Genomic DNA, 56,379 nt, shown 5'->3' with positions numbered 1-56,379 from the left:
TGTGCCCGGGTCAAGACCGTGGTCTCCGCCCAGACGGCCACGTCGGACAAGGCCGGCATGACCAGGGTCGCCAACCAGCTGCGGCCCATCAAGGCGGCAGCATCCGAAGACCTGCGGGATCCGCTGCAGTCCATCATCGAATACTTTGACGAGGCGGCCAAGCCCGCCCCGGACGCCGCCAAGCTCGAGGACATGAAGGCCGACTACACCGCGGCAGGCCAGAAGTACGGCCAGGTCTGCGGCACGGGGAAGTAAACAACAGCCCAGTAGCCGAATCGCGAATCAGCGCAAATAAAAAGTGGAGGGACCAGGCCATTGAACTGCTCCCCGAAAGTTGGACTGAAAATTCAGTTCTGACTTACGGGGAGCAGTTTCATGTTCAAGAGCAGTTCATTGTCCGAGGAGCAACGCGAGGCCGCTGTAGCGTTGTTTGAGACCGGTTGGGGCGTCAGAGCCGTAGGAACTCGGCTCGGCGTGAGCCCGAAGGCGATCGGTCGGTTATATGACCGATGGCGAGTTCGCGGAGGTACGACGCTGGTGGCTAAACCAACCAAACGGGTGTTCTCATTCGAGTTCAAACTCGCTGTAGTCCAGCGGTTCCTGTCTGGGGAGAGCAAAGTCGGATTGGCGAGAGAGCTGCAGTTGTCTTCTCCCAAGTTGATCGATAAGTGGACGGGCCTGTACCGCGCCGAGGGTGAAGATGGTTTGCGCCCGAGGCCTAAAGGCCGTCCCCATGCAAGCCGGGATTTTGAGAAGAAACCTGAATCGGAGCTGCAGCGGCTGCGCCGGGAGAACGAGCGCCTGCGGGCAGAGGTGGCATTCCTGGGAAAAGTGCAGGCCTTGAGGGACGAGGAACGGCGCTAAGGGTCCGCGCCGTCATCGCTCTCAAGGCCGAACACCGCCTCGACCTGCTCTTGGACATCGCGGGTCTGGCCCGCTCGACGTTCTTCTATCACCAGGCCCGCTTCCAAGCCCCGGACCCGCAAGGGACCCTCAAGTCCGCCGTCGCGGCGATCTTCACGGCCAGCCACGCCCGTTACGGGCACCGACGCATTCATGCGGAACTGCTCAAGCAAGGCTGGAAGCTCGCGAAGAAGACTGTGCTGAAGCTGATGCGGGCACTTGGGCTGACTTGTAAGGTCCGGCGCAGGAAGCGCTACAACTCCTATCAAGGAGAACAGGTCGTCGTTGCTCCGAACCTGCTGAACCGGAAGTTCGACGCCATCGCCCCGAACCAGAAGTGGGTGACAGACGTGACCGAGTTCAGCGTCGGCGACCGGAAACTCTACCTCTCACCGGTCATGGACCTCTTTGACCGGCAGATCATCTCCCACACCATCAGCTCGTCCCCGAACCTCGTCCTCACCAACACTTCGCTGGAGCAAGCCCTGACCTGTCTCCAGCCAGGCCAGCAGCCACTCGTGCATTCGGACCAGGGCTTTCAATACCAGCACATCTCCTCGAGGGCGCCGGCGCAGTCCAGTCAATGTCACGCAAAGCCAACTGCTACGACAACGCCGTGATGGAGAACTTCTTCGGCCACCTCAAAGAAGAACTCTTCCACGGTGTCCGCTTCATCAGCACCGACGCCTTGACGGCACAACTCAACGAGTACATCCGCTGGTACAACACCGACCGGATCTCAACAAAGCTCGAGGGCCTGAGCCCGGTGCAATACCGTGCCCAGGCCCTCGCGGCTTAGGATCTTATTTGGCCAGTCCAACTTTCGGGGACCAGTTCACATCGGCCTGGTCCCTCCACTGTTGCCCCCTGCTGAATTCCTCCGGCTACTTCCGGCCGATGAACCAGTCCTGGAGCTTCCGCAGACGGGTCTGCAGCTGTTCCTCATTGGCCTGCGCGACGGCCGGGCCGCCGCAGACGGTGCGCAGTTTGGTGTGGACGACGCCGTGCGGGGTCCCGGTGCGGGCCGACCAGGCCGCGACGTTCTTCGCCAGCTCCGTGCGCAGGTCCATCAGCATCCGGTGGTCCGGCACGGCCGGGGCGGCAACGGGGACGGCCTCCGCCTGCGGGGAGCGCTTGTTCTTCCGGTTCAACTGTTCGTGCTGGCGCTGGCGCAACAAAGTGCCGACCTGGTCGGCGTCCAGCAGGCCGGGGATTCCGAGGAAGTCGAGCTCATCCTCCGAGCCCACCTCGCCGCCGGTGCCGAACTCGCCGCCGTCGAAGAGCACGCGGTCAAAGGACGCCTGGGAGTCGAGGGCCTCGAACTTGCCCTTCATCAGGGAGTCGGAGGCTTTCTCCTCGCGGTTCGCCTCGTCCATGAGCGAGTCTTCAGGATTGAAGAGGCCGTCGCTGTCTTCCTTCTCCGGACGGTCCAGGGCGTGGTCGCGTTCGGCCTCCATCGAGTTGGCCAGCGCCATAAGCTGCGGCACCGAGGGCAGGAAGACCGACGCCGTCTCGCCGCGCTTGCGGGCACGCACGAAACGCCCCACGGCCTGGGCGAAGAACAGCGGGGTGGAAGTCGAGGTGGCATAGACGCCGACCGACAGCCGCGGCACGTCCACGCCCTCGGAGACCATCCGGACGGCCACCATCCAGCGCTTCTCGCTGGCGGTGAATTCCTCGATCTTGCTCGAGGCTTTGGCGTCATCGGAGAGGATGACAGTGGGCGATTCGCCGGTGATCTTCTTCAGCTGCCCGGCATAGGCGCGGGCGTCCTCATGGTCGGTGGCAATGACCAGGCCGCCGGCATCCGGGACGCTGCGCCGGACTTCGCTGAGGCGTTTGTCCGCGCCGGCGAGGACGGCGGGGATCCATTCGCCGGCCGGGTTCAGCGCCGTGCGCCAGGCCTGCGAGGTGATGTCCTTCGTGACGGCCGACTCTCCGAGCGAGGCCGCCATCTCGTCCCCGGCGCTGGTGCGCCAGCGCATTTGGCCGGAGTACGCCATGAACATGACCGGGCGGACCACATGGTCGCGCAGCGCCTTGCCGTAGCCGTAGGTGTAATCGGCCTTGGAGCGCCGGATCCCGTCGCGGTCCTCGGCATACTCCACGAACGGGATGGGCGAGGTGTCGGAGCGGAACGGGGTACCGGTCAGGGACAGCCGGCGGGTCGCGGGGTCGAACGCCTCGCGGAGGCCGTCGCCCCAGGACAGCGCCTCGCCGCCGTGGTGGATTTCGTCCAGGATCACCAGCGTGCGGGCGGCCTCGGTCTTGGCCCGGTGCAGCATGGGCTTGCTCGCCACCTGGGCGTAGGTCACGGCGACGCCGATGAACCCGCGGCCGTGCTGGCCGTCGGCGTTCTTGAAGTTCGGGTCGATCGCGATGCCCACCTTGGCGGCGGCGTCGGCCCACTGGCGCTTCAGGTGGTCGGTGGGCGCCACGATGGTCACGCGGTTGACCACACCGGAATCGATGAGCATGGACGCCACGCGGAGGGCGAACGTGGTTTTACCTGCGCCGGGGGTTGCGACCGCAAGGAAATCCTTGGGGTGGATGCTGAAGTAGCTGTCCAGCGCCTCCTGCTGCCAGGCGCGCAGCTTGGGGGCGGTGCCCCAGGCAGCCCGCTCGGGATAGGCGGGGGGAAGCGTGGGTCCGCCGAAAAGTGTCTCTGTCATTGAGGCGCCCTCCAACCGAGCATGGCTGCAGCCGGCTGAGATACCCAAATAAGCACAAAAACACCAATCTATTTCGGATGGACCCGTCGGAACCCCGCACAGGACGGGCCCGGACAGCATGGACCGGCAAGCAGGAGAACAGGGAACAAGAACTGTGGCGCAGCGGCGCGCCGCATAGAGAACCGCGGTCAGGGACGGCTCATGGAGCCCCGGTTGTTCCGTTAGCTCCCGTTACATGACGTTACTTGTCGCCGGAGCCCTTGCCGCCGTCGTTCCCGGGGCGCAGGCCCTCGTAGACTTCCTTGCATTCAGGGCAGACGGGGAACTTCTGCGGATCCCGGCCCGGGGTCCAGACCTTGCCGCAGAGCGCGATGACCGGGTCACCGGTCAGCGCGGATTCCATGATCTTTTCCTTGCGCACGTAGTGCGAGAAGCGCTCCCGGTCACCGGGCTCAACTTCCTGGCGCAGTTCCTCGCGCTCGATCGTGGCCGTAGACGTACCGGCTCCGGAGAGCTCGCGCATCGGATCGTTTTCGAGAGGATCGGTCATGCTAGTCATGACACCCATCTTAGCCGTTGGAAGTCCCCTGCCGGACCTGCGCGATGCCGGGGCCGGAGCTTAAAGCCCCTGCCAGGCAGGTTTGTGGTCGTAGCTGTGGCGGTAGTAGTCAGCCAGCCGCAGCGACGATGCCGCCGCCTCGTCCAGGAGGATGGTGGCGTGCGGGTGCAGCTGGAGCACGGAGGCCGCGCAGATGGCGGCGACGGGGCCCTCGGCAAGATCCCGGACGGCTTGGGCCTTTTGCGCACCGGTCGCGGCCAGGATGACGTGGCGGGCATCCAGGATGGTGCCCAGGCCCTGGGTCAGGACATGGTGCGGCACGGCAGCCAGGCTGTCGAAAAACCGTGCGTTGTCCCGGCGTGTCTGCTCGATCAGGGTCTTGATCCGGGTCCGGGACGCCAGCGACGAGCCCGGTTCGTTGAACCCGATGTGGCCGTCCGTGCCGACGCCGAGGAGCTGCAGGTCCACTCCCCCCGCGTCGCGGATGGCGTCTTCATAGTCCTGGCAGGCTGCCGGGATGTCCGCCGCGGCGCCGTCGGGCACGTGGACGTTGGCCGGGCTGATGTTCACGCGTACGGTGAATTCGCGCGCGACCACCTCGCGGTAGGACCCCGGGTGCCCGGCGGGCAGTCCCACGTACTCATCCAGGGCAAAGGCGCGTACCTGGCTGAAATCCAGGCCGTCGCGCTGGTGCCGCAGGGCCAGCTCGGCGTATATCGGCAACGGCGAGGAACCGGTCGCCAGGCCCAGCACGGCGTCGGGCTTGCGGCGAAGAAGGGCCTCCACCGCATCCGCTGCAAGCGACGCGACCTGCTTGCCGCCGGGAAGGATGACAACTTCCATGATCCTGCCTTTACTGGCCTACCTGGTGTTTGAGTCTGCGCACTCCCAGCATGCACCCGTCAGCGGTTGACGGCCAGTTGCGCCAGCAGCTCCGGGCCCCGCCGGTCCAGCCACGCACCGCCGGCCCGGACGCCGGTGGCGAAAAGCGCGAGGCCCAGCACCGGTCCGAGGACCAAGGTGATCCAGCCCGGCACGGCGCTGCCGGTGATGAACTGCGCGGCCACGAGAGCCACCTCAGGCGCCACGAGGACCATGAGCACGGCCATGCCGCCGAACTGAACGGCGAGGGTCTGGGCCACGTTGCCTGGCGGTTTCTTGAATGGGCTGTCGCCCGGCAGCGGGACGCTCACGGTGTAGCGCGCCGAGATCACCGAGGCCAGGCCCAGGCCGGTGAAGAGGACGCCGAGGGAGAGGCCGAGGATCGCCGGCAGCTTGTCCCAGTCGCCGGTAAAGAAGAAGGGTCCGACGCTGAAGATGAGCACCACGGGCAGTGCGAAGCTCAGGCACGCCAGTGCCCGGCCCAGCCGGTCATCGGCCCCGCGCACACCGGTGGCCACGTGCAGGGCGAACGCGGTGCTGTCGTAGGAGACGTCCGTGGAGATCGACCAGGCTAACAGGAAGGCCGTCAGCGGCCCCACAAACTGGAACGGACCATGGAACCCGCTCTGGCTGCCCTGGAAGAGCATCAGCACGGGCAGGAGCGGAACCACCACCAGAGCGCCGGCGTAGCGGGGATCACGCAGCCAGTAGTACAGGGACCTCGCGGCGACGGCGGCGGACGGCGTCGCCGGGAGGAGCCTGAACAGCCCCGCGCCGCCGGTGCGCCGCTTGGATGTCCCGGCGTAGGGCGGGGTCACCAGGGCACGCTGCAGCAGGACCTTCCATGCCACGGCCAGGCCCGCCAGTGTGGCCACGGCGATGAGGAATTTCACACCAGCAGCCGCGTAGTTTCCGGCGGCGAGCTCGCCGCCAAGCGCGAAGGCCGCCCCGGCCGGAGTCCAGGACAGCGTCCGGGCCAGAACGGTCAGGAAATCGCCCGAACCCGCGATCCCCCTCGCGATGCCCGCCACGATGGGGCCCGTGAGCACGAGCGGGATGAGGAAGGCGACGGAGCTGATGTCCTTGAAGCGCCGGGAGCTGGCCAGTCCGGCCGTGGCCGTGGTCACCACCTTGGAGAGCACGACACAGCTCAGAACGCCCAGCACGGCACCCACCAAAGCGCCAGCCGCGGCCGGCAGGCTGCGGGACCAGGTGCCTACCGTGGCGAGTGCAACCAGCGAGGTTGCGCTGCCCGGAATGCCGATCAGGCCGCCCAGCGCCAGCCCTGTCAGCAGCTGCGGCATAGGCACGGCGAAAGTGGCGAAGCGGGCAGGGTCCAGGGTCATGTCCGTGGCGGAGACCGCGACGGGGATGATGGCCCAGCCCAGGAGCGCCGTTGCGCCGCCCAGGACCACCACGGTCTGGGCGAGTTCGATCTCCTGGCCGCGCAGGACGATCAGCCCGGCCACCAAAACACCCACGATTCCCAATGCATACAGGGCGCCGATCCCGAGGCCCACCAGCTGCCAGGGGCTGCGCCGGACACTGTTGCGCAGCAGGGTCAGCTTGAGCCTCAGAAGGTGCGCAACCATTCCAGCCCTTCCGTGTGGTTCCGGCCGCCCACAAGCTGCACGAAGCGGTCCTCGAGGCTGACCCCGGCGCGGACTTCCTCCACAGTGCCGGCGGCGAGGACCCGGCCGCCGGCGACGACGGCGACGTGGTCGCACATGCGCTGGACCAGGTCCATGACGTGGCTGGAGACGATAACCGTTCCACCCGAGGCAACATAGCGGTCCAGGATGTCGCGGATGTTCGCTGCGGAGATGGGATCCACCGATTCGAACGGCTCGTCGAGGACCAGGAGACGTGGGGCGTGGATCAGCGCCGAGGCCAGCGCGATCTTCTTCGTCATGCCGGCGGAGTAGTCCACCACCAGCGTGCCGGCGTCGTTGCCCAGGTCCAGCGCCGCGAGCAGTTCCGCCACCCGTGACGCCACCATCGCCCGGTCCATCCCACGCAGCAGGCCGGCGTAGGTCACCAGCTGCTCACCGCTCAGGCGGTCGAACAGCCGGACGCCGTCGGGCAGTATTCCCATCAGCTTCTTGGCCTCCAGCGGATGCTGCCAGACGTCGACGCCGTGGACCAGCGCGGTCCCGAAATCGGGGCGCAACAGGCCCGTCGCCATGGACAGCGTGGTGGTCTTGCCGGCGCCGTTGGGGCCCACCACCCCGTAAAAGGATCCGGCCGGAACGTCCAGGCTGATGCCGTCGACGGCGATCTTGTCGCCGAAGCGCTTGGCGAGGCCAAGCAGGGACAGGGCAGGAACCGGCGAGGACGGGCCGGGCGGGACCGGGGGCTGGAATGTCATGACGCCAGACTAACGCTCCGCCGGCGCGAAAAGGATCGTCCGCAAGGCGTAGGTTTTCACCCGGGGGAACCGGCCCCGCGACCTGGCGTTTTAGAACATGTGCCGGGGTATGGCGCGTTCGTACTGCGGCGGCCACGCAATGTCATGGCCGAGCTCGAACGCGGCCCGCAGCCACCAGTGCGGGTCCCGCAGGGCGGCCCGGGCTATGAAGACGCCGTCGGCCTGCCCGGTGGCCACCGCGTGCTCGGCCTGCCCGGCCGAGGTAAGGAGTCCCACAGTGCCGGTCCTGACTCCGGCTTCGCGCCGGATCCGGGCGGAGAACCCGGTCTGGTAGCCGGGGCCCACTGGAATCTGCTGGTGGGCAACGGCCCCGCCGCTGGAAACGTCCACCAGGTCCACGCCGCGCTCCGCGGCGGCACTGGCCATCCGGACCGAAGCCTCGGCCTCGATTCCGCCCGGCGCCCAGTCCGAGGCCGAGATCCGCAGCAACAGGGGCATGGAGTCCGGGATGACGGCGCGGACTGCGTCCACCACAGCAAGCGTCAGCCTGTTCCGGCCTGCCTCGTCCCCGCCCCAGCGATCCGTGCGGTCGTTGACCAGCGGGCTCTGGAACTGGTGCAGGAGGTAGCCGTGGGCGCCATGGATTTCGATCGTGTCGAACCCGACGTCGACGGCCCGCACGGCGGCCGCCGCGAAGTCGGCGATCACGCCGTCGATCTGCTCTTCAGTCATGGCCGACGGCGGCGCGTAGCCGTCGAACGCGCCGGTGCCCGGGCCGAGGGTGTCCCAGCCGCCGTCGGACGCCGGCACGCTGCCCTTCTTGCCCGAGAACGGCCAGTAGGAGGACGCCTTCCGGCCGGCGTGCGCCAGCTGGGTGCCGATCTTGGTCTCCGCGGTGCCGTGCCGGTGAACGAAGGAGGTGATGCGTTCCCAGGCCGCGGCCTGGTGGTCGTTGTAGAGGCCGGCGTCCCGGGGGCTGATTCTGCCCGCGGAGTTCACTGAGTTGGCCTCGGTGAGGATGAGGGCAGCGCCCCCGGTGGCAAAGGAGCCCAGGTGCATGAGGTGCCAGTCGGTGGGCACGCCCTCGCCCGTCCCGGGCTCGCAGCTGTACTGGCACATCGGCGATACCCAGCCGCGGTGCTGCAGCCGCAGGGACCTCAAGTCCAGCGGCGCGAAGAGTGCCGATCCCATTAGAACAGCACCCGGGCCAGTCCCTGGCGGGCCTTGGCGACCCGCGGGTCACCGGCGCCGACGACGTCGAAAAGTTCCAGCAGCCGGACCCGGGCGGTCTCACGTTCGGGGCCGAAATTCCGGCCAATGAACGTCACGACCCTGCCGAGGCCGTCCTCGATGTGGCCGCCGGCGACGTCCAGGTCCGCAACGCCAAGCTGGGCCTCCAGGTTGTCCGGCTGGTCGGCTGCGAGCCGGCGAAGGTCATCTGCCTCCGGCCCCGAGAAGGCCTGCAGGCGCGCCATGAGTTCCACCTGGGCCAGACCGGCCTTCGCCTCTGCGTCGGCGGGCATCTCGTTCAGGGCCTGCCGGTAGGCGGCAGCGGCGGCCTCGTAGTCGCCGGCCTCGATCGCGTCGAACGCTGCCTGATGCAGCGGCGGCAGCGGCGGAGCCTCAGGTTCCCCGCTGCCGGGTCCGCCGGCGCCAATCTGTCCGGTCACGCCGTTGGCGGCCGCGACCTTGAGGAGTTCGTCGAACAGGCTGCGTACCTGCTGTTCGTCCGCGCTGCCCTGGAAGAGCGGAACGGGCTGGCCCTTGACGACGGCGACGGCGGTCGGCACGGCCTGGACCTGGAAGGCCTGGGCAAGTTCCGGGAAGACGTCGATGTCGGCGGCCCCGAGGACCAGCCGACCGCCATAGCTCTCGACGATGCCTTCGAGGACCTCCACCAACTGGCCGGAGCCGGGCGAGTAGGAGGCCCAGAGGGCGATCACCACGGGCACCTGGGCCGAGAGCTCCACGAGCTCCTGGAAGTTGCCTTCGGTCACGTCCACGCGCAGCGGCCGGCCGGAGTGGCCGGCGGCACCGGCTGCCGGTGCGGGGGCTGCGGCAGAACCGGTCGGACCGGTGGCCGCCGGACCCGGCGCTGCCGGTGCCGGTGCGGTAGGCGCCGGCCGCTGTTTCAAGGCGGAGAGATCGACGGCGCCGCGCAGGTTCAGCGGGCTGGCGGCAACTGGCGGGACCGGGCGGGAAGCTGGCGTAGTCATAGCTCCACTCTAGCCATTGAAGTCCCGCCCGGCGCCACCGTCCCCGCCGGTGAAGGCTACTTGAAGGCAGCCCCGACCAGGCCGCGGGTGGCGGCCACGAGCTTCATCGGATCCTTGGAACCGGCCGGCGGAACATAGACCGCCACGGACTCGGCGAAGTTCAGCACCATGCCGGTGCTGGTCTCCTTGCCGCCGGCCAGGGCCGCAGCGTCGTCGCCGATCGTGAGCTTGTCCCCGGCGGCCTTCGGGGTGCCGTCGAAGGAGAAGTTCAGGCGGCCCAACACCAGTGCCCCGCCGTCGGCGGTACGGAACACGACTGTGTTCTCGGGGGCCACCTTGTGCGTGAAGGCGAAGGCGCCGTTGACGCCTGACTTGACGACGTCGGCCTGGTAGGCGAGTGTGTCCGCGATGTACGGGGAGGACTGGCCCTCGACGAGCTTGTCCTTGAAGGCGGAGGTGGCCGTGGTCAGGCGGTCACCCAGTCCGGCGAGGGCTTCGTCGCCGCTGTACAGCAGTCCGCCCTTGTCCGCGGACGCCATGGTCTCCGTGCCGGCCCGCCCGATCGCCGGGAAGGTGGCGCCAGGCTGCAGCGGTGTGCTGCTGACCAGCTTGTAGTTTTCCCGCGGGGAGGCCTGGGTCAGGGTCAGCAGCTGCGGGACGACGTTGCCGTCGCCCTGGGTGACGGCCATGACGGAGCGGGGCCAGCTGCGCTTGTTGGTGACAACAGTGGTCAGCAGCTTCGTGGAACGGACAGGCATGCGGGCCTCGTAAGAGCCGACCTGCGAGCGGATCTTGTAGTTCTGCGTGCGCACCTCGAGCTCGGACTTGGCCACGCGCGGCGCCAGCTTGGCGGCGTCCTTGGCGGCGTCTCCGGCATCGACGGCACCCGCAACCTGTTCCAGGACGCGGCGGAACTGGGCGTCCAGCAGCACCGGCGCATCGCCGGCCTGGTCCTGGTCCGCAGTGGAAGTGCCCGGGGTCGCGTTGCTGGAGGCCGGCGCAGGGGTCGCCGGGGCACTGGACACCGGAGCACTGGGCGACGGCGCGGGTGTCTGGCTGGCCTGGGCGGCCACTGATGTTCCGGCGACGGCGGTGGCCGTCAGCAGGGCCACCACGATGCCGGAACGGCGCGCCGTGCCGATGCCCTTCTTCTGCACTGTCTTCTGCTCGAGCGCTGTCTTCTCAGGCGCTGTTTTCTCCGGTGTGGCCGGCTGGGGTGCTGTTTCGGGTGCTGCAGTGCCGGGTACGGCAGGCTGCTGCGTGCTTGCCGTCGAACCCTGTCCCGCGCGTCGTGCCGCGGCCTTGGCCTGCGCGCGGCGGGCGAATGCGCTGCCGCCCCCGTCGTCGCCGCTGCCGCCGTCGCCGTTGCCGCCGTCGTCTGTCCCATTGCCGGACCGGTTGCCTGACTTCGGCTTCAGGACCAGCAGCGCCCCGCCCGCGATGATCAGCAGGGCGCCGAGCACCATGAACGGAATGGCCCAGGGCGTGGACGTGTCGTTCGGGAACGTGATCGTGATGGAGCTGGGGGCGGGCTTGGTGCCGTCCGTCGCCAGGAGGAGGGACCAGTCGCCGTCGGCCGGCGCGTTCCACGAGTAGTTCATTTCACCGCTGGCGTTCTCGGTGCTGACCCAAAGGTCGGATCCGGCGGGCGAGGGCGCGGTGGCATCGCCATCGGTATGCGTCAGCTGCAACGCCTTGCCGTCCTCCGAGACGCCGGTGACAGTGTTGTGTGCCGTCTTGCCCACCCACGCGTCGACGTCGTCCGGCCGCCCGGCGGCCAGCAGGAAGGCACCTTCGCCCTTGACTTGGATGTTCACGGTCCCAGGGTGCAGCGTCCTCAGCTTCTCGTCGAAGACGGTCAGCGGCGCGGCAGTACCGGTCGGCGCCGTGGCCGTAATCGTCTCCGGGGGAGCCCAGAACGTCTTCTGGCCAATTCCGGCCAGCAGGGTCAGGAGGCCGAGCAGCACCAGGGCGACTGCAGTCTTGAAACGCAAAATACTACCAATCATCAGCGGACAGTTAGCTTCAATAGTAACCATTTTGTTACCCGCGAGTCAGATCGGCGGCCCGGCGCACCCCCGCCCGCGGCTCTCTGGCCGGGTCCCCGCCCTTGAGCTGACAAGCCTGCTGATAGTGTTTGCGGTGATCATCACACCCGCGCCACACCAGGGGCGCCGCACGGAAATAAGGGCATTCAACGCAGTGACTGAACATACGGATTCGTCCGCCGCCGGACAAGAAGAAGCCCAGGAATCCGGCAGCCAGGAACGCGGCCCCGAAGAAACCGCCGCCGCCCCCCGGCCCGCAACCTCCCGTCCCCGGATCGCCGTCGCGAATGTCCTTGTGTCCGCGGCCCGCCGCCTGCGTCAGCCCCTGCCCGGAGCGCAGCCGCGAATCCGCTTCGAGATGCCGCCGGAGCATGAGGCCGAGCCCGGCTCCGAGACGCCCTTCGGCAGCCCCGGTCCACGGATGTCCGCCCAGCACCCCCTTTACATGGGCTTCATGGGCACGGTCGGCGTCGGCATCGCCCTCCTGGTCTACTGGATCGGTTCGAACACGACGCAGCTGCTCTTGTGGATCCTCACGGCACTCTTCATCACCTTGGGGCTGGACCCCGTGGTGCGCTGGCTCGAACACCGGAATGTCCCCCGCGCCGCCGGCATCCTCTTGTCCGTCTCCACCCTGGCGGTTGCCGTCGCCGCATTTTTCGCCACCCTGATCCCCACGATCGTGCAGCAGGTGACGCAAATCGTGCAGCAGGCGCCCAAATGGGTCCAGGAGTTCATCGACTCGGAGTTCTTCCGGAGCGTAGACAGCCAATTCGGCATCCGGGACCGCATCAGCCAGGAGCTGGAGAAGTTCGTCAACAACCCGGAGGCCATGGGCGGCATCTTCGGCGGTGTTGTCGGCTTCGGCACCACCCTGGCAAACGGGCTCTTTGGCGCGCTGATCGTGCTGGTCCTGAGCCTGTACTTCCTGGCAGCCCTTCCCGCCATGAAGAAGTGGGGCTACCGGCTGGCGCCCCGCTCGCGCCGGGCCCGGGTTGAAGCCCTGTCCGAGGAAATCACCGGTTCGGTGGGCAACTACGTCATCGGCCAAGCCGCCGTCGCAGTGCTGAACGCCACCTTCGCCTTCATCGTAATGTCTATCATCGGAGTGCCGTTCGCCACGCTGCTGGCGTTCGTGGTGGCGCTGCTGGCGTTCATCCCCCTGGTGGGCGGCATGATTGCCGGGTTCCTGGTGACGATCGTTGCACTGACTGCCGGCTGGCAGACGGCGGTTGTCTTTGCCATCTGCTATTTCGCCTATCTCCAGTTCGAGGCCTACTTCATCTCACCGCGGATCATGCAGAAGGCCGTGGCGGTGCCCGGGGCCGTCGCCGTCATCTCGGTGATCGCCGGCGGCAGCCTGCTCGGCGTGCTCGGCGCCCTGATCGCCATCCCCACGGCGGCAGCGATCCTGCTGCTGGTCAAGGAAATCTTCATCGCGCGCCAGGACAGCCGCTAGCAGTCAGTGCGCCGTGGCGACCGGCCCGGCCCATTCCTGCGGCAGCACAGTTCCGGCATTCCCTGATCCGGCATTCCCTGGTCCGGCATTGCCGGGGATGACCTCATCCACAATTTCGTTGAGCACGCGTCCGGCGTACTTCTCCCCCACCCACAGGTGCTTGGCGCCGTCGACCCCCAACACCTGGGCCTGCGGCACAAGCGCGAACCTCGCGGCCGCAGCCACCGGCTGCAGGTAGTCGTCATGTTCGGGGACCAGCACCTTCAACGGCTTGCCCGCCTGCGCCCATTCCTTCAGGTGCACGTCCGTGGCCCGGTGCAGCGGAGGCGAGAGCAGGATAGCCCCTTCGATCTCGGACGCGACGGGCTCGGCCGCGCCGTACATGAGGGCCAGCTCGGTGCCGAAGGACCAGCCCACCAGCCACCGGTTCGGCAGGCCCCGGTCCACGGCGAACTGCACCGCGGCCTCGACGTCCATACGCTCGCCGATGCCTTCCTCGAAGGCTCCCCCGCTGGTCCCCCGCGGCGATGACGTACCGCGCGTGTTGAAGCGCAGCACGGCGATTCCGGCAAGGGCCGGCAGCCGGTAGGAGGCCTTGCGGTAAACATGCGAGTCCATGAAGCCACCGTGCGTCGGCAGCGGGTGCAGGGTGATGAGTGTTGCCTTGATCTCGCCGGATTCCGGGACGGCGAGCTCGCCCACCAGCCGGTGTCCGTCCGAGGTGCGGAGTTCGACGTTCTCGCGGTGGGCCGGAAGGACGGTGGACGCACGGATGGCGGTTGGCGCAGACGGCTGGGTGAAGACGTACGACGCGGGATCAAAGGTCATGCTGACCAGCTTAGCGATAGCGGTAGCTCCGCGAGGTCCAGCAGTTGGTATGCCAGTGGCGCCGCTCGGCGAGGCCCGCCGCGGCACCAAAGAGGTGGTCCTCGGACCAGACCACCAGGTGGGCGATCCCCGGCAGCACGGCGGTGGAGCAGCCCGGGCAGATGTAGGTCTTCTCGGCACGGCTCGCGGTGATCGGTCGGACCATCCACTCGCCGTCCGGCGCGCTTTCCCGGCGGGCGAAACCTGAGCGGGCGCGCTCCAGATCGAGCTCCGGAGCCGGGCCGTGCTTGGCTCCGGTGGCTTTGCTCTTTCCGGGCGCTGCGCTCTTGCCAGAGCCTGTCTTGGCAGAACTTGCGCGGCGGGGGCGGTTGGAACGGGGCATGCCTCCATTCTGCCCCAGCCCCGCTGCCACGCATTGCGGCACCGCCGGCGCCGCAGGCCAAGCCCCGCCGGACAGCCCCCCGGCCCGGCGCGGACCCCAGCCCGCGGCCACCCTGGCACCCGGGCGCAGGCGGTAGAGTGGACCGGGTGCGTTTAGTCATAGCCCGCTGCTCCGTTGATTACGTCGGCCGCCTCAAAGCCCACCTCCCGCTGGCCACCAGGCTCCTTCTGGTCAAGGCCGATGGCTCGGTCCTGGTCCATTCAGACGGCGGATCCTACAAACCGCTGAACTGGATGAGCCCTCCGGCGTCCTTGCGCGTCTCCACCCCGGATGAGATCGACGTCGAGGTCGGCGTCGTCGAGCAGTGGACCGTCCAGTCGGCCAAGACCGATGACCGGCTCATTATCAATATTCATGAGCAGCTGCACGACACGTCCCACGAACTGGGCCAGGACCCCGGCCTGATCAAGGACGGCGTCGAGGCGGACCTCCAGCGGCTCTTGGCCGCACAGATCGAACTGCTCGGCAACGGCTTCTCGCTGATCCGCCGCGAGTATTTCACCGCGATCGGCCCCGTGGATATCCTGGCCCGGGACGCTGACGGCGCCACTGTGGCCATTGAGCTCAAGCGGCGCGGCGACATCGACGGCGTCGAGCAACTCACCCGGTACTTGGAACTGCTGAATCGGGACCCGCTGCTGGCTCCGGTCCGGGGAATCTTCGCGGCCCAGCAGATCAAGCCACAGGCCAAGGTTCTCGCTAAGGACCGCGGAATTGACTGCGTAACCCTGGACTATGACGCCATGCGCGGCGTTGACGACAGCGAATCCAGGCTCTTCTAAAGCCTGCTGCGGCAGCCTTTCGGCGTTGGCGATTCGCGTTGGGCGGTTCTTTGCACAAAATTTATGCATTTCTTCCGTTCGCCCGTTGACCTGACGCAAGTGTCATGAAATTCTTATACAAGTCTTTGTGTAGGTGTTATTCATGCTCGCAAGACATGTTGCGAGCGTGGAGCTCCTGCAGCCGCGGTCCGGGAATCCGGAACCGATGCCAAAGGTTCTTCTCGCAGAGTGACCAAGTTTGGTGCGAAGTGTGCCGAACTTATTCAAGATCCACAACGAGGAGAAACAAATGGCACAGGGAACCGTCAAGTGGTTCAACGCAGAAAAGGGCTTCGGCTTCATCACCCCGGATGACTCCGATGGCGATGTCTTCGTTCACTACTCCGAGATCCAGACCGGTGGCTTCAAGACCCTCGACGAGAACCAGCGTGTTCAGTTCGAGATCGGCCAGGGCGCCAAGGGTCCCCAGGCTACCGGCGTAACGCTGGTCTAGTCTCCCGTTTGGAAGTGCTTTAGGGCATTTCCGGCACCAGGAATGATCCCCGGCAATTGTGCCGGGGATCATTTTTTGTGCATTGTTGGGCGCAGTGATTCGGTCCTCCCCTTTTGGGCACGCCTCATTGGTCAAGAGCATTGTTCCTCCGAATTGCCCAGCCCGAATGCGTTTGCGGCAGAGCCCGGAGCCGCGCCAGGGATGCGCGTCAATAACCCCGCCACACAATACCCCGGCGGACCTGCCGGCTAACGCACCAGGGTGCGCAACAGGCGTGCGCTCTGCCGGACGGACAACCCGGGAAGATACGCGCGGCTCAGGGCCCGGCCCATCGCGGGCAATTGCAACGGATCCTGATAGTAAAGGTAAAGCGTGCGGTAGTCGGGCTTAAAGCGCGATTTGAACGTTGCCAGCGAGCGGAACCCGTAGACAGGTTCCAGGGCCCTGCCCACCACGTCCAGGATCCCAGCCAGACCCTCCGGCCCGGCATCGCGGTCCCCGGCAGCCTTTGCCGCAGGATCTCCAGCTGCGTCTGCGGAGGTTTCGCCGGCATCGCGGTCTCCAGCTGCGTCTGCGGAATTTTCGCCGGCAGCGTCCCCGGAAGTCTCGCGGGCAGCGGCCCTGGCGTGAGCGTCCCCGGTGTCACTGAGACCGGCTGCGTCGACTCCGGCGCGGTCCTTTGCCAGCGGCGAGCCGGAAAGGGAGATCACTGCGACCGTGCGCTTGAGCTCCAGCACCGCGGAGGCAATGAGGAACTCCATGACGCCGGGGAAGGCGTCTCCGCGCCGGCGCATGAAGTCCAGCGTCCAGCTCACCAGCTGTCCGTCCTCGTACACCGGCAGCCAGCTCGTGACACCCTGCACGCGTCCGTCGGCGTCCACCGCCAGGCAGCACAGCACCTCGTCGTCGTCGAGCTCGTCGATGGTGCCGAGCGTGAACCCCATCTCCGGCACGTGCTTTTGCGCCGCCCATTCCTCGGAGACCTCGCTCAGCTGTGCGCGCAGCGGGGCCGGGAATTCGCTGTAGCGCCCCCACACCGCGCGGACGCCGGTTTTCGCGGCACGGTTCAGGGCCGTGCGGACGTTCTGCCATTCCTTGCCCTTGAACTCGAGTTCGCGCACCGCGAGCCTGGTTTCCTGAGCCACTGCCACCCGGCGGAACCCGCGGCCCTGGAGCATCGGCCAGAGGCCGGCGGTGCAGGAGTAGAAACACGGGATCAGGGCATGCTCGGCGCAGTAGCGCATGAAACCCGCTGCGGTTTCCTCGTGGAGGGCGGCAGGTCCGAAGGGCCCCGCCAGCGTCAGGGCCACGTTGCCGTGCTGCTGATAGGCCAGCCCGCCGCGCCGGTCCGGCGTGAACCAGAATTTGTTCGGTTCCCAGAGCGCCATCCAGGACAGCGAGTCTCCGCCTTGGCGGATGAGGTCACGGGCCGTGTCCCGGTCACCGGAGCCGACGTCGGTGCTGTTCAGGCCGGTACCGTGCTGCCGGCGCCGCAGGACCAGCCAGACCGCCGCCAGGGCCACTCCCCAAAAGATGATGCCGGCATAGGCGAACAGAAAGGACTCGATGGCGTACCGGTTCTGGAAGAGCCGGCTGTAGGCGCCGGGAATGGGCAGCGGCAGGTACTGCCGGGCGAGTTCCGCCGCGAGGCCCAGCACTCCCCCGTCGCGGTCCATCCCCCCGGCCGCCAGCCAAGCCACCGCATAGGCGCCGGCGAGCCCCAGCCACGTGCCGCCGACCACAACGCCCAGGATCAGCCGGGCCCGCGGTGCCGTCTCCACCCGGAATTGCCGGCGGTTGAGCCAGAGCAGCACAACGAGCAGCAGCGGAACGGCCACCAGCGGAAGGACGTGGACAAAGCCGGAGCCCATCACGGCCGTGTGCGGCCGGTTGGGGTAGTGCGGAATGCGGGCGAACAGGGCGAGGTAGACGGCGGCCAGGGCTGTCACGGCGAGCTGGACGATGATGGCGATCCGCAGGGCCAGGCGGCGGCCCTGGCGCATGCCGTCCGCGCAGATCAGCAGCAGGACCACCGGGACGACGGCCAGCGCCAGGCCCAGTGGACCGGCGAATCCGGCCCGGCCGGCCTCCAGGCAGCTGACGTCAACCGTTCCGCCGCAGTTTTCCTCCAGCTGGCTCAGCGTGGGCAGCGGGTTCAGTACGATGTCGCGCAACAAGGCCAGGGGCCCGGTGGGGCTGCTGACAGCGGCTGTGAGGATCGGTCCGACCGCGAAAATCGCGACAGTGAGCGCCAGCAGGTTCCGCGTTTCGCGTCCCGTTGAACGGTGGCGGTGCAGCGTCCCCCGGTCGTCCTGGATCCACCAGCCGGCGGCCAGGCCGGCGAGGGCACCGGCGAGTCCCACTACGGTCTCCGGATGCCCGACGTAGAGCACCAGCAGCAGGGACGCGGCGACGACGGCGGTCCGCAGCCGTCGCTGCCAGAGCGTGGGAAGTAGTCCGCTGGCGGCCAGGGCCACGGCCAGGACGGCTGCATAGGGGCCGATCAGCCGGGCGTTGACCATGAGGCCGAGCCAGCCGTCTCCGATATACCGGGCCAGCTGGGTGATCAGCAGGAACACGGTCACAGCGGCGAACTGGCCCGCAAAGAAGAACACGGCCGTCCGCAGCGTCCCCAGATGCCGTTCAGCGAGGCCCAGGAGCACGAGGATCATCAGCGATGCGGCGAGGTAGGCCAGCAGGTTGGTGGCGAAGAACTGTGAGGTGAACAGGGACCACCAGTGTCCCGCCCGCAGCCCCGGCGCACTGACGGAGGCAATGGGCAGCAGGGCCTTGGGCGGTCCGGACAGGAAGCTGCCCGTGACGGCCCCGACGATCAGGAAGGTCGCGAGGACCGCCAGAGTGAAGGGTACGGCACGGAAGTGCGCCAGTGTACGCCGCATGCCCTGCCGCCAGACGTTCAGCCGCGGCGGGCCCCCCGGCCCGGGCCCGGCCGCGGTCCGTGCGGCGTCGGTGTTGGCCCGGCTCATGGGACGATCCCCCAGCGCCGGGCCAGGAAGTCCAGGCCGCCGGGCAGGCCGTTGGATGCCGTATCCCATGAGTGCCCCGCGTTGGCAATCCGGCGTGTTTCTACCGTGAACCCGGCGCGGTGTGCCGCCTCGGAGAGCACCTCCATGTGGCTGATGAATTCCGGGTCATGGTCCCCGGCGGCGAAGTACATGCTTTGGCCGCCGAACCGGTTTTCCGCCATGACGCGGAGCGGGGTCAGCCGGTCGAAGGCGGCGACGTCGGCGCCGTCGGCGCCGAAGGAGGCTTCGATGGTCTTGGCGCGCTCCTTTGCGAGGGCCGGCTCATCCTCGCTGGAGAAGGCCAGCGCTGCGCTGTAGATGTCGGGATGCCTCGTCACCATCTGCACGGCACACGTGCCGCCGAACGAGAAGCCGCCCGCGGCCCACTGCCCCGGGTCAGGGTCGACGTCGAGCGTGCGGTTGATCCAGTCCGGCACGTCGCGCGCCAGGAAGGTGTCCACCTGGGCGATCCGGCTGTCCAGGCACAACGTGTTTCCGGACGGCGAGCCGTTGGGATCGACCACCACCACCACAGGCGCCACCCCGGCGTGCTGGGCTGCGAACCCGTCCAGCCGGCTCCGGAGCGCGCCGCCGGTCAGCCAGTCGGCGGGGCTGCCCGGCTGGCCGGAAAAGAGGACAAGTACCGGCAGCGCCGGCCGCGGGGAACTCTGGTAGGCGGGCGGGAGGTAGACGTAGGCGTCCCGGCTCTGGAATCCGGAGACTGTGCCGGGGATGACCGCCTTGCGGATGACGCCGTCGGGAAGCTTGGCGGGTGCCCGCCATTGGGCGAGCCCGGTGGCGGCAGGGCCGCCGACCGTGCGCGTCAGGCCAGCCCCGAGCGGCTGGATCCGGGCCACTGCCGTTCCGGTGAGATCGCCGACGGTGTGGTTCAGGCCGAAGTAGATATTGATCTGGACGGCGGAAAGCGCGAGGACGGCCAAGAGCGCGGCCGTGGTTGCGGCGCTTGAGCGCCAACGTCTGGGGTGGCTGCGGCCGCGGCCCCAGAGACCGAACAGGCGCAGGAGCCACAGGAGCACGGCGGCGACGGCGGCAACGGACCACGCGAGGTTCTCGCCAGGCAGTTCGGCGGGGAAGACCGTGAACACGTAGATCAGGAACCAGTGCCCGGCCGCGACGAGAGCGGCGGCGAGCAGGGTTACGGCGGCCGCGACGACGGCCGCACTGGCGAGGCGGCGCGGTCCGGTTTCCCGAAAAGCCGTGTTCCGAAAACCCGAGTGCCGAAGTCCGGTGTGCCAGAGGAGGTAGGCCAGGCCGGCTGCACCGGCGGCCCACGCGAGCCACACCACCGGGCCGTCGATCAGGCGGAGGCTGTCAAGGTAGTTCACCGGGGCTAGCGCCAGGTGCCGACGCCGATGACCGGTCCGGCCTCAAGCCAGGACGACAACCCCGTGTAGGCATCGAAGCGCATCGCGAGAAGGACCGGCTGCCCCTCGTAGCGGAGCTCCACGATCACAGCGTCGGGCTGGACCTTGAGGAGCTCCGATTCGGTAGGCTTGCGCCGGCCAAGCAGCTCCAGCGAGCTGCGCCGGAAGGAGTGTTTGGGACGGACGCTGAGTGAGACCAGGCGGAACCACTCGAGGTCGTTGTCCTGATAACGACAAACCCCCATCTGCCAGCTTTTTCCAGCCGTGCAGATGGAGGCGTCCACCGTGCCGAGGGCGCGCCGCAGATTGAAGCGGCGCACCCCCATGAGGCACAGTGCAAATACCAGCAACGCAAACGCAGTTGCCAGGACGATGAACGGCAAACCAATATCGTTCATCAAGGTCGTGCTAGCGGATCCCCGCAGTAGCCGCTTCGCCCATTTGGGCGTTGTCAGCAACAATGACCACTCTGTTGTTGTCAACGGAGAAGAATCCCCCGTCGACGGCTACAGAGATGCGGTCACCGGATACCGGCTCGATTGCCAGCTCACCTTCGGCCAGAATCGCCAGCAGGGGCGAGTGGCCGGGCAGGATTCCGATTTCACCATCGCTGGTGCGGGCCTTGACCATCTTGGCCGCTCCGGACCACACGAAGTGATCCGCTGCGACAATCTCAACCTCAAGCTCAGCCATATTACTTGGTCTGTTCCTGGATCTTGGCCCACTGGCGCTCGACGTCGTCCAGGCCGCCGACGTTGAAGAACGCCTGCTCTGCAACGTGGTCAAGGTCGCCGTCGCAGATCGCGGTGAAGCCTTCAACAGTGTCCTTGATGGTCACGGTGGAGCCCTCGACGCCGGTGAACTGCTTGGCGGTGTAGGTGTTCTGCGAGAGGAACTGCTGGATGCGGCGTGCACGCGACACGACGATCTTGTCTTCTTCAGAGAGCTCATCAACGCCGAGGATGGCGATGATGTCCTGAAGTTCCTTGTTCTTCTGCAGGATCTGCTTGACGCGGACGGCCGTGTTGTAGTGGGCCTGTCCGATGTACTGCGGATCCAGGATGCGGGAGGTCGACGTCAGCGGGTCAACGGCCGGGTACAGACCACGGGAAGCGATTTCACGGGAAAGTTCCGTGGTCGCGTCGAGGTGTGCGAAGGTCGTGGCCGGAGCCGGGTCGGTGTAGTCATCTGCGGGAACGTAGATGGCCTGCATCGAGGTGATGGAGTGGCCCTTGGTGGACGTGATGCGCTCCTGGAGGAGACCCATCTCGTCAGCCAGGTTGGGCTGGTAGCCCACGGCCGACGGCATGCGGCCGAGGAGGGTGGAAACCTCGGAGCCTGCCTGGGTGAAGCGGAAGATGTTGTCGATGAAGAGCAGCACGTCCTGGTTCTGCACATCGCGGAAGTACTCCGCCATGGTCAGGGCGGACAGTGCCACACGCAGACGCGTTCCCGGCGGCTCATCCATCTGGCCGAACACAAGGGCGGTGTCCTTGAGGACGCCGGCCTCTTCCATTTCGACCCAGAGGTCGTTGCCTTCACGCGTACGCTCGCCGACACCAGCGAACACCGAGGTGCCACCGAAGTTGCGGGCAACACGGGTGATCATTTCCTGGATCAGCACGGTCTTGCCGACGCCGGCACCACCGAACAGGCCGATCTTGCCACCCTTGATGTACGGGGTGAGGAGGTCGATCACCTTGATGCCGGTCTCCAGCATCTCGGTGGAGCCTTCCAGGGTCGCGAAGGCAGGAGCCTTGCGGTGGATCGGCCAGTAATCGGAAGCCTGGATCTCGGACTCGTCGACATCCAGGGGCTTGCCCAGGACGTTGAAGATGTGACCCTTGACGCCGTCGCCGACGGGGACAGTGATGGGGCCGCCGGTGTCCACAACGTTGGTACCGCGGACAAGTCCGTCGGTGGCCTGGAGGGAGATGGCGCGGATGAGGTTGTCACCCAGGTGCAGGGCAACCTCGAACGTGATGGTTCGGGTCTCACCGTTGAGAGTGATCTCGGTGGTGAGTGCGTTGTAAATCGAGGGGATTGCGTCAGCCGGGAATTCGACGTCGACAACCGGGCCAATAACACGTGCAATACGGCCGGTAGCACCGGACGTTGCGGCTACGTGTTCGGTAGCAGTGGCAGTCATCTCTCTCACTTCACTCAGTAGATGGCGTGGGGTTAAGTTTATTCTTTGGTGCAGGTACAGCTGGATCCGGGCTCGTGCTGGCTAGGACGCGGACAACGCGTCGGCACCGGCAACGATTTCGGAAAGCTCCTGCGTAATTTCAGCCTGGCGGGCAGTGTTGCGCAGACGCGTGTACTTCTTGATGAGATCCGTCGCGTTGTCGCCGGCGGACTTCATCGCGCGCTGGCGGGCTGCGAGCTCGGAAGCTGCTGCCTGCAACATGGCGGCGAAGATACGTGATTCGATGTAGCGCGGCAGCAGGGCATCGAGAACCTGCTCCGTTTCCGGCTCGAATTCGTAGAGGGGAAGCAGGTCCGATTCGGACGCGGCTTTCTCTTCGACAACCTCGAGCGGCAGCAGACGAACGACCGTCGGCTCCTGGGTCACCATCGACTTGAAACGGGTGTAGACGACGTGGATTTCGTCGACGCCGCCCTCTTCGTAGGCGGTAGCGAATTCAGCCAGCAATGCTTCGCTGACTTCCCGCGCGGTCGCAAACTCCGGTGCATCCGTGTTGCCGGTCCATACGCGATCGTATTCACGGTTCCGGAAGTCGAAGTACGCCTGCGCCTTGCGGCCAACCAGGAACGTCTTGACTTCCTTGCCTTCCGCGTGGAGCAGCTCATTGAGGCCTTCGGCCTGCTTGAGGACACTCGCCGAGTAGGACCCTGCGAGGCCACGGTCCGACGTGATGACCAGGACGGCGGCCCGGCGGATCTGCGCCGGCTCGGTGACCAGGGGGTGGTCAATTTCGCTCTGGCTTGCGACAGCAGAAACGGCACGCGTGATCGCGTTCGCGTAAGGCAGTGAAGCTGCTACGCGTGCGCGGGCCTTGCCGATGCGCGAGGTAGCGATCAGTTCCATCGCCTTGAAGATCTTGCGCATCGACGTCGTCGAGCTGATCTTCTGGCGGTAGACCCGGATCTGGGCTCCCATACTTATCCTTTCCTAAGATCCCGATGGCCGGGACTGCCGGAACCCGTGCGGGTCCCGGCAGTCCCTGCCAGCGAAACTAGCGCTTCTGCTTGACGATTTTTTCCTGGTCGACCTGATCCTCGCCGATGGGGGCGTGCTCCTCGTGCCCCGCACCGACCAGGAGGTTGTCTCCCTCGCCGAAGAAGCCCTTCTTGAAGTCCACGATTGCGGTCTTCAGTGCTTCAGCGGTGTCATCGTCCATGACGTTGGTCTGGGCCAGCGTCGTCAGGATGGAGGACTTGTGCTTGAGGTGCTCCAGGAACTCGGTCTCGAAGCGGTTGATGTCCTCAACCGGAACCTCGTCGAGGTGGCCGTTGGTGCCGGCCCAGATGGAGACAACCTGGTTCTCGACCGGGAACGGCGAGTACTGGCCCTGCTTGAGCAGTTCCATCAGGCGTGCACCACGGGTCAGCTGCTGGCGCGATGCGGCGTCGAGGTCCGAGGCAAACATGGCGAAGGCCTGCATGTCGCGGTACTGTGCCAGTTCCAGCTTCAAGGTACCGGAGACCTTCTTCATGGACTTGACCTGGGCGGCGCCACCAACACGGGAGACGGACACGCCCACGTCCACAGCGGGGCGCTGGTTAGCGTTGAAGAGGTCCGACTGCAGGAAGATCTGGCCATCGGTGATGGAGATCACGTTGGTCGGGATGTAGGCGGACACGTCGTTCGCCTTGGTCTCGATCAGCGGCAGACCGGTCATCGAGCCTGCACCGAGCTCGTCGGAGAGCTTGGCACAACGCTCCAGCAGACGGGAGTGCAAGTAGAAGACGTCGCCCGGGTAGGCTTCGCGTCCCGGCGGGCGGCGGAGCAGCAGTGACACTGCACGGTAGGCCTCGGCCTGCTTGGACAGGTCATCGAACACGATGAGGACGTGCTTGCCGCCGTACATCCAGTGCTGGCCGATAGCCGAGCCGGCGTACGGAGCCAGGTACTTGAAGCCTGCGGGGTCGGACGCGGGGGAAGCCACGATCGTGGTGTATTCCAGCGCGCCGTTGTCCTCGAGGGTCTGGCGGACGGCTGCGATCGTGGATGCCTTCTGGCCGATCGCCACGTAGATGCAGCGCACCTGCTTCTTCACGTCGCCGGAAGCCCAGTTGGCCTTCTGGTTGATGATCGTGTCGATGGCAATGGCGGACTTGCCGGTCTGGCGGTCACCGATGATCAGCTGACGCTGGCCGCGGCCGATCGGGATCATGGCGTCGATAGCCTTGAGTCCGGTCTGCATCGGCTCGTGAACCGACTTACGCTGCGTCACGCCGGGTGCCTGGAGTTCCAGCGCACGGGTGGTCTCGGCCTTGATCTCGCCGAGGTCATCGATGGGCTGGCCCAGCGGGTCAACCACACGGCCGAGGAAGGCGTCGCCAACCGGCACGGACAGAACCTGTCCGGTGCGGTGGACTTCCTGGCCTTCTTCGATTCCGGTGAAGTCACCGAGGACGATCACACCGATCTCGCGGACGTCAAGGTTCTGGGCCAGGCCCAGGGTGCCGTCTTCGAAGCGAAGCAGCTCGTTCGCCATGACCGAGGGAAGGCCCTCAACACGGGCGATGCCGTCACCTGCGGTTGTTACACGGCCGACCTCTACGCGCTCTGCGTTTCCGGGTTCGTAGGACGCCGCGAACTCGTTCAACGCATTACGGACGTCGTCGGCGTTGATGGTCAATTCGGCCATCTGCAGTCCCTGCTCTCCTGTTTTCGTGATCATCGTTGCTCACGATGACCGGGGTTTCTTGTCGTTAGGTTGTGCTTGTCCGGCTTGCTAAGCAAGCTGACGCTGGAGCTGGCCCAGGCGACCGGCAACCGAAGCGTCAACCACTTCGTCACCTACCTGGATCCGGATGCCACCGATCAATGCCGGGTCAACGTTCATATTGATCTTGAGATCGCGACCGTAAAGGGCGTTCAGCCCGGTCTGCAAGCGGCTGGTCTGCGTCTCCGTCAGTGGACGAGTGACGTTGACCGTTGCAATCCAGCGCTGCTGGCGCTTGGCGGCAAGCTCGGCGAAACGGCGAACCAGCCTGGTGACCTTGAGCCCGCGCGGAGCCGTGACGGCCTGCCCGATCAGGACTTTCGCTTCCTCGCTCGCACCAGGTACGAGCTTGTAGGCGAGGGTCACCTTGGCGGCCGGGCTGGCCTGCGGCTCGGACAGAGCACGCTGAACCTCGTGGCTGGACTCAACGGCCTGGTTGAAGGAGAACAGATCGTTCTCCAGCGATTCCAGCCCGGTGAGCCCGGAGGCAGAGACGGCCGACTTGTTCTCGGCAACAGCGATGACCACCGAAGCGGCAAGAGTCTCGAGTGCATCGCCGATATCCCGTGCGGATGCCCAGCGGGAGCCGGCCAGTCCGGAGGCGATCTCAACAGCTTCAGCGGAAACTTTCCCGCTGAAGAGCTGCTTGACCAGCGCCGACTTTTCGTCACCGCTGCGGGACGGGTCCGTCAGGGCGCGGCGCAAGCCGGCTGAACTGTCCACCGTTCCCAGGATTCCGAAGAGTTCCTTTGCCAACTGCAGCGACGCGGAGGGAAGCTTGGCTTCCAAGGCCGCCAGCGCAGCGGCCAGCGATTCGCTCGATACACCTGCCATTACTTAGCTACACCCGCGTTCTGGTTCTCCAGATCTGCCAGGAAGCGGTCCACCACTCGGGCCGACCGTGCATCGTCGCTCAGTGCCTCGCCGACAATGCGGCTCGCCAGCGTCGTGGCCAGCGTGCCGACCTCCGCGCGAAGCGACACAACGGCCGCCTGACGCTCGGATTCGATCTGCGTGTGGGCCTGTGCGGTGATGCGGGCAGACTCGGCAGCCGCCTTCTCCTTCAGCTCTGCAAGGATCTGGGCACCTTCGGCGCGTGCGTCCTCACGGATGCGGTTGGCTTCGGTCCGGGCTTCCGTGAGCTGCTGCTTGTACTCTTCGAGTGCTGCGGAGGCCTCGGCCTGGGCCTTTTCGGCCTTGGCGATGCCACCCTCGATGGCCTCGGCCCGCTCCGCGAAGGTCTTCTCGAACATTGGGACAACGTACTTGACCACAATGAACAGGAGAAGAGCAAAGCCGGCAAAGACGACAAGCATCTCCCAAGGATTGGGAACGAGGGGGTTAGTACCGCCTTCGGTGGCGGCTGAGATGATCGCTTGATTCATATTTCACCCGTCCTTATCTACTCGGTTCTGGATTTTCGGTTTGTTCTGTTTACTTGAGAACGAACGCGAAGACCAGGCCAAGGATGGCGAGGGCTTCAGTCAACGCGAGGCCGAGGAATGCGATCGGCTGCAGGACGCGCTGGGCTTCCGGCTGACGTGCAACACCGTTGATGTAAGCGGCGAACACGAGACCCACACCGATACCACCGCCGATGGCGGAGAGGCCGTAGCCGACGAGGTTGATGGAGCCGTTGATGGAGCCTTCCATTTTTCTTCCTTTCAAGATGCCACCCATGTGGCAGGTTGTTTGGGTTGCTTCATCCCCGTGAGGGGAAGTTTATGTTGCGCCTGCTGGCGTGGTGCCTGCTGGCGCTGTGCCTAGTGGCTGTCGGCGTGCAGCGCGCCTTCGATGTAGATCGCGGTCAGCAGCGTGAAGACGTACGCCTGCAGCACCATGATCAGCGCTTCGAGCATGTACATGGCGATGGCGCCGCCAAGGACGAGTACGGACGCGCCCTTGAGGAAGACGTTCTCCTGCATTACCAGGAATTCGATACCCGCACCGGAGATCATGATGATCAAGTGGCCGGCCAGCATGGTGGCGAACAGACGGAGGCTGTGCGTGACCGGGCGGACCAGGAAGTTGGAGATGATCTCAATCGGAACGACGATCGGGAGAATGTAGAACGGCACACCAGACGGAACCGTGGCCAGCTTGAAGTACTTCAGGCCGCTCTTCCTGACGCCGACGGCGATCCAGGTGATGTACACGATCGCGGCGAGCACGTAGGCCCCGCCGACGTGCGAGAAGGTCGGAAGCTGGATCACGGGGATTGCACCGTAGATGTTGTTCACGAGGATGAAGAAGAAGAGCGTGAACAGCAGCGGGACATACTTCATGAAGTCCCGGCCGCCGATGATGTCCTTGGCGATGCTGTTGCGGACGAAGCTATAGGCGGCCTCGCCTGCGAACTGCAGCTTGCCGGGAACGAGCTGCTGCTTCCGCGCAGCGATCACAAAGAATGTACCGATAATGACAACCGACAGGATTACCAGCAGCATCTGCTTCGAAAATCCTTCGGCCGCACCCCAGGGGATGATAGCCGGCAGGTGAAGTTCTTCAATTCCAGGAGGCGTGAAGGTTCCTGAATCTTGGGCCGGGAGCGCAAGCGCGTTCAACGCGTTTCCTCTCTGCAGTGTCCATCATTGGGCGTTGGGCGGGGACCGGCGACATTGGTGCCCGCCTCTCCCCCTGTGAAATTATTTGGCATTACTGTTCCTCGTCCTTGGACGGGCCACGTGCAGCATTGCCGTCATCAGTTGAAGTTCGGTTACTGGTGAGGCCGTGCATATGAGAAAGATAGAACCCTCCCGCAGCTCCAAGCAGAGCGCCTGCGAGCACAATCCAGCGGGTTCCCCACAGATTATCCAGTCCCCACCCTATCAAACTCCAGACGATGATTCCGCCAACAATGTAGCTAAAGACGGCGATTCCGGCGTTGTATCCGCCGTCCCTGCCATCCGTCGATACACCGGGGGCACCGGCTGTAGTTTTAGGTGTTTTGGCTGGCTTGTTTTTTGGTGTGCGTCCGTCTTTGCGGCTAAACATCGGTGCCGTCTTTTCGGGTTTCGGGGTCGTTGTAAATCTGGAGCCTCGCCTTGCTGAAACCGTAAATTTCGGCTGCCTGCCAGGACACCACTGTCACGACGGCGCCGATCAGGAACCAGCGGCCGTGCAGCCAGGCCGGTGCGCCGATGACGAAGAGGACCACGGCAAAGCCGACAACCTTCACGAAGTACGTCGCGACGAACAGTCCAATCGCGCCGGAGGGGTTGCTGCGGCCGACGAAGTGGCCCACCGCAAGGCTGATGGCGAAGAACACCATGACCAGCGCTCCCCCGAAGAGGGCGGACCAGAGCCCCACGGCGCCGTTGAAGATGAAGGCAGCTATGCCGGTCAGCACCAGGGCGGCGGCGGAGGCTGCGGAGCTCATGGCCAGCAGTCTGAGCCAGAGGGATTTCGTGGGGCCGGAGACGCCAACGGGTCCGTTGCCGGAAGCGGGTCCCGGTTCGGCGTTGGAGGTCATGAGATCCCAATCGTCGCTGGCGTAGTGCTGGTCAAGGTGGGTGGCGAAGCACCGCCCCTGAATTCTACATTAGATAGAAATTATTCGTTAAAGCGCGTCGGAGCAGGCTCCTCCGGCATGCCGGGCGGCGTACTTCCGGAGGCTATTCGGGGGTGCGGGCCATCTGTCGCGGCCCCCGCTGGCGCAGGTATGGCCAGGCAGTCACCACTGCCATGATTGCCGCGGCAGCCAGATCGACGGCGAGGACTATATGCCAGGGGAAGATCGCGAAGGCCAGTCCGCCAAAGGCCAGGATGCAGGTCCACAGGTACATCAGCACGACGGCGCCGCGGTGCGAGTATCCGATGTCCAGGAGTTTGTGGTGCAGGTGCCCGCGGTCCGCCGACCATGGCGAACGGCCCAGCGCGGTCCGCCGGACAACCGCCAGGCACAGGTCCAGCAGCGGCAGGAACAGTACTGCGAACGGCAACAGGATAGGGATAACGGTGGGAATGCCGTTGGCCCGGTCGTAGAGGCCGGAGCTGATCTGGCCGGTGGAGACGACGCCGGCCGAGGCCATCAGCAGGCCGATCAGCATAGCCCCGGAATCGCCCATGAAGATCTTCGAGGGAAACCAGTTGTGCGGCAGGAAGCCAACGCAACTGCCGACCACGACGGCGGTCAGGAGGGTAGCCAGATCCGAGCGGTCCAGCAGGACGGCCGTCCGGTGGACCCAGTAGGCCGTGAGGAAGAACGCCGCTCCCCCGATGATCGCCACGCCCGCGGCGAGGCCGTCGAGCCCATCAATGAAGTTGAACGCATTCATCGTGGTCACGATCAGCCCGGCGGTCAGCACGATGCTTACGGCCTCATTCTGAATGACGAACGGCTCAGGGACGAACGGGATAACCGTCATCCGGACACCCCAAGTGGCCACGACCAGCGCGGCGGCGCTTTGGCCGATCAGCTTGACCCACCACCGAAGATCCAACAGATCGTCCGCCACACCGACAAGCACGATCACGGCGGCCCCGGCCAGGATTCCCCACGGCGCCGTGTTGTTCCGAAAGATGTCCTGGACGAAGAACGAATTGCTCGCCATGACCAATGCCACCAGGACTCCGGCGAAGATGCCCAGGCCGCCGAGCCGGGAGATCGGGGTGGAATGCATGTCGCGGCTGCGGATCGGGGAATACAACTTCATCTTGTTGCCCACAAGCCGGGCACCCCAGGTGGCCGAGTACGTCACGATTGCTGCCGTCATCATCATGAGCAGGTACATGATCACGGGAAGACCACCAACCAAGTACCGTCAGTGCGCTCAGCGCAGGCACCACACGCCGGCACGTTCCGCAGCACCGGAGGCACCGGTGAGCTGCGGAAATGGGGTGGATTCAATTGCCGTGGAACTGTCTTTCGAAAAATGAAACTTCTCCGTCGCCGTGCTCAGGGCAGGCAGTGCGTAGTGCCTGACAGGGCTGTATTACAGTGGACTCTAGTCAAGATACTAATGCCAACGGCCACCTGTCTTCGCGTCACACGGCCCTCTGCCGGCGGGAAATTCACTGACGGTCGTGCTGAAAGGACCCCGCGATGATCCCCTCGGTTGCAGTCGCTGCCGTGACGTTTGACCGTCCCCGGGAGCTGGCGGTCCTGATGGACGCCATCAACAACCAGACCGCTCCGGTGCAGTCCATTTGCCTCGTCGACAGCGGCACCGTGCCATCGAAAGATGTTGCCGAGCGGCACGCCAACGTGGACTATGTCCGGTCCGAGGCGAACCTCGGCGGCGCCGGCGGTTTCTCGCTGGCCATCCTCAAGGCCGTGGCCAGCGGGGCTGACTGGATCTGGATGATGGATGACGACGCCGAGCCGTCCGATCCCGAATGCCTTGCCACGCTGCTGCGCGAGGCGCAGGAACGCGGCCTGGACGCTGTGGTCCCGCTCGTGGTGGCCCCGGGCCATCCCGACCAGCTGTCCTTTTTCTTCCGGCTCAACGGCAAGGTCACGCATGAGCGTGCGGAGGTGGAAAAGGTCGGGTTCCTGCCGGACAACGGACACTTCTTCAACGGCGCCCTGATCCGCTCCGATGTCTTCTTCAAGGTCGGCCTGCCTGACATGCGCCTGTTCATCCGCGGCGACGAGGTGGACTTCACGCTGAGGCTCAGGAAAGCCGGGATCAAGTTCGGGACGGTCACCACCGCTGCCATCACGCATCCGCACGCCTTTGCCGAAACCAAGCACGTCTTCGGCGCGCGGTGGCACGTGATCGTTCCGGATTCCGCCTTCAAGCGCTACTTCTACTACCGGAACCGCGGCTACATGATCCGCCGGCATTTCCGGGTGAAGTCGTTCATCGCGGATGTGGGCGGCTACCTCGGCTACTTCCTGCGCAGTGGCGACTTCCGCGGGCTCGCTCACTGGTTCCGCGCCTTTTCCGCCGGACTTCGCGGCAAGGGCTTCGGTCCGCTGGAGGACCAGAAGTTCTAACCGTCCGGGCCGCAGGCATCAGGGTTGCCGGCCCTAGGGCTGCCGGCGCAGCCGGCGGCGGAGCAGCAGCCCCAGCAGCACCCATGGCTCGCCGAACACCCGGTAGGCCACCCGCTGCGGGTGGAGCATGAGCCGCCAGGCCCACTCGAGTCCGAGCCGCCCGATCCAGCGCGGCGCCAACTTCTGCACCCCGGCAATCTGTTCGATGGCGCCGCCAACGGCGCAGTAGATGGCCGGCGGGAGCACGGCAAGCCGGCGCGCCAAGACCTGTTCCTGCAGCGGCATCCCGAGGCCCAGGAGCACAAGCTGCGGGCGCAACCGGTTAAGCCATTCGACCGCGGCAACCTCAACGTCCTCGTTCCAGCCTTCGCCGGGCATGCCGTCAACCCGCGCCCCGGGGACGATCTCCCGAAGCCTGGCCACGGCACCTGCGTTGGCCACGGCACCCGCGCCGATGACCGCGATACGCTCCAGGCTGGCCACATTACCCAGTGCGGGAATCCAGTCGGTCGACCCCAGCCGGTAGTCCATCACAGGTGCCCGGCCGTCATCCTCTTCGCCGGTCTTGGCCCAGAGCCAGAGCACCGGCGCGCCGTCGATCAGCACCACGTCGCTGCGCTCGTAGAAGGACCGGAAGGCCGGATCGGAGTGCAGCAGCGTCACGCTGTGCAGGTTGTGCCCCACCATGATCCGGGTCCGGCCCTCGGCCACGTACTTGCTGAGGACCGCTGTCAGCTCGGAGACCGTCACGGGGGTCGCATCGACGTCGAGGAAGGGGACGGGCTGGCGCTCCAGCGTCATGCGGTGCCGGGCTCAGGCGCAGGCGCAGCGGGCCCAGGCGCAGCGTCGCCGTCCGGAGCAGCATCCACGGGCTCAGACACAGCGACGCCGTCCGGAGCAGCATCCACGGCGTCCGGGGCGTTGCCGTCGACATCCAGCAAGCCGGGAACCACGGCGCGCAGGCGCTCGAGGCTGATGGCCCCCTGCCGGACGACGCGCAACGGCAGGGCCGTGGCGTCGACAATGGTCGAAGCGAGTGCCTCGGCACCCTCGGCGGGCCGGTGTCCGCCCTCCAGGTAGACCTCCACGGATTCCGCCAGCTGGGCCTCGGCGTCGGCGGCGGTCTGGGCGGCAGCATGCCCGGTACGGTTCGCGGAGGACACAGCGAGGGGCCCGGTGAGCGTCAGCAAGTCCTGGGCGATCTCGTCCGCCGGGATCCGCAGTGCCACGGTCCCCTTGGTCTCGCCGAGGTCCCAGTCCAGTGACGGCTGGGCGTGCAGGATCAGGGTCAGGCCGCCGGGCCAGAACGCCTCGGCCAGCCGCCGCGCCTCTGCCGGGACATCCGTGGCGAGGCCATCGAGGGCGTTCAGCCTAGGGATCAGCACAGGCGGGGGCATCTTCCGGCTCCGGCCCTTGGAAGCGAGCAGGAGGGTAACCGCGAGGGGTGAAAAGGCGTCGGCGGCAATGCCGTAAACGGTGTCCGTAGGGAAGACCACGCACTTGCTCTCCCGGATGGCCCGTTGGGCATGTTCAAGTCCTGCGGCGCGCTGCTCAGCTGCCGTGCAATCGTAGCTAGTCGTCACTGGCCCATTCTTTCATCACTTGTGACACGATTTTCGAAGGCGTCAGGGCTGGCTGTGTCCGTCCTGACAATGTCAGGATCTGACTGTGTCAGCACAGCGCTGGTGGCACGATCCTTGCCATTGAGGTCGCGGTGCGTGGTCACCTCGGAGAACACACCGGTGCGGTTGAGCATCGCGGCGATCCATTCCGACTGGACTTCGGCGTGCTCCATCACGAAGTAGCCGCCCGGAACCAGCAGCCGGGCAGCTGAGGCAGCCGCCGCCGTCGGAAGTTCCATCCCGTCCGCTCCCCCGCCGTAGAGCGCCTCGGGCGGGTCGTGCAGCGCCACTTCGGGTTCGTTCGGGATCGCTTCGGCCGGAATGTAAGGCGGGTTGGAGACGACGACGTCGAAGGTGCCGTTGTGTTCGGCCAGCGCATCGCGCAGGTCGGCGCGGATGAGGTGGACGCCCAGGGGAACCAAGTTTTTCGCCGCCCAGGCGTGCGCGAATTCGCTGTACTCCACCGCATGGACTTCCGCGCCGGGAACCTCGTGCGCGATCGAGCCCGCGATCGCGCCGGATCCGGTGCCCAGGTCCACCACTTTGGGGTGCGCCAACCCGTCCCTGCCCTTGAGCCAGTCAAGCACCAGCTGCACCACGGATTCGGTTTCCGGCCGCGGGATAAAAACGCCGGGACCGACGGCGAGTTCGAGGTAGCGGAAGTGCGCCACGCCCGTGATGTGCTGCAGCGGGATCCGCTGCGCCCGCTCCGCAACGAGATCGGCATAGCCCTCCGGCGCCGGCGAGTCGCCGAGCATCAGCGCGCGCAACCGGCCGAGCCCGACGCCAAGCAGGTGCTCGGCCAGGAGCTCGGCGTCCACGCGCGGGCTGGGCACGCCGGCCGCCGCGAGAACCGCTGTCGCCTCACTGACGGCGTCCGCCAGGCTCGGACCATCGCCTGCTGTCATCACAAGTGACCCGTACCTATTCGCCGATGGCGTCGAGCCGGGACTGCTCGTCCAATTCGATGGCCGACTGGATCACCGGTTCCAGGTCGCCGTTCATGACCTGGTCCAGGTTGTAGGCCTTGTAGCCGGTGCGGTGGTCCGCGATCCGGTTTTCCGGGTAGTTGTAGGTGCGGATGCGCTCGGAGCGGTCCATGGTGCGGATCTGCGACTTGCGCTGCGCCGAGTTTTCGGCGTCGATCAGCTCCTGCTGGTGTGCCAGGATGCGGGCACGCAGCACACGCATGCCGGCCTCACGGTTCTGCAGCTGCGACTTCTCGTTCTGCATGGCGACGACGATCCCCGTGGGCAAGTGGGTGATACGAACAGCGGAGTCGGTGGTGTTGACCGACTGCCCGCCGGGACCTGAGGAGCGGTAAACGTCGATCTTGAGATCGTTCTGGTTGATCTCCAGTTCCTCGGGCTCGTCCACCTCGGGCAGGACCAGCACGCCGGCGGCCGAAGTGTGGATGCGGCCCTGGGATTCGGTGACGGGGACACGCTGAACCCGGTGCACGCCGCCCTCGAACTTGAGGCGGGCGTACACACCCTCGGCCGGATCGTTCGAGTTGCCCTTGACGGCCATCTGGACGTCCTTGTAGCCGCCAAGGTCCGATTCCGTCGCGGAGATGATCTCGGTCTTCCAGCCCCGGGATTCCGCGTACCGGCTGTACATCCGCAGGAGGTCCGCGGCGAACAGGGCAGCCTCGTCGCCGCCTTCGCCGCCCTTGACCTCAAGGATCACGTTGCGGGCATCGTCCGGGTCGCGCGGGATCAGCAGCCGGCGCAGCTTTGCCGCCGCCGTCTCCAGCGCAGCCTCCAGCTCGGGTACCTCCGCCGCGAATTCGGGGTCCTCGTCCGCCATTTCCTTGGCAGCCGCCAGGTCATCGCTGATGGCTTCCCAGCGGTGGTAGGCCTCCACAATGCCGTTCAGCTGTGCAGAACGCCGCCCCAACTTACGGGCCAGCCGCTGGTCAGCATAAACAGCAGGATCCCCCAGCTGCGCCTGGATAGAGTCGTGCTCATCCAACAGGCCCTGTACGGACTCAAACATTTTCAAACCTCTTTCGACTCTCTCAAGTCTAGTTACTGCAACGCGGGGTCACTTACCGCCCATCCCGACGGCCCCGATGGGCGCTATGTGACCCCGCGTTGCTTTTGAAGCGGAGGGACCGGTTAACGCAACAACCGCCCGGGAAGCTGGCGGCCCGGGAAGGGCCGCCAACTTTCGGGCGGTTACGCGTCGCTACTTGTCGTTATCGGACTTCGCACCAAGCGTCGTCTTCTGGACCTGCATGAGGAACTCGACGTTGCTCTGGGTCTCCCGGATCTTGTTGGTCAGCAGCTCAAGGCTCTGCTGCGTTTCGAGTCCGGACAGGACGCGGCGCAGCTTCCACATGATCTTGACTTCCTCGGGGGAAAGCAGGTTCTCTTCGCGGCGGGTACCGGACGCGTTGACGTCCACTGCCGGGAAGATGCGCTTGTCCGCGAGCTGGCGGGACAGGCGCAGTTCCATGTTGCCAGTGCCCTTGAACTCTTCGAAGATGACCTCGTCCATCTTGGAACCGGTCTCGACGAGCGCGGTGGCCAGGATGGTCAGCGAGCCGCCGTTTTCGATGTTGCGGGCTGCACCGAAGAAGCGCTTCGGCGGGTACAGCGCGGCGGAGTCCACACCACCGGACAGGATGCGGCCGGAAGCCGGTGCTGCCAGGTTGTAGGCGCGGCCCAGACGGGTCATGGAGTCCAGGAGCACCACCACGTCCATGCCCATTTCCACGAGGCGCTTGGCGCGTTCGATGGAGAGCTCGGCCACGGTGGTGTGATCATCGGCGGGACGGTCGAAGGTGGAGGCAATGACCTCACCCTTGACGGTGCGCTGCATGTCCGTGACTTCTTCGGGGCGTTCGTCAACCAGCACCATCATGAGGTGGACCTCAGGATTGTTGGTGGTGATGGCGTTGGCGATGGACTGCAGGATGAGCGTCTTGCCGGCCTTCGGCGGCGAAACGATCAGGCCGCGCTGGCCCTTGCCGATCGGGGCCACGAGGTCGATCACGCGGGGACCGATCTTCTTCGGGTCCGTCTCGAGGCGCAGGCGCTCGGAGGGGTACAGCGGGACGAGCTTCGCGAACTCGACGCGGTCCTTGAGCTCTTCCGGCGTCTTGCCGTTCACCGAGGTGACACGGACCAGGGCGTTGAACTTCTGGCGGGCGGACTGCTGGCTGCGGTCCTCGCCTTCGCGGGGTGCACGGATGGCACCGACGCAGGCGTCGCCCTTGCGCAGGTTGTACTTCTTGACCTGGGCGAGCGAGACGTAAACGTCGTTCGGGCCCGGCAGGTAGCCGGAGGTGCGGATGAACGCGTAGTTCTCCAGCACATCGAGGATACCGGCGACCGGCAGGAGGACATCATCCTCGGTAACCTCGACGTCGTCGACGTCCGGTCCCTGCTGACGCCCGCGGCGGCGGTCGTTGCGGTCGCGGAAGCGGTCGTTGCGCGAGGAGCTGTCGCGGCTGTCCTGCTGGCCCTGGCGGTCACCGCGGTCGTTGCGGTCACGCCGGTTGCGGCGGTTCCGGCGGCTTCCGCCGTCAGAATCATCAGTGTCGCGGGTGTTCTCGCGGCTGCCGGCGGTTTCGTCGCGGCCGCCACGGGTGCGGGAGTCGCGGCGCTGGCCGTCTTCGCTGGGCTCGGCCTGGCGCTGTTCACGCTGTTCAGTGCGCTGCTCACGCTGTTCGCGCTGTTCAGTGCGCTGCTCACGCTGTTCGCGCTGTTCAGTGCGCTGCTCACGCTGCTCAGTGCGCTGCTCGGTGGCAGGCTGTTCAGCCTGGACCTCGACGGCGTTCTGGCCAGCGGCTTCGGTGCCCTGGGCTGCGGCTTCGCCGCGGCGGCGGTTACGGGTGCGCGGCTGCCGCGTGCGGTCACCGGATTCCGTACCGGCGGCGGCAGAGCCGGATTCCGCAGTCGCGGATTCCCGGGCGCCGGAGTCGGTGGAAACTGCGGGGGCTTCAACCGCGGCGGCGGGTGCCTCAGCGGCGGGAGCCGTGACGACGCCATCGCTGCCTGCACGGCGGCTGCGGCCACGGCGGGCGCGGGGGCTTTCCTGGGCCACGTTTTCGCTGGCCACGGCATCGTCGGCGGCGGGCGCAGCTGCCGGGGCAGCTGCGCGGGCAACAGTGCCGTTCTCGCTCGCCTTTTCGGCAGCGCGGGCCGGAGCCTTGCTTACCGGGGTGCCTGCGCGGTGGGCGGAAATGGCCGTGACCAGATCACCCTTGCGCATGCGGGAACCGCCGGAGATGCCCAGCTGGCTGGCGAGGGCCTGGAGCTGGGCGAGCTTGAGGCCTGCAAGGCCGCTGCTCTTGGCGGGTGCTGCCGTTGATTCGGCAGCAGAAGATGTATCCACAGCCGGAGACAGCTCAGTGGTTTCGGTCACGAAGGATCCTTCCCCCTCGACGGCGTCCAGGCTAAGAGCTGGACGCGGTGATTTGATCTGGGCTGCAGTTCAGATCTGCAGCCGGGATTTCGGCCTTGCCGGATGGATTTCGGCCAGCAGGGCCGGATACTGCTTCACCATGCACGATCCGAAAATGAGGAACGGCGGGCTGAGTTTCAGGGGGCAGAACAATTCTGCTGATTCCTGCGTCAGACCGAAAGCAGGTGGCACCGGAAAATATTGCGCAGTGAAAGATGAGAGAGGCTACGTGGCCAACATCGCGGTCTTACAACGGTTACTAAATTTACCGCCTGCGTATTTACCGCCGGTGCACTTCCACTTTAGCACCTTCAACGTCCACGGCCAGCTTCATCACGCGCCAGCCTACTTCCGGCGTGTTGCCCGCGGTGTGGGCGCCGATGAAGTCCACCACCTCGCGGGCTTCCGCCTCTCCGTTGGCCAGCACCAGCACGGTGGGGCCGGCACCGGATACGACGGCGGCGTGCCCTGCCCGGCGCAGCGCGCCGATCAGCTCGGCGCTGGGCCGCATGGCCTGGGCGCGGTAGCTCTGGTGCAGGTAGTCCTCGGTGCCGGGCAGCAGGAATTCCGGGGCGGCGGTCAGGGCATGGATCAGCAGGGCCGCGCGCCCGGAATTCATGGCCGCGGCATGGTGGCCTACCGATGCCGGCAACAGTGCCCGGGCGGCTTCCGTGGAGAGTTCGTAGTCCGGCACGGCAACCACTGGGATCACCGAGGCGGCCACGGACGCGCAGGTGCTGCTGTACTGGTCACTGTCCTGCCATGACAGCGCCAGTCCGCCGAAAATGGCGGGTGCCACGTTGTCCGGGTGGCCTTCCAATTCGCTCGTGAGCTGCAGGATCCAGTCCCGGCCCCGCCGCGAGGCCGGCGGAACCAAGGCATTCGCGGCGCTGACGGCCGCCACCACGGCCGACGCCGACGAACCCAGGCCCCGCCCGTGCGGGTTGACGTTGTCCGCCGTGATCCGCAGGCCTTCGTGCCGGAATCCGAGGCGGTGCAGTGCCTCGGTGAGGGCCCTGACCACCAGGTGCGTCGCATCGCGGGGCAGGGACTCGGCCCCCTCGCCGGTGAGCTCGAATTCAAGTTCACCGCTGGCCAGGGTTTCGACGGTGAGCGTGTCATGCAGCGTGAGCGCCAGGCCGAGGCTGTCGTACCCGGGGCCCAGGTTGGCGCTGGTGGCAGGCACGCGCACGGTGACCAGCTGGCCCGCCGGAACGGCCGGCGAACCGGCAGCTGATTCGGCCGGGACGGTGAGGGTTGTTTCCAACGTTATTTTTCTTCCAGTCCCAGTGCTGCGGCGACCGTGACGACGTCGTTGGAAACCTTGACCGGCTGCACGTCGCTGCCGTCCTCGGTGCGCAGGGCCCATTGCGGGTCCTTGAGGCCATGACCGGTCACGGTGATCACGATCGTCTTGCCGGCCGGGACTTCCCCGGCCGCGTGCTTTTTGATCAGTCCGGCGACGCCGGCAGCGGAGCCGGGCTCCACGAAGACGCCTTCCCGTGCGGAGAGCCAGCGGTGTGCGGACAGAATTTCCTCGTCCGTGACGGCCTCGATGACGCCGCCGGATTCATCCCGGGCCGCCACGGCGGTGTCCCAGGAGGCGGGGTTGCCGATCCGGATGGCGGTGGCAATGGTGTCGGGCTCGGTGATGGGGTGGCCTGCCACGAAGGGCGCCGCCCCTGCGGCCTGGAAGCCCCACATGACAGGGGTCTTGGTGGACACGGCAGGCAGCGACCCGGCGGTGGGCGATTCAAATGCCGCGGCGTACTCCTTGTAGCCCTTCCAGTACGCGCTGATGTTGCCGGCGTTGCCCACCGGAAGCACGTGGAAATCGGGGGCGTCGCCGAGTGAATCCACCACTTCGAAGGCACCCGTCTTCTGCCCTTCGATCCGGGCAGGGTTGACGGAGTTGACCAGGAACACCGGGTAGGACTCGCCGAGCTTGCGGGCGATGTCGAGGCAGTCGTCGAAGTTGCCGTCCACCTGGAGCAGGGTGGCTCCGTGCGCGACTGCCTGGCTCAGCTTTCCCATGGAGATCTTGCCCTCGGGAACCAGCACAGCACACTGCAGCCCGGCCGCCGTCGCGTAGGCCGCCGCGGAAGCAGACGTGTTGCCGGTGGAGGCGCAGACCACGGCCTTGGCGCCGGCGGCCACCGCCGCCGTCATGGCCATGGTCATGCCGCGGTCCTTGAAGGAACCTGTCGGGTTCATGCCTTCGACCTTGAGGTACACGGTGCTGCCGGTCAGCTCGGAGAGGTGGCGGGCGTGCACGAGCGGGGTGCCGCCCTCGCCCAGGCTAATGACCTTGGTGGCTTCCGTGACAGGAAGACGATCAGCGTATTCGCGGATGACACCGCGCCATTGGTGAGCCACTTAGACTCCTTCTACCCGGAGTACGGATGTGACGGAATTGATGACGTCCAGGCGCCTGACGGCCTCGACGGTTGCTGCAAGTGCGGCCTCGCGTGCACGGTGTGTCACGATCCGCAGTTCGGCCGACTCCACGTTGGAGTCGGCGTCGCGGTGGATGGTCTGCCGCATGATTTCAATGGACACGCCGTGCTCCGCAAAGAGCTGCGCGATCCGCGCCAGGACGCCGGGCTGGTCCGCGACGTCGAGTCCGATGTAGTAGCTCGTGACGGCCGCGTCGATGGGCAGCGGGGGCACGTGTCCCGTGGTGGTTTCGGTCCGGCCGGGGCCGCCGAGCACAATGCGCCGGGCCGCGGACACGAGGTCGCCCAGCACGGCGGACGCCGTCGGGGTGCCGCCGGCGCCCTGGCCGTAGAACATGAGCTCGCCGGCGTTCTCGGCTTCGATGAAGACGGCGTTGAACGCACCGCGGACGGCAGCGAGGGGGTGTTCGCGCGGCAGCAGCGTGGGGTGGACGCGGACCGAGACGCCGGTTTTGCCGTCCTCGTCATCGAGTTTCTCGGCAATCGCGAGCAGCTTGATGACAAAGCCGGCTTCTTTGGCGGCGGCGATGTCCGCCGCGGTGACCGACGTGATGCCCTCGCAGGAGACGTTTTCCAGGGCGAACCGCGTGTGGAAGGACAGCGACGCAAGGATCGCGGCCTTGGCTGCGGCGTCGTAGCCTTCGATGTCCGCAGTGGGGTCCGCTTCCGCATAGCCCAGGCGCTGGGCCTCGGCCAGCGCATCGGCGAACTGCGCGCCGGTGGAGTCCATCTGGTCGAGGATGAAGTTGGTGGTGCCGTTGACAATCCCGAGCACCCGGGTGATCCGGTCGCCGGAAAGGCTGTCGCGGATGGGCCGCAGGATGGGGATGGCGCCGGCCACGGCCGCCTCGTAGGAGAGCTGCACCCCGGCCTTGTCCGCTTCCTCGTACAGCGTGGGACCGTCCTGGGCCAGAAGCGCCTTGTTGCCGCTGACAACACAGGCTCCGTGGCGCATGGCAGTCAGGATCAGGGTCCGGGCCGGCTCAATCCCGCCCATGAGCTCGATGACGACGTCGGCGTCCTTGACGAGGACTTCGGCGTCAGTGGTGAACAGCTCCTGCGGCAGTTCGACGTCGCGCTCGGCATCGAGGTTGCGCACCGCGATGCCCTGCAGCTCCAGCCGGGCGCCAGTGCGCGCGGCGAGGGCCTCGGCGTCGTCAATGAGAATCCGCGCAACCTGGGCCCCAACGTTGCCACAGCCCAGCAGGGCCACTTTCAGGGTTCGCAATTCAGACATTCAGACTCCCATGTCGCGGTTGAGCAAATCTTCTTCGGTTTCCCCGCGGACAATGAGCCGGGCAGATCCGTCGCTGACAGCGATTACGCCCGGCCGGGCCAGATAGTTGTAGTTGCTTGACAGGGCCCAGCAGTAGGCGCCGGTACCCGGTACAGCAAGCAGATCACCGGCTGCCACGTCCTCGGGCAGATATACATCTCTAACAACTATGTCGCCGCTCTCGCAATGTTTGCCCACCACTCGGGACAGCTGCGGCGCCGCATCGGAGCTCCGCGAGGCGAGAATCGCCGAATAATCCGCGTCGTACAGCACCGGCCGGGGGTTGTCGCTCATCCCGCCGTCCACCGACACATACCGGCGCGGATACGTAACGTCCCCGCCGGGATTCCCGCTGGTGGATGCCCCAGCCGTGGACCCGGCGGCCGGGGAATCCACGCGGACGGTCTTGAGGGTGCCGACCTCATACAGCGTGAAGGTGGTGCTTCCGACGATCGCGCGGCCGGGTTCGATCGAAATCCGGGGGGCGGCAATGTCCAGGGCAGCGCACTTGGAACGGACGACGGCGGCCATCGCCTGCGCGATCTCGGCAGCCGGGCGCGGGGTGTCAACGGGGGTGTAGGCGATGCCGTAGCCGCCGCCGAGGTCAAGTTCGGGCAGCACGATGGAGTACTTCGACTGCATCGCTGCCAGGAAGTCCAGCAGCCGCTCCGCGGCGAGGGCGAAGCCGTCCGGTTCGAAGATCTGGGAGCCGATGTGGCAGTGCAGGCCCAGCAGTTCGATGCTCGCGTGCCCCGTGGCCGCGGCCACGGCTTCCTCTGCGGCGGACAGCCCGGCCTGGTCCGTGGAGTCCCCGGCCATGGAGAGCCCGAATTTCTGGTCCTCGTGGGCGGTGGCGATGAATTCGTGGGTGTGGGCGTGCACGCCGGGGGTCAGCCGCAGCATGACTCTGGCGGTGTCACCGCGGTTGGCGGCGATCGCCGCGACGCGTTCGAGCTCGTCGAGGCTGTCCACCACGATCCGGCCCAGCTGCATGTCCAGGGCCCGGTGGATTTCGCCGTCGGACTTGTTGTTTCCATGCAGGGCGACGTCGGCGCCGGGGATGCCGGCGCGGAAGGCGACGGCGAGCTCGCCGCCGGAAGCCGTGTCCAGGCGCAGCCCCTCCTCCTCGACCCAGCGGACCACAGAGGTGCACAGGAAGGACTTGCCGGCATAGTAGACGTCCACTCCCCCGCAAATATCGGCGAAGGCGTCGTTGAACGCGTCGCTGAATGCCCGGGCCCGGGCCCGGAAGTCGGTCTCGCTCAGCACGAACAGCGGTGTGCCGTACTGGCGCTGCAGCTCGCTGACCGTCAGCCCCTCGATGGTGAGCTCGCCGGCGTCGTTCCGTGTGACACCGCCCGCCCACAGCGGTTCGTGGAGGGCGTTGAGGTCGGCAGGGACCTCGAGCCAGTCCGGCGCGAGCGGTGACTGTCCTGATGTTGACGTCATGGCGGTTACATCCGTTCCGGCGCCGAGACGCCCAGCAGTTCCAGACCGTTGGCCAGCACCTGGCTGGTGGCGTCGTTAAGCCACAGCCTGGTGCGGTTGGTGTCCGTGATGGGTTCCTCGCCCAGGGGCGCCACGCGGCAGGCGTCGTACCAGCGGTGGTAGGCGCCGGCAATGACTTCGAGGTGGCGGGCCACGCGGTGCGGCTCGCGCAACTCGGCGGCCTTGGCCACGATCGAGGGATAGCTGCCCAGGTGCGAGAGCAGCTCGTTTTCGGTGGGATGTTCCAGCAGTGCGGCGTTGAAGGAGCTGCGCTCCACGCCTGCGGCCACTGCATTGCGGGCGGCACCGCGGGAGCGGGCGTGGGCGTACTGGACGTAGAACACCGGGTTTTCGTTGCTGTGCTTCTTCAACAGGTCCGGGTCCAGCGTCAGCGGCGAATCGGCCGGGAACCGGGCGAGCGAGTACCGGACGGCGTCCTTGCCGAGCCAGGAGATGAGGTCCTTGAGCTCGATGATGTTGCCGGCGCGCTTGGACAGCTTGGCGCCGTTAACGGAGACCAGCTGGCCGATCAGGACCTCGATGTTTACCTCGGGGTCATCGCCCGCGGCGGCCGCGATGGCCTTGAGCCGGTTGATGTAGCCGTGGTGGTCGGCGCCGAGGAGGTAGATCTTCTCGGTGTAGCCGCGGTCCTTCTTGGACAGGTAGTAGGCGGCGTCGGCGGCGAAGTACGTCGGCTCACCGTTTGCGCGGACCATCACGCGGTCCTTGTCGTCGCCGAAGTCGGTGGTGCGCAGCCAGACCGCGCCGCCGTCGTCGAAGACGTGGCCCTGTTCGCGCAGGCGGGCGACGGCGTCTTCGATCGCGCCGGCGTCGTGGAGCTCCTGTTCGGAGAAGTAGACATCAAAGTCGACGCCGAACTCGGCCAGCGTCTGCTTGATGTCGTGCATCTGCGCCTTGTACGCGGCGCCCCGGATCACCGGCAGGGCCGCCACTTCGGTGAGTTCGCGGATGTCCGGGTGCTCGGTGAGCACCTCGTGGCCGAGGTCCGCGATGTACTGGCCCGGGTAGCCGCCCTGGGGCACGTCCCGGCCGTGCAGCCGGGCGAACACGGAGTTCGCGAAGACGTTCATCTGGGAACCGGCGTCGTTGATGTAGTACTCGGCGGTGACGTCGGCACCTGAGGCCCGGAGGACGCGGGCGATCGCGTCGCCGAGGGCGGCCCAGCGGGTGTGGCCGATGTGCAGCGGGCCTGTGGGGTTGGCCGAGACGAACTCCATGTTGACCACGTGGCCGGCGAGCGCGGTGTTGGTGCCGTAGGTGGCACCTGCCTCAACGATCGCCTTGGCGAGGGTACCGGCGGCAGCAGCGTCCACGGTGATGTTCAGGAAGCCGGGGCCGGCGATGTCCACCGCGGACACGCCGGCGATCGTTTTGAGCCGGGCGCCCAGGACGGACGCGAACTCCCGCGGATTGGTGCCTGCCTTCTTGGCCAGCTGGAGGGCGACGTTGGTGGCCCAGTCCCCGTGGTCCCTGTTCTTCGGGCGCTCCACACGCACCTCATCCGGGATGTCGGCCGCTGAAAGGGCGATGTCACCGGCCGAGACAGCGTCCTTCAGGCAGGCGGAAATGGCGAGGGAGAGTTCTTCTGGGGTCACACTTCTAGCCTACCGGTGGGCCCGTGTGTGGTGGAATCTGGCGCCTGGCATGACGGCTGGGGTCAGGCTCCGGGAAAACCCAAGGTGGTCAATGCCTGCCACCAAGGCTGAACCGTTACCCTGAAATCGACGTCTGCAACCCTGAAATGCCTGCACATTGTTCGCTGTCCGAGTCCCCGCAAAGAATCGAGTCCCGCATGAATACCGCCTTCCGCAAGAGCGTCCTCGTCGGCATTGCCGGCCTCTCCGTCGCCGGAACTGCGGCCGGCTGCGCCCCGTCTGCGCAAGCACCGGCCGCCCAGGGCGCGCCCCCGGCGTCGGAGTCAGCTGCCAGCACCGGTTCCTACAAGGACGGCACATTCAGTGCCGACGGGAACTACAAGTCGCCCAACGGCACCGAGACCGTCGGCGTGGAGCTGACGTTGGCCAGCGGTGCCGTGTCCGACGTGAAGATCACGCAGCACCCGTCGAATCCGAACACCCGCAAATTCCAGGGTGAATTCGCCAGCGGCATCCAGGCCCAGGTGGTCGGCAAGAAGCTCGACGAAATCAACGTTTCCAAAGTGGCGGGATCCTCGCTGACCAGCGGCGGCTTCAACCAGGCCGTGGCGGATATCAAGACACAGGCCCAGGCCCAATAGGCCGGCAGGGACAGAGGAATCGTGCCGCATCCGGGCTGGACGCACTTCAGATTTGACGGGATCGGGACCCGGTGGGAGATTTCCACGCCGTCCCCGCTCTCCGACGAACACCGCCGTGGATTGCTCGCCACGGTGGAGAGGTACGACGCCGCGTGGTCCCGGTTCCGGCCCGACTCGCTCATTGCGGACGCTGCCCGCTCGGTTGGCCGCTTTGAGCTGCCCGCCGAATCAGCCGCCCTGGCCCAGCTGTACGGCACGCTGTACCGGCTCACCGGGGGTGCCATGACCCCGCTCATTGGCGGCAGCCTCGAGCGCCTGGGCTACGACGCTGATTACACCCTGCGCCCGGGCGGTGCGCCGCTTCCAGCTCCGCGCTGGGAGGAAGTGCTGGACTGGCAGGGCACCGCGCTGACAACCACGGCTCCGGTGGTAATCGACGTCGGCGCGGCCGGCAAGGGACAGCTGGCCGATCTGCTTTCCGCCCAACTCCGGGATGTCGGCTGCGCCGAACACTTCATCGACGCCAGCGGGGACCTGCTGAATCCGGGACCGGACCCGGTGGCGGTTGCCCTGGAGCATCCCTACGATCCCACCCGGGCCATCGGCACCGTCCAGCTGGGGGCCGGTGCCCTCTGCGCTTCCGCTGCCAACCGGCGGGCCTGGGGTGACGGGTTCCATCATGTCCTCGACGGCACCACGGGAGCGCCGGTGCGCAGCGTGGTCGCCAGCTGGGCCATGGCCGGGTCCGCTATGGTGGCCGATGCGCTCGCCACCGCATTGTTCTTTGTCGACGGTCCGCGGCTGGAGCAGGAGTTCAGTTTCGCTTGGCTCACGGCCTACTCGGACGGGCACGCGGAATATTCAGCCGATTTTGAAGGGGTCCTGTTCTCATGACTGTCATCACCACCACCGCCCTCGGCTCGAGGCTGGACACCGCCCTGGGCCGGCTCACCATGTACCGGTTGGTGCTGTGGGTCCTGGCCGTTTTGGCCGGCTACAGCCTGCTGCTCAACGTGCTGGGCTGGCTGACGTTCGGACTGCCGGAAATGCTGGCCCACCTTGCCTTGTGCCTTGGCCTGACGTACGCCTCCAGCCAGGGCCTCGCCGCGCTGTTCCACGTGCGGCCGCACACGGAATCCTCGCTCATCACCGGCCTGCTGCTGTACTTCCTTTTCTGGCCCAGCCAGCTGACCCAAGGACTCCAGGTGGCGGAAATCGCCGGCGTCGCCCTGGCCTGCGTGCTGGCCTCGGCCTCGAAGTATGCGCTGGCCTGGCGCGGCCGCCACATCTTCAATCCGGCCGCGGCGGGCGCCTTCCTGGCCGGGCTGACCGGGCTCAACATTGCCACCTGGTGGGCGGCCACGCCGGCGATGCTCTGGCTGGTGCTGCCGGGGGTACTGCTGGTGCTCTACCGGACCGGGAAGTTCGCTATGGCAGCCGTCTACACCGTGGTGGCCGTGTCCATTGTGGCCGCGGACCTGCTCCAGGCCGGACTGGAACTTCCCGAGGCGCTGTGGCAGACCTTCGCGCAGCGCCCGGTGCTGTTCTTTGTAGGGTTCATGCTCACTGAACCTCTCACCTTGCCGCCGCGGCGCTGGCAGCAACTGGCGCTGGCCGCCGTCGTCGGGGTGCTGTTCGCGGTCCCCTACAACCTGGGCTTCGTGGCCAACTCCCCCGAGCTGGCGCTGCTCGTGGGCAACGTGCTCGCCTTCGCCGTTGGGCAGCGCGGCGGGGTCCGGCTCCAGTTCGTCGCCAGCCGCCCGCTGACGCCGACGACGACGGAATTCAGCTTCCGTCCGGAGCGGCCGGTGCGCTTCATTCCCGGACAGTCCCTGGAGCTGCATCTGCCGCCGGACACGGCACGCGGGAACCGCACCCGCAAGGGTGACGGGAAGGGAATCCGGCGCGTGTTCAGCCTGACCAGCGCGCCCGGCGCTCCCCTGCTGAGAATCGGGGTGGGGACGGCAGAGCCGGTGTCATCAGCCAAGCGTTCGCTCCTGGCCCTTGCCCCGGGAGACGAAATCAGCTCCACCACGATCAACGGCGACTTCCTCCTGCCCCGTAACCCGGCCACCCCCGTTCTGCTCATCGCGGCCGGGATCGGCATCACCCCCTACATGGCCCAACTGGCCGCGGCGCCGGCCGGAAGCTCGGCCGCGGATTCCGCGGGGGCCTCTGCCGGGGACCGCGACCTTCACCGCGATGTTGTCCTGCTGTACCTGGCAAAGAATGCCGCCGAACTGGGCTACGCCGAGGAGCTGCAGCGCTCCGGTGCGCGCATCCTGGCCCGGCTTGCCGACGGATCGGCGCCGCCGGACTTCATGGAGGACGCCGGCTCACGAAGGATTGACGCGGAGGCCCTCAGGGAGCTGGTGCCGGACATCGGCGGCCGGGAGGTCTTCGTCTCCGGCTCACCCGCCAGCGTGCGTTCACTGCGGACCGCGGCACGGGGCGCGGGTGCCCGCCGGATCCATGCGGATTCCTTCACCGGCTACTGAGCGGGCGGGCCACTTCGCGGGACCGCCGTGCTGTTAAGGCGCGTTTGACCCCCACTTGAGTCCACAAATGAGTGCCGATTTTCCATTGGAGGCCACCTTCCTGCTAAGCTCTAGGACGTCCCGCTGGTAACGGCAGGAACCCTGGATGCCCTCGTAGCTCAGGGGATAGAGCGTCTGCCTCCGGAGCAGAAGGTCGTTGGTTCGATTCCAATCGAGGGCACAAAATATCGGCATCACCGGGAAAACCCCGCTGTCTCAGTGAGACGGCGGGGTTTTTTGTGCAGTGAATCCCGACGAAAGAACGCGGAAACCCAGCGGCTTTACCCCCTGCCGATTGTCGGTGCCCCCTCGTAGGCTGTGTTCATCGGTAGCGGGCTACCCTGCCCGCTCCGAAGCGTGAAGGGGGTCTCACATGTTCGTTCCAACTCCGTACTGCTCCATCGTTCCGCCGTATTTACTCCGCCGGTTGGCCGCTCAGCAAAAGCCGGAACTCTCCAAGGCCGCCCGCGCGGCAAAGGAAGCCCTGCAACACGTCCCAAGCTTCCAGGCCTCCCGCGCAGTGCCCGGGCCCGGCAGGCATCCGGGGATACGGGAGCTGAAGCCGTCCGCGCCGGAGCGGACGGTCTATGACGCCAAGTCCGCCGAACAGCTGCCCGGCAGCGTGGTCCGCAAAGAAGGCGAACCGCCCACCGGCGATCCCGCCGCCGATGAGGCCTACGACGGGCTGGGGCACACCCACCGCCTCTACGCGGAAGCCTTCGGACGGAATTCGATCGACGGCAAGGGCCTCCACCTTGATGCGACGGTGCACTACGGCCGCCTGTACGACAACGCGTTCTGGGACGGCCAGCAAATGGTCTTCGGCGACGGTGACGGCCAGGTCTTCGAGCGGTTCACGAAATCCCTGAGCGTGATCGGCCACGAACTCACCCACGGCGTGACCCAGTACTCCGCGGGGCTGGTCTACCGCAACCAGGCCGGTGCCCTGAACGAATCAATATCCGATGTCTTCGGTGCCCTCGTTGAGCAGTATGTCCGGAAGCAGTCGACGGCGGAAGCCAGTTGGCTGATCGGCGAAGGCCTCTTCACGGATCAGGTGCAGGGCGCCGCTTTGCGTTCCATGAAGGCACCCGGCACGGCCTACGACGACGACGTGCTCGGCAAGGACCCTCAGCCGGATTCGATGGACGGCTATGTGCGCACCAGCGCTGACAACGGCGGCGTGCACATCAACTCCGGAATCCCCAACCGCGCCTTCTGCCTGGTTGCCACGGCCCTCGGCGGCAATGCCTGGGACGCGCCGGCACAGATCTGGTACGAGACGTTGACGGGGGGCACGCTCTCCCCCACAGCCACGTTCGGCGCCTTCGCCAAGGCCACAGCTGCCTCCGCCAAGGAGCTTTTTGGGGACGATTCCAAGGAACATGACGCAGTGCGCTCCGCGTGGGAAACTGTGAAAGTAAAGTTCCCGGGGGCCCGACGATAAGCCAAGCCCCCCCGCAAATCGAGTCCATTTGAGGCCCGAGTCCGATGAAGATTCGAGTGCGATGAAAATCACTGTTCAGCGCAGTGGCGGCGTGGCCGGAATGAAGAGGACGTGGACCGTCCAGCCCGAGCCACCGGAGGACACCGACCGGTGGCAGCCACTCATCGAAGCCTGCCCGTGGGACGACGTCGCCGGGATCAGCGGGACAGCCGGCCAGCCGGACCGGTTCATCTACAGCATCCGGGCCGATCAACGCCGCGCGGTCCTGCCGGAGCGCGCGCTGACTGGTCCGTGGCGCGACCTCGTCGAATGCGCCCGGGCGGCGGCGGAGGGGTCGGCCCCAAGCTTTGGCTAGACGTTTCCTATACCGCCTGCCTGTCTGCGGCGCCCATCATGCCGTGGCCAGGTGCCCCCGGAACGTGCGCCGGTAGGACTGGGGGCTGGTGTCCAGCGCCTTGGCAAAGTGGTGCCTCAACAGGACCGAATGCCCGAATCCGGATTCCCTTGCGATTTCGTCGATATTGAGCTCCGTGCTCTCCAGCAGCTCCTGGGCGCGCAGCACCCGCTGGGAATTGAGCCAGGCCGCCGGGGTGGCACCCGTTTCCGCGCGGAAGCGCCGTGCGAACGTCCGCGGCGACATATGGACGCGGGCCGCCAGTTCGTTGACCGCGTGTTCCTCGTCCAGGTGCCGGACCATCCACTGCAGCAGCTGCTCCATGGGCTCCGAGCCGCACGTCGGAATGGGCCGGTCGATGTATTGGGCCTGGCCGCCGTCCCGGTGCGGCGGGACCACCATGTCCCGGGCGATGGCGGCGGCCACCTTGGCGCCGAACTCAACGCGGACCAGGTGCAGGCAGGCATCGATCCCTGCGGCGGTGCCGGCACTGGTAATGATCCGGCCGTCTTCGACGTAGAGGACGTTTTCATCCACCAGGACAGCGGGGTACCGGGTGGCCAGTTCCTGGGAGTAGTGCCAGTGCGTGGTGCAGCGGCGGCCATCGAGCAGGCCCGCCCGAGCCAGGGCGAAGGCCCCGGAACAAATGGACATCACCCACGCACCGCGGGCGTGGGCGGCCCGCAGCGCCTCCAGGACGGCTTCGGGAACGTCCTCGTCCCGGCCGTATGGCGCCATCACCACCAGGTCTGCGTCCGCAGTCGCTTCCAGTCCGAGACCAACGTGCATGGAGAGGCCGGATTTGAGCGGGACGTCGCCCGGCTCCGGGGCGCAGACGCGGAAATCGAATGCGGGCACGCCGCTTCCGCGTTCCGAGCGGTCGATGCCGAAGACCTCGAAGGCGGTCGCGAACTCGAAGATCGAGAAGTTGGGAACCACGATCATTGCCACTGATTTGATCATGACTCCATCCTGACAGAACAGTGGCAGAAATTATAGCTTTTTGGGCATTTCTGCCACTTCTTTATGGTCCCGGACCAGAGAACCATGGAGGTATGGAACTCCTCGGAATCGCCCTCATCATCCTGGTTCTTGCCGGCGTCACCGCCACCATCGCCGCCCTCCGCAAGGATGGCCTCGGCCACACCCCGCCCGTCCGCTCGGAAGAATACTGGATGGCCCGGGACCTGCCGAGCATCAACTACACGATGCGGAACATCTAAGTCCGCGCACGTTTTGTCCACCCGCCCATCGGGCCCGGTCATCCAGCCGGGCCCTCAACATGCGCCGGGGCTGAGTGGCGCAGCTGAACAACAGGACAAGACTCCAGAATCACAACCGGACCCGAGAACAGGACTGCACAGCCGCCGTCGCCACACCAGTAGACAGTCCGCCCCAGTAGACTGTCTCCAGCCATGACATTCCATATTTCCTACCCCGCCGAGCTACCGGTTTCCGAGCGCCGCGAAGATCTGATGGCCGCCATCGCGGCCAACCAGGTGACCATCATCGCCGGCGAGACCGGCTCGGGTAAGACAACCCAGATCCCCAAGATGTGCCTGGAGCTCGGCTTGGGCGAGAACGGGCTGATCGGCCACACCCAGCCCCGCCGGCTCGCGGCCCGCACCGTGGCCGAGCGCATCGCGGAGGAACTCGGCGTCGAGATCGGCCAGGAAGTGGGCTTCCAGGTCCGCTTCACCGGCCAGGTCAGCCGGTCCACCAAGGTCAAGCTCATGACCGACGGCATCCTGCTGGCGGAAATCCAGCGGGACAGGCTGCTGCGCAAGTACAACGCCATCATCATCGACGAGGCCCACGAGCGCAGCCTCAACATCGACTTCATCCTCGGGTACCTCAAGCGGATCCTGCCGCAGCGCCCGGACCTGAAGATCATCATCACCTCGGCCACCATCGATCCGGAGCGCTTCGCCAAGCACTTCGGCACCGAGGAGGAGCCCTCCCCCATCATCGAGGTGTCGGGCCGGACATTCCCGGTGGAGATCCGCTACCGCCCGCTCTCCCAGCCCGCCGGCGGCACCGGTCCCGAAGAAGGAGCTGGGGAAGGCGCAGCCTCGGACGACGAACTCGAGGAGGACCGCGACCCGCTCGATGCCGTGTGTGACGCCGTCGACGAACTCGCGCTGGAAGCCCCCGGCGACGTCCTGATTTTCTTCTCCGGCGAGCGCGAAATCCGCGACGCGGCGGAGGCCCTCAACGCCCGCATCCAGTCCAACCGGCGCCTGGCCGGCACCGAGGTCCTTCCCCTCTTCGCCAGGCTGAGCCTGCAGGAGCAGCACAAGGTCTTCCACCCCGGCAGCAAACGCCGGATTGTGCTGGCCACCAACGTCGCCGAAACCTCGCTGACGGTCCCCGGCATCAAGTACGTCATCGACACCGGCACGGCGCGGATCTCGCGCTACTCGCACCGCACCAAGGTCCAGCGCCTGCCGATTGAGCGTGTCTCCCAGGCCTCGGCCAACCAGCGCTCGGGCCGTTGCGGCCGGGTCTCCGACGGCATCGCGATCCGGCTGTACTCCGAGGAGGACTTCGAGTCGCGGCCGCTGTTCACGGACCCGGAGATCCTGCGCACCAACCTCGCGGCAGTCATCCTGCAGATGACCGCCATGGGCGTGGCCCGCGGACCGAAGGATGTGGAGAACTTCCCCTTCGTCGAGCCGCCGGATTCGCGCGCCATCAACGACGGCGTCAGCCTCCTGCGCGAGCTCGGCGCCCTCAGCGCCGCCCGGCCCCAGGAGCCGGCGGACGACGGCGACGGCCGCCGGCCTGCCGGCGCTGCCGCCGGAAGAAACGGCGGCGGGCTCACCGCCGTCGGGCAGCAGCTGGCCCAGCTGCCGGTGGACCCCAGGCTCGGCCGGATGATCGTGGAGTCCGGCAAGCGCGGCTGTGTCCGGGAGGTCATGATCCTGGCCGCGGCGCTGACCATCCAGGACCCGCGCGAGCGCCCAACCGACAAACAACAGCTCGCCGCGGAGAAGCACGCCCGGTTCCGGGACGAGAACTCGGACTTCACCGGCTACCTGAACCTGTGGAACTACCTGCAGGAGAAGCAGCAGGAACTGTCCTCCACGGCGTTCCGCCGGCTCTGCCGCAACGAGTTCATCAACTATCTGCGGGTCCGGGAGTGGCAGGACCTGTTCGCCCAGCTCCGCCAGCTCGCCCGGCCGCTGGGCATCAGCCTGGACAACAAACGGCTCACCGATCCGGTCGGCAACCACGAGGGCATCCACATGAGCCTGCTCTCGGGGCTGCTGAGCCACATCGGCATCCTCGACGAACGCAAGCGCGAATACGTCGGTGCCCGGGGCACCCGCTTCGCGATCTTCCCCGGCTCGGCGCTGTTCAAGAAGTCCCCCACGTTCGTGATGGCCGCCGAGCTGGTCGAGACCAGCCGGCTCTGGGCCAGGGTGGCGGCGAAGTTCGATCCGCTCTGGGCGGAGCAGGTGGCACCGCACCTGGTCAAGCGCAGCTACAGCGAACCACACTGGTCCAAGAAGATGGGCTCGGTGATGGCCCATGAAAAGGTCACGCTCTACGGGGTGCCGATCATTCCCAGCCGGCGGGTCAACTACGGACGGGTGGATCCCGAGCTGTCCCGGGAGCTGTTTATCCGGCACGCCCTGGTCGAGGGCGACTGGCAAACCCACCACAAGTTCTTCCACCGCAACCGTGCCCTGCTCCAGGAAGTCGAGGAGCTCGAGGCGCGGATGCGCCGCCGCGACATCCTGGTCGACGACGAGACCCTCTTCGAGTTCTACGACGCCCGGATCGGCGCGGACGTCGTATCAGAGCGGCACTTCGACAAGTGGTGGAAGGACGCGCGGCAGCAGGATCCCACGCTGCTCGACTTCGACCAGTCCCTGCTGATCAGCGAGGACGCCGCGGCACTGGACGACTCGGCCTACCCCAAGACCCTGCTGCACAAGGGCTTCGAGCTGCCGCTGAGCTACGAGTTCCACCCCGTGGCTCCCGGTTCACCGCCGAATCCTTCGGACGGGGTGACCGCCGAGGTCCCCGTGCTGTTCCTGAACCAGCTGGACGACGCCGCGTTCCGCTGGCTGATTCCCGGGCAGCGGGTGGAACTGGTGACAGCGCTCATCAAATCTCTGCCCAAGCAGATCCGCAAGAACTTCGTTCCCGCCCCTGATGTGGCCCGTCAGGCAGTCGCGGCGCTGGAAGCGGACTTCGATCCCGCCACGGACGAGCTCGAACCGTCGCTGGAACTGGTGCTGCGCCGGATCCGCGGACAGGTCATCCCGCCAGGGTCCTGGAACTGGGACGCCGTACCTGCGCATTTGCGGGTCAGCTTCCGGGTGGTGGATTCCCGCGGCAAGTTGCTTGATGAGGGCAAGGACCTCACCGCGCTGCAGGGGCGGCTGGCCCCGGCAACCCGCCGTGCCATCGCGGAATCCCTCGGCGCCACACCGGGCACCACGGCACCGGCCAAAGGGAAGTCCGGCCTGAAGGGGCAGGACACAGGAAATGGAAAAGACGCCCGGACCTCACATGCCGGCACGTCGCCGTCGGCCGCCCTGGCGGCTGCCACAGCCGCGGCCCCGGGCGGGTTCACGGAAAAGTCCGGGCTCACGGACTGGACCTTCGGAACCGTTCAGCGCCAGGTCCAGGGCATCGTTGGCGGTCACACCGTCACCGGCTACCCGGCCCTGGTGGACGAGGGAAAGTCCGTGGCGCTGCGGCTGTTCCAGACGCCGTCGGAACAGCAGGAAGCCATGCGCGGCGGTGTCATCAGGCTCCTGGCCCTGAAAGTGCCGCCGCCGGACCGTTACGTCCTGGAGCACTTGAACAACACCGAGAAGCTGACGTTCAGCCAGAACCCGCACGGTTCCGTGACGGCGCTCATCGCTGACTGTGCCCTGGCCGCCATCGACAAGCTCACCCCGGCCGCACTGCCGTGGGACGAGGCATCGTTCAAGGCGCTGTACGAGAACGTCCGGGCGGAGCTGATCGACACCGTCTTCACGGTCACCGCCGTCGTCGAACGCATCCTGGCCAGCACCCGCCGGATCGAAAAGCAGCTCAAGGCCACCACCAGCCTGGCGCTGATCAGCGCGCTCAACGACGTCAAGATCCAGCTCGAACAGCTGGTGTATCCGGGGTTCGTGGCACGCACGGGCTACGCCCAGCTCAGCCAGCTGCCCCGCTACCTCACGGCGATCGAAAAACGCCTCGAGAAGCTTCCGGGCAACGTCCAGCGGGACGCCCAGCACATGGCCGCTGTCCAGGCCCTCGAAGACGACTACGACGACGCCGTTTCCGCGCTGCTGCCCGGGCGGCGGGCCGGTGCGGAGTTAACCCACGTGCGCTGGATGATCGAGGAACTGCGGGTGAGCCTCTTCGCCGTCGAACTCGGGACCGCCTATTCGGTGTCCGAGAAGCGCATCCGGGCGGCGCTTAACAAAGTACTGGCGCCGGCGTAGACCCTTTGGGGAATGCTGCGCCGGCGCCAGTACTTGGCGACGTGATTGCTTGCTTCTAGGCCTTCGGAACGTGCTCCGCGTGGCCGGCCGTGCGGAGGCCCTCGCGGAGCTTCTCCGCGTTGGCGTCCAGCCTGGCCGGATCCGGGTGGTGGTCCGCCGAGCCGAAATCAAAATCCGCCATCGAGTTGGAGGGCCATACGTGCACGTGCATGTGGTTGATTTCGTAGCCGGCCACGATCAGCCCTGCCCGGGCGGCGTCGAACACGTCCACCTGGACTGCACCGATCTTGCGGGCAACCTCCATGACCCGGCTCAGCACCTCCGGCGAGGCGTCCGTCCAGCGGTCCACTTCCTCGGTGGGCACCACCAGGGTGTGTCCGTCGGCCAGCGGGCCCATGGTCAGGAACGCCACCACGTCGTCCTCGCGCCAGACAAAGCGGCCCGGGATCTCGCCGTTGATGATTTTGGTGAAGAGAGTGCTCATGCGTCCGCCTTTTCTGCCGGGGACCCCAGGGTACTGACGTCCAGGACAAAACGGTACTTCACGTCGCCCGCCACCATGCGGTCGTAGGCTTCGTTGAGCTGGTCTGCCCCGACCACCTCGACGTCGGACACCACGCCGTGCTCGGCGCAGAAGTCCAGCATCTCCTGGGTCTCGGCGATGCCGCCAATCAGCGAACCCGCGTAGGCGATCCGGCGCCGGATCAGCGCCCCGGGGTTGACGGGCGGCATCGGATCGGCGGGCAGGCCCAGCTGGAACAGCGCGCCGTCCAGGCGCAGCGTGCGGAAGAAGGGGTTGAGGTCGTGCGGCGCGGCGACGGTGTCGATGATGACGTCGATGCTGCGGTTCGCGGCTTCCATGGCGGCGGGGTCGGTGGAGAGGATGACGTCGTCGGCACCCAGCTCGCGGGCCGCGGCGAACTTGCTCTCCGACGTCGTGAAGACCTTCACCTCGGCGCCCATGGCCTTGGCAATCTTGACGGCCATATGGCCGAGGCCGCCCAGTCCGACGACGCCGACGACGTCGCCTTCCTCGACCTCGAAGTGTTTCAGGGGCGAATACGTGGTGATGCCTGCGCACAGCAGGGGCGCGACGGCGGCGGGGTCCAGGATTTCCGGAACCCGCAGGACATAGTTGCGGTCCACCACGATGGACGTGGCGTACCCGCCCTGGGTGATGGCGCCGTCGTTGCGCGCATCCTTGGCCCCGTAGGTTCCCACCAGAGCGTTTTCGCAATACTGCTCGAGGCCGTCCAGGCAGCTGTCGCATTCGCGGCAGGAATCCACCATGCAGCCCACGCCAACGCGTTCACCGATCGTGAAGTCGTCGACGTCGGCACCGAGCCGGGAGACCCGGCCGACAATCTCGTGGCCCGGGATCAACGGGTACGTGTCGCCGCCCCATTCACCCCGGGTGGCGTGGACGTCCGAGTGGCAGAGTCCGCAGAATTCGATGGCGATCTCGACGTCGTCCGCCTTCGGTGCCCGGCGGGAGACGGTCAAGGAAACAAGGCCGCTATCCGGCGCGGTGGCACCGTATGCGGCGGCCAGGGTGGGGCCGGCGGTCTGCGCGGCGCTGCCCGCGGCGGTGCTCGCTGCCGTGCTCGCGTCGCTGTCCGGATCCGGCAGCGGCTTGGCAAGGGGCGGGGGTACGGGACGTCCAGGTGTCATACGTTGACGCTACCCCCGGTTCTGGCAGGTATTCCACTTTTGGTGCGGCTTGCCGCACTGCTGGGCCAGAATCGATGCGGGGATTCCGGTGTCACAGTGGGTTGCCGCTACCGCTGACATGGCCGCCCACAAGGCCTTTTTCCTCCACCTCTGGTTGTGCCTTTTAATGTCAGACCCCCGGAGTTAAGTTCAACTATGGACGGCAACCAGGGGCCCGACGTGGCTCCATCAGCAGCAGGGCGGGCTGGCAATGAATTCCGGGACCTGCTCGCGTTCTGCGCCCGCACGCTCCAGGACTTTCGTCAGGCCGAGGATCGAGCCGGAATCATCGAACAGTACCGGCAGCTCGACGAGTTGAAGTCTGCGATCGACACCTTGCTGATGCTCCTTCGGCTCGACGTTATCTTGGGCAGCGTTCCGGGAGTTACGGCCGAACCCGGAA

53 protein-coding genes and 1 tRNA gene (1 of these 54 only partly in view) are annotated in these 56,379 nt (G+C 66.4%); 17 read left to right on the top strand and 37 right to left on the bottom strand.

What is annotated here, in order from left to right; all coding sequences use genetic code 11:
* The 4 genes from AC1DEM_RS17820 to AC1DEM_RS17805 all read left to right on the top strand — a co-directional run.
* Positions 1-255: the 3' portion of a hypothetical protein gene (locus AC1DEM_RS17820; protein ID WP_476885628.1), read on the top strand. The gene continues 93 nt to the left of window position 1, outside the view; the window shows 255 of its 348 coding nt (coding positions 94-348); its start codon lies off the left edge, out of view; the stop codon is at positions 253-255.
* 120 nt (positions 256-375) lie between these two features.
* A complete protein-coding gene (locus AC1DEM_RS17815; protein ID WP_476885627.1) occupies positions 376-864 on the top strand; it encodes a helix-turn-helix domain-containing protein in 489 nt (162 codons plus the stop codon).
* Positions 865-914: 50 nt separating this feature from the next.
* Positions 915-1,523 (top strand): IS3 family transposase, encoded by a 609-nt coding sequence (locus tag AC1DEM_RS17810; RefSeq protein WP_476885626.1) that lies wholly within the window; start codon positions 915-917, stop codon positions 1,521-1,523.
* Entirely contained in the window at positions 1,487-1,702 is a 216-nt protein-coding gene (locus AC1DEM_RS17805; protein WP_476885625.1) for an IS3 family transposase, read from the top strand. The genes AC1DEM_RS17810 and AC1DEM_RS17805 overlap by 37 nt, the downstream gene beginning before the upstream one ends.
* A gap of 85 nt (positions 1,703-1,787) precedes the next feature.
* Here AC1DEM_RS17805 and AC1DEM_RS17800 read toward each other — a convergent pair whose 3' ends face one another.
* From AC1DEM_RS17800 to AC1DEM_RS17765, 8 genes are all read right to left on the bottom strand, one after another.
* On the bottom strand, positions 1,788-3,575 hold the full coding sequence (locus AC1DEM_RS17800) for a DEAD/DEAH box helicase (protein WP_476885624.1): 1,788 nt from the start codon (positions 3,573-3,575) through the stop codon (positions 1,788-1,790).
* A gap of 241 nt (positions 3,576-3,816) precedes the next feature.
* Positions 3,817-4,134 carry a DUF3039 domain-containing protein gene (locus AC1DEM_RS17795; RefSeq protein ID WP_377985578.1) on the bottom strand — a complete coding sequence of 106 codons (318 nt, stop codon included), beginning with the start codon at positions 4,132-4,134 and terminating at the stop codon, positions 3,817-3,819.
* 60 nt (positions 4,135-4,194) lie between these two features.
* Complete coding sequence (nagB, locus tag AC1DEM_RS17790) at positions 4,195-4,977, bottom strand: glucosamine-6-phosphate deaminase (RefSeq protein WP_476885623.1); 783 nt, start codon at positions 4,975-4,977, stop codon at positions 4,195-4,197.
* A 59-nt stretch (positions 4,978-5,036) separates the two neighbouring features.
* Positions 5,037-6,608 carry a transporter gene (locus AC1DEM_RS17785; protein ID WP_476885622.1) on the bottom strand — a complete coding sequence of 524 codons (1,572 nt, stop codon included), beginning with the start codon at positions 6,606-6,608 and terminating at the stop codon, positions 5,037-5,039.
* Positions 6,590-7,384, bottom strand: a complete 795-nt coding sequence (locus AC1DEM_RS17780) for an ABC transporter ATP-binding protein (protein WP_476885621.1) — start codon at positions 7,382-7,384, stop codon at positions 6,590-6,592. Before AC1DEM_RS17780 ends, AC1DEM_RS17785 begins: the two co-directional genes overlap by 19 nt.
* 90 nt (positions 7,385-7,474) lie before the next feature.
* A complete protein-coding gene (locus AC1DEM_RS17775; protein ID WP_476885620.1) occupies positions 7,475-8,575 on the bottom strand; it encodes an NADH:flavin oxidoreductase/NADH oxidase in 1,101 nt (366 codons plus the stop codon).
* Positions 8,575-9,600 carry a co-chaperone YbbN gene (locus AC1DEM_RS17770; RefSeq protein ID WP_476885619.1) on the bottom strand — a complete coding sequence of 342 codons (1,026 nt, stop codon included), beginning with the start codon at positions 9,598-9,600 and terminating at the stop codon, positions 8,575-8,577. The genes AC1DEM_RS17775 and AC1DEM_RS17770 overlap by 1 nt, the downstream gene beginning before the upstream one ends.
* A 56-nt stretch (positions 9,601-9,656) precedes the next feature.
* Positions 9,657-11,609 (bottom strand): hypothetical protein, encoded by a 1,953-nt coding sequence (locus AC1DEM_RS17765; protein WP_476885618.1) that lies wholly within the window; start codon positions 11,607-11,609, stop codon positions 9,657-9,659.
* A 313-nt stretch (positions 11,610-11,922) separates the two neighbouring features.
* On the opposite strand from AC1DEM_RS17765, the gene AC1DEM_RS17760 reads away from it, so the two are divergent.
* Positions 11,923-13,107: an AI-2E family transporter gene (locus tag AC1DEM_RS17760; protein WP_476885667.1), complete on the top strand. Its 1,185-nt coding sequence runs from the start codon at positions 11,923-11,925 to the stop codon at positions 13,105-13,107.
* Between the two features lie 3 nt (positions 13,108-13,110).
* Here AC1DEM_RS17760 and AC1DEM_RS17755 read toward each other — a convergent pair whose 3' ends face one another.
* Both AC1DEM_RS17755 and AC1DEM_RS17750 read right to left on the bottom strand, forming a co-directional pair.
* Positions 13,111-13,935, bottom strand: a complete 825-nt coding sequence (locus AC1DEM_RS17755; protein WP_476885617.1) for an alpha/beta hydrolase — start codon at positions 13,933-13,935, stop codon at positions 13,111-13,113.
* 10 nt (positions 13,936-13,945) lie between these two features.
* Positions 13,946-14,317 (bottom strand): ATP/GTP-binding protein, encoded by a 372-nt coding sequence (locus AC1DEM_RS17750; RefSeq protein WP_476885616.1) that lies wholly within the window; start codon positions 14,315-14,317, stop codon positions 13,946-13,948.
* 146 nt (positions 14,318-14,463) lie between these two features.
* On the opposite strand from AC1DEM_RS17750, the gene nucS reads away from it, so the two are divergent.
* Both nucS and AC1DEM_RS17740 read left to right on the top strand, forming a co-directional pair.
* Entirely contained in the window at positions 14,464-15,159 is a 696-nt protein-coding gene (gene nucS / locus AC1DEM_RS17745) for an endonuclease NucS (protein ID WP_476885615.1), read from the top strand.
* 289 nt (positions 15,160-15,448) lie between these two features.
* On the top strand, positions 15,449-15,652 hold the full coding sequence (locus AC1DEM_RS17740) for a cold-shock protein (RefSeq protein WP_011692441.1): 204 nt from the start codon (positions 15,449-15,451) through the stop codon (positions 15,650-15,652).
* A 248-nt stretch (positions 15,653-15,900) separates the two neighbouring features.
* Here the strand turns inward: AC1DEM_RS17740 and AC1DEM_RS17735 are convergent, their stop codons facing one another.
* From AC1DEM_RS17735 to AC1DEM_RS17670, 14 genes are all read right to left on the bottom strand, one after another.
* Positions 15,901-18,552, bottom strand: coding sequence for a phosphatidylglycerol lysyltransferase domain-containing protein (locus AC1DEM_RS17735; protein WP_476885666.1), 2,652 nt, complete (start codon positions 18,550-18,552; stop codon positions 15,901-15,903).
* A gap of 83 nt (positions 18,553-18,635) precedes the next feature.
* Positions 18,636-20,024, bottom strand: a complete 1,389-nt coding sequence (locus tag AC1DEM_RS17730) for an alpha/beta hydrolase (RefSeq protein ID WP_476885614.1) — start codon at positions 20,022-20,024, stop codon at positions 18,636-18,638.
* A gap of 5 nt (positions 20,025-20,029) precedes the next feature.
* Positions 20,030-20,461, bottom strand: coding sequence for a DUF2550 domain-containing protein (locus tag AC1DEM_RS17725; protein ID WP_476885613.1), 432 nt, complete (start codon positions 20,459-20,461; stop codon positions 20,030-20,032).
* Between the two features lie 10 nt (positions 20,462-20,471).
* Positions 20,472-20,756, bottom strand: a complete 285-nt coding sequence (locus tag AC1DEM_RS17720; RefSeq protein WP_090581408.1) for a F0F1 ATP synthase subunit epsilon — start codon at positions 20,754-20,756, stop codon at positions 20,472-20,474.
* A gap of 1 nt (position 20,757) precedes the next feature.
* A complete protein-coding gene (gene atpD, locus AC1DEM_RS17715; protein ID WP_476885612.1) occupies positions 20,758-22,212 on the bottom strand; it encodes a F0F1 ATP synthase subunit beta in 1,455 nt (484 codons plus the stop codon).
* An 81-nt stretch (positions 22,213-22,293) separates the two neighbouring features.
* Positions 22,294-23,187, bottom strand: a complete 894-nt coding sequence (locus AC1DEM_RS17710) for a F0F1 ATP synthase subunit gamma (protein ID WP_476885611.1) — start codon at positions 23,185-23,187, stop codon at positions 22,294-22,296.
* Positions 23,188-23,263: 76 nt separating this feature from the next.
* The gene (atpA, locus tag AC1DEM_RS17705) at positions 23,264-24,901 is read right to left on the bottom strand and encodes a F0F1 ATP synthase subunit alpha (protein ID WP_370125021.1); all 1,638 of its coding nucleotides are present in this window, start codon (positions 24,899-24,901) and stop codon (positions 23,264-23,266) included.
* An 87-nt stretch (positions 24,902-24,988) separates the two neighbouring features.
* Positions 24,989-25,813, bottom strand: a complete 825-nt coding sequence (locus AC1DEM_RS17700; protein WP_476885610.1) for a F0F1 ATP synthase subunit delta — start codon at positions 25,811-25,813, stop codon at positions 24,989-24,991.
* Positions 25,813-26,364: a F0F1 ATP synthase subunit B gene (locus AC1DEM_RS17695; RefSeq protein WP_476885609.1), complete on the bottom strand. Its 552-nt coding sequence runs from the start codon at positions 26,362-26,364 to the stop codon at positions 25,813-25,815. Before AC1DEM_RS17695 ends, AC1DEM_RS17700 begins: the two co-directional genes overlap by 1 nt.
* A gap of 49 nt (positions 26,365-26,413) precedes the next feature.
* Entirely contained in the window at positions 26,414-26,632 is a 219-nt protein-coding gene (gene atpE, locus AC1DEM_RS17690; RefSeq protein WP_091559519.1) for an ATP synthase F0 subunit C, read from the bottom strand.
* 110 nt (positions 26,633-26,742) lie between these two features.
* Positions 26,743-27,543, bottom strand: coding sequence for a F0F1 ATP synthase subunit A (gene atpB, locus AC1DEM_RS17685; protein ID WP_476885608.1), 801 nt, complete (start codon positions 27,541-27,543; stop codon positions 26,743-26,745).
* Between the two features lie 91 nt (positions 27,544-27,634).
* A complete protein-coding gene (locus AC1DEM_RS17680) occupies positions 27,635-27,973 on the bottom strand; it encodes a hypothetical protein (protein WP_476885607.1) in 339 nt (112 codons plus the stop codon).
* Positions 27,966-28,451, bottom strand: coding sequence for a hypothetical protein (locus tag AC1DEM_RS17675; protein ID WP_476885606.1), 486 nt, complete (start codon positions 28,449-28,451; stop codon positions 27,966-27,968). Before AC1DEM_RS17675 ends, AC1DEM_RS17680 begins: the two co-directional genes overlap by 8 nt.
* Positions 28,452-28,593: 142 nt before the next feature.
* Entirely contained in the window at positions 28,594-29,718 is a 1,125-nt protein-coding gene (locus AC1DEM_RS17670; protein ID WP_476885605.1) for an MraY family glycosyltransferase, read from the bottom strand.
* Positions 29,719-30,023: 305 nt separating this feature from the next.
* Here AC1DEM_RS17670 and AC1DEM_RS17665 point away from each other — a divergent pair, with 305 nt between their 5' ends.
* On the top strand, positions 30,024-30,920 hold the full coding sequence (locus AC1DEM_RS17665; protein WP_476885604.1) for a glycosyltransferase: 897 nt from the start codon (positions 30,024-30,026) through the stop codon (positions 30,918-30,920).
* Positions 30,921-30,953: 33 nt separating this feature from the next.
* Here the strand turns inward: AC1DEM_RS17665 and AC1DEM_RS17660 are convergent, their stop codons facing one another.
* The 10 genes from AC1DEM_RS17660 to argS form a co-directional block, all read right to left on the bottom strand.
* Complete coding sequence (locus AC1DEM_RS17660) at positions 30,954-31,721, bottom strand: WecB/TagA/CpsF family glycosyltransferase (RefSeq protein WP_476885603.1); 768 nt, start codon at positions 31,719-31,721, stop codon at positions 30,954-30,956.
* Positions 31,718-32,503 carry an L-threonylcarbamoyladenylate synthase gene (locus AC1DEM_RS17655; RefSeq protein WP_476885602.1) on the bottom strand — a complete coding sequence of 262 codons (786 nt, stop codon included), beginning with the start codon at positions 32,501-32,503 and terminating at the stop codon, positions 31,718-31,720. The genes AC1DEM_RS17660 and AC1DEM_RS17655 overlap by 4 nt, the downstream gene beginning before the upstream one ends.
* Positions 32,500-33,450, bottom strand: a complete 951-nt coding sequence (prmC, locus tag AC1DEM_RS17650) for a peptide chain release factor N(5)-glutamine methyltransferase (protein ID WP_476885601.1) — start codon at positions 33,448-33,450, stop codon at positions 32,500-32,502. The genes AC1DEM_RS17655 and prmC overlap by 4 nt, the downstream gene beginning before the upstream one ends.
* Positions 33,451-33,466: 16 nt before the next feature.
* The gene (prfA, locus tag AC1DEM_RS17645; protein WP_277523060.1) at positions 33,467-34,540 is read right to left on the bottom strand and encodes a peptide chain release factor 1; all 1,074 of its coding nucleotides are present in this window, start codon (positions 34,538-34,540) and stop codon (positions 33,467-33,469) included.
* Positions 34,541-34,732: 192 nt separating this feature from the next.
* Positions 34,733-36,916, bottom strand: a complete 2,184-nt coding sequence (gene rho / locus AC1DEM_RS17640) for a transcription termination factor Rho (RefSeq protein ID WP_476885600.1) — start codon at positions 36,914-36,916, stop codon at positions 34,733-34,735.
* A gap of 319 nt (positions 36,917-37,235) precedes the next feature.
* On the bottom strand, positions 37,236-38,222 hold the full coding sequence (gene thrB, locus AC1DEM_RS17635) for a homoserine kinase (protein WP_476885599.1): 987 nt from the start codon (positions 38,220-38,222) through the stop codon (positions 37,236-37,238).
* A gap of 2 nt (positions 38,223-38,224) precedes the next feature.
* The gene (gene thrC, locus AC1DEM_RS17630) at positions 38,225-39,331 is read right to left on the bottom strand and encodes a threonine synthase (protein ID WP_028276075.1); all 1,107 of its coding nucleotides are present in this window, start codon (positions 39,329-39,331) and stop codon (positions 38,225-38,227) included.
* A complete protein-coding gene (locus tag AC1DEM_RS17625; RefSeq protein WP_476885598.1) occupies positions 39,332-40,648 on the bottom strand; it encodes a homoserine dehydrogenase in 1,317 nt (438 codons plus the stop codon).
* Positions 40,649-42,136 (bottom strand): diaminopimelate decarboxylase, encoded by a 1,488-nt coding sequence (gene lysA / locus AC1DEM_RS17620; protein ID WP_476885597.1) that lies wholly within the window; start codon positions 42,134-42,136, stop codon positions 40,649-40,651. It lies immediately after the preceding gene.
* A 5-nt stretch (positions 42,137-42,141) separates the two neighbouring features.
* Entirely contained in the window at positions 42,142-43,791 is a 1,650-nt protein-coding gene (gene argS / locus AC1DEM_RS17615; protein ID WP_476885596.1) for an arginine--tRNA ligase, read from the bottom strand.
* 197 nt (positions 43,792-43,988) lie between these two features.
* On the opposite strand from argS, the gene AC1DEM_RS17610 reads away from it, so the two are divergent.
* The 6 genes from AC1DEM_RS17610 (at position 43,989) to AC1DEM_RS17585 (ending at position 48,771) form a co-directional block, all read left to right on the top strand.
* Positions 43,989-44,432: an FMN-binding protein gene (locus AC1DEM_RS17610; RefSeq protein WP_476885595.1), complete on the top strand. Its 444-nt coding sequence runs from the start codon at positions 43,989-43,991 to the stop codon at positions 44,430-44,432.
* 21 nt (positions 44,433-44,453) lie between these two features.
* Positions 44,454-45,326 carry an FAD:protein FMN transferase gene (locus tag AC1DEM_RS17605; protein WP_476885594.1) on the top strand — a complete coding sequence of 291 codons (873 nt, stop codon included), beginning with the start codon at positions 44,454-44,456 and terminating at the stop codon, positions 45,324-45,326.
* On the top strand, positions 45,323-46,930 hold the full coding sequence (locus AC1DEM_RS17600) for a ferredoxin--NADP reductase (protein WP_476885593.1): 1,608 nt from the start codon (positions 45,323-45,325) through the stop codon (positions 46,928-46,930). Before AC1DEM_RS17605 ends, AC1DEM_RS17600 begins: the two co-directional genes overlap by 4 nt.
* Positions 46,931-47,077: 147 nt before the next feature.
* A tRNA-Arg gene (locus tag AC1DEM_RS17595) sits at positions 47,078-47,150 on the top strand.
* 192 nt (positions 47,151-47,342) lie between these two features.
* Complete coding sequence (locus AC1DEM_RS17590) at positions 47,343-48,416, top strand: M4 family metallopeptidase (protein WP_476885592.1); 1,074 nt, start codon at positions 47,343-47,345, stop codon at positions 48,414-48,416.
* A gap of 61 nt (positions 48,417-48,477) precedes the next feature.
* Complete coding sequence (locus tag AC1DEM_RS17585; protein ID WP_476885591.1) at positions 48,478-48,771, top strand: protealysin inhibitor emfourin; 294 nt, start codon at positions 48,478-48,480, stop codon at positions 48,769-48,771.
* A gap of 36 nt (positions 48,772-48,807) precedes the next feature.
* Here the strand turns inward: AC1DEM_RS17585 and AC1DEM_RS17580 are convergent, their stop codons facing one another.
* Complete coding sequence (locus AC1DEM_RS17580; protein WP_476885590.1) at positions 48,808-49,773, bottom strand: GlxA family transcriptional regulator; 966 nt, start codon at positions 49,771-49,773, stop codon at positions 48,808-48,810.
* A gap of 92 nt (positions 49,774-49,865) precedes the next feature.
* On the opposite strand from AC1DEM_RS17580, the gene AC1DEM_RS17575 reads away from it, so the two are divergent.
* Positions 49,866-50,033 (top strand): hypothetical protein, encoded by a 168-nt coding sequence (locus AC1DEM_RS17575; protein ID WP_377985543.1) that lies wholly within the window; start codon positions 49,866-49,868, stop codon positions 50,031-50,033.
* A 192-nt stretch (positions 50,034-50,225) separates the two neighbouring features.
* Positions 50,226-54,266, top strand: a complete 4,041-nt coding sequence (gene hrpA / locus AC1DEM_RS17570) for an ATP-dependent RNA helicase HrpA (RefSeq protein ID WP_476885589.1) — start codon at positions 50,226-50,228, stop codon at positions 54,264-54,266.
* Between the two features lie 55 nt (positions 54,267-54,321).
* On the opposite strand, the gene AC1DEM_RS17565 is transcribed toward hrpA, so the two are convergent.
* Positions 54,322-54,750, bottom strand: coding sequence for an HIT family protein (locus AC1DEM_RS17565; protein ID WP_476885588.1), 429 nt, complete (start codon positions 54,748-54,750; stop codon positions 54,322-54,324).
* Positions 54,747-55,937, bottom strand: coding sequence for an NAD(P)-dependent alcohol dehydrogenase (locus AC1DEM_RS17560; protein ID WP_476885587.1), 1,191 nt, complete (start codon positions 55,935-55,937; stop codon positions 54,747-54,749). Before AC1DEM_RS17560 ends, AC1DEM_RS17565 begins: the two co-directional genes overlap by 4 nt.
* A 195-nt stretch (positions 55,938-56,132) precedes the next feature.
* Between AC1DEM_RS17560 and AC1DEM_RS17555 the strand changes: the two genes are divergently transcribed.
* Positions 56,133-56,379: hypothetical protein (locus AC1DEM_RS17555; RefSeq protein WP_476885586.1), on the top strand; the 247-nt coding region annotated here is incomplete at its 3' end.

Source organism: Arthrobacter sp. 05T420, from assembly GCF_056396305.1.
This window is presented reverse-complemented; position numbering and strand designations above follow the sequence as displayed.

Excerpts from the sequence above, each read along its gene's own strand:
- AC1DEM_RS17740 (WP_011692441.1), top strand. The coding sequence starts at position 15,449 with ATGGCACAGGGAACCGTCAAGTGGTTCAACGCAGAAAAGGGCTTCGGC.
- AC1DEM_RS17765 (WP_476885618.1), bottom strand. The coding sequence starts at position 11,609 with ATGATTGGTAGTATTTTGCGTTTCAAGACTGCAGTCGCCCTGGTGCTG.
- AC1DEM_RS17800 (WP_476885624.1), bottom strand. The coding sequence starts at position 3,575 with ATGACAGAGACACTTTTCGGCGGACCCACGCTTCCCCCCGCCTATCCC.
- nagB (WP_476885623.1), bottom strand. The coding sequence starts at position 4,977 with ATGGAAGTTGTCATCCTTCCCGGCGGCAAGCAGGTCGCGTCGCTTGCA.
- AC1DEM_RS17600 (WP_476885593.1), top strand. The coding sequence starts at position 45,323 with ATGACTGTCATCACCACCACCGCCCTCGGCTCGAGGCTGGACACCGCC.
- AC1DEM_RS17675 (WP_476885606.1), bottom strand. The coding sequence starts at position 28,451 with ATGACCTCCAACGCCGAACCGGGACCCGCTTCCGGCAACGGACCCGTT.
- AC1DEM_RS17660 (WP_476885603.1), bottom strand. The coding sequence starts at position 31,721 with ATGACGCTGGAGCGCCAGCCCGTCCCCTTCCTCGACGTCGATGCGACC.
- AC1DEM_RS17710 (WP_476885611.1), bottom strand. The coding sequence starts at position 23,187 with ATGGGAGCCCAGATCCGGGTCTACCGCCAGAAGATCAGCTCGACGACG.
- prfA (WP_277523060.1), bottom strand. The coding sequence starts at position 34,540 with ATGTTTGAGTCCGTACAGGGCCTGTTGGATGAGCACGACTCTATCCAG.
- AC1DEM_RS17625 (WP_476885598.1), bottom strand. The coding sequence starts at position 40,648 with ATGTCTGAATTGCGAACCCTGAAAGTGGCCCTGCTGGGCTGTGGCAAC.
- AC1DEM_RS17785 (WP_476885622.1), bottom strand. The coding sequence starts at position 6,608 with ATGGTTGCGCACCTTCTGAGGCTCAAGCTGACCCTGCTGCGCAACAGT.
- atpD (WP_476885612.1), bottom strand. The coding sequence starts at position 22,212 with ATGACTGCCACTGCTACCGAACACGTAGCCGCAACGTCCGGTGCTACC.
- hrpA (WP_476885589.1), top strand. The coding sequence starts at position 50,226 with ATGACATTCCATATTTCCTACCCCGCCGAGCTACCGGTTTCCGAGCGC.
- AC1DEM_RS17815 (WP_476885627.1), top strand. The coding sequence starts at position 376 with ATGTTCAAGAGCAGTTCATTGTCCGAGGAGCAACGCGAGGCCGCTGTA.
- AC1DEM_RS17665 (WP_476885604.1), top strand. The coding sequence starts at position 30,024 with ATGATCCCCTCGGTTGCAGTCGCTGCCGTGACGTTTGACCGTCCCCGG.
- AC1DEM_RS17610 (WP_476885595.1), top strand. The coding sequence starts at position 43,989 with ATGAATACCGCCTTCCGCAAGAGCGTCCTCGTCGGCATTGCCGGCCTC.
- AC1DEM_RS17580 (WP_476885590.1), bottom strand. The coding sequence starts at position 49,773 with ATGATCAAATCAGTGGCAATGATCGTGGTTCCCAACTTCTCGATCTTC.
- AC1DEM_RS17585 (WP_476885591.1), top strand. The coding sequence starts at position 48,478 with ATGAAAATCACTGTTCAGCGCAGTGGCGGCGTGGCCGGAATGAAGAGG.
- prmC (WP_476885601.1), bottom strand. The coding sequence starts at position 33,450 with ATGACAGCAGGCGATGGTCCGAGCCTGGCGGACGCCGTCAGTGAGGCG.
- AC1DEM_RS17780 (WP_476885621.1), bottom strand. The coding sequence starts at position 7,384 with ATGACATTCCAGCCCCCGGTCCCGCCCGGCCCGTCCTCGCCGGTTCCT.
- atpE (WP_091559519.1), bottom strand. The coding sequence starts at position 26,632 with ATGGAAGGCTCCATCAACGGCTCCATCAACCTCGTCGGCTACGGCCTC.
- AC1DEM_RS17575 (WP_377985543.1), top strand. The coding sequence starts at position 49,866 with ATGGAACTCCTCGGAATCGCCCTCATCATCCTGGTTCTTGCCGGCGTC.
- AC1DEM_RS17770 (WP_476885619.1), bottom strand. The coding sequence starts at position 9,600 with ATGACTACGCCAGCTTCCCGCCCGGTCCCGCCAGTTGCCGCCAGCCCG.
- atpA (WP_370125021.1), bottom strand. The coding sequence starts at position 24,901 with ATGGCCGAATTGACCATCAACGCCGACGACGTCCGTAATGCGTTGAAC.
- AC1DEM_RS17795 (WP_377985578.1), bottom strand. The coding sequence starts at position 4,134 with ATGACTAGCATGACCGATCCTCTCGAAAACGATCCGATGCGCGAGCTC.
- AC1DEM_RS17775 (WP_476885620.1), bottom strand. The coding sequence starts at position 8,575 with ATGGGATCGGCACTCTTCGCGCCGCTGGACTTGAGGTCCCTGCGGCTG.
- AC1DEM_RS17565 (WP_476885588.1), bottom strand. The coding sequence starts at position 54,750 with ATGAGCACTCTCTTCACCAAAATCATCAACGGCGAGATCCCGGGCCGC.
- AC1DEM_RS17725 (WP_476885613.1), bottom strand. The coding sequence starts at position 20,461 with ATGAACGATATTGGTTTGCCGTTCATCGTCCTGGCAACTGCGTTTGCG.
- AC1DEM_RS17560 (WP_476885587.1), bottom strand. The coding sequence starts at position 55,937 with ATGACACCTGGACGTCCCGTACCCCCGCCCCTTGCCAAGCCGCTGCCG.
- AC1DEM_RS17750 (WP_476885616.1), bottom strand. The coding sequence starts at position 14,317 with ATGCCCCGTTCCAACCGCCCCCGCCGCGCAAGTTCTGCCAAGACAGGC.
- AC1DEM_RS17700 (WP_476885610.1), bottom strand. The coding sequence starts at position 25,813 with ATGGCAGGTGTATCGAGCGAATCGCTGGCCGCTGCGCTGGCGGCCTTG.
- AC1DEM_RS17805 (WP_476885625.1), top strand. The coding sequence starts at position 1,487 with ATGTCACGCAAAGCCAACTGCTACGACAACGCCGTGATGGAGAACTTC.
- AC1DEM_RS17755 (WP_476885617.1), bottom strand. The coding sequence starts at position 13,935 with ATGACCTTTGATCCCGCGTCGTACGTCTTCACCCAGCCGTCTGCGCCA.
- lysA (WP_476885597.1), bottom strand. The coding sequence starts at position 42,136 with ATGACGTCAACATCAGGACAGTCACCGCTCGCGCCGGACTGGCTCGAG.
- AC1DEM_RS17735 (WP_476885666.1), bottom strand. The coding sequence starts at position 18,552 with ATGCGGCGTACACTGGCGCACTTCCGTGCCGTACCCTTCACTCTGGCG.
- AC1DEM_RS17590 (WP_476885592.1), top strand. The coding sequence starts at position 47,343 with ATGTTCGTTCCAACTCCGTACTGCTCCATCGTTCCGCCGTATTTACTC.
- AC1DEM_RS17720 (WP_090581408.1), bottom strand. The coding sequence starts at position 20,756 with ATGGCTGAGCTTGAGGTTGAGATTGTCGCAGCGGATCACTTCGTGTGG.
- AC1DEM_RS17695 (WP_476885609.1), bottom strand. The coding sequence starts at position 26,364 with ATGAATCAAGCGATCATCTCAGCCGCCACCGAAGGCGGTACTAACCCC.
- AC1DEM_RS17680 (WP_476885607.1), bottom strand. The coding sequence starts at position 27,973 with ATGTTTAGCCGCAAAGACGGACGCACACCAAAAAACAAGCCAGCCAAA.